The following is a 57,671-nucleotide window of genomic DNA, read 5'->3' as shown; positions in this document are numbered from 1 at the left end:
AACCTGGGTCAAAGTCAAGAAAAACTGGCGAGACAAAAAACTCGACCTCGCCGATTTTGGCTATAATGAGAAAGAGTATTAATAAGGTTCGGGGAACCTTATTAACCCGAGCCTAGAAATTGGAGAGCGAGGAAGTTTGGGGGACGTGTTCGACGTTTCTCACATCATTCTAGAATGATGTGAGAAACTAGTAAGTCGCCTAGGGAGTGAGAAAGAACTCAAATGGTCAAAAAAGAGTTCGTCTTCTCACCCCCGCACAGTTGATTAGGTCAGATTTGGAGTGTGAAATACGAACGAATTTGCCAATCAACCACTGCGCTGAGATGTTGACACGAACTCTGAGAAGTGGCATAGGGCTTGAGATGCCGTAAGTTGAGTAGCTTTTCAAAGCACTCAACTTTGGCGAGTTGAACCCGAGCTTGAAAACTAGAGAGCGAGGAAGGTTCGGGGGAGCGAAGCAGTCTGGGAATAGACTGTTTCAGCAGGTCACATAGGAATGTGAAAGTGACCATTTGAAAACCTGAGCTTAGAAATTGGAAGGCGGGATAGCCTGGGGATAGGCTGTCTAAGTCAATCACTTAGAAATAGTTAGCAGAAAAGCCGAAAGGCTTTTACTGCGTTATGGAAAAATCTTTTTAGTAAACAAGAAAGGAAAGCCGATTAGGTGTTGTAATTGAACTCGCCTACGACTCTTTGAAAAAAGACAACCGTGACCTAGGTGCCGAAGCACCGTCGGTCAGGTTTCTATTTGCTTTGTAATTTTGTTAGAAAGGACGAGTGTTAGCGTACTTGAACCCGAGCTAAAAGCTCGGAAAATAGATAGAGCTCCTTGTGTGCAAGTCACACAGCGTCGCTCTCCTAATTTTCAGTCGCTTTTTACGCTCTTGGTATCGTACATTGCCCGAATTGCCTGAGGTTGAGACGGTTCGTCGTGGTTTGAATCGGTTGGTCAGGGGAAAGGTCATCGAAAAGGTCGAGGTGTCCTATGCTCCTATGATTAAGACTGGTGTAGATGCCTTCTATCAGGACTTGATTGGTCAGGAGATTTTAGATGTGGATCGGCGTGGCAAGTATCTCTTGATTTACCTGACAGGCCATGTCCTCATTTCCCACTTGCGAATGGAAGGCAAGTACAATTTCTTTCCTGACCAGGTGCCAGCCAACAAGCACTTCCATGCCTTTTTCACCTTCACGGACGGCTCAAGCTTGGTTTATCAAGATGTCCGCAAGTTTGGCACAATGGAACTGCTGGGCAAGGCGGATGTGGATGCCTATTTTATCAGTCGAAAAATTGGACCTGAGCCGACGGAGGAAGATTTTGACTTAGAAGAATTTGCCAATAAGTTAGCTAAGTCGAAAAAGCCTATAAAAGCTTATCTTTTGGACCAGTCTTTGGTGGCTGGTTTGGGCAATATTTATGTCGATGAGGTCTTGTTCAAGGCACAAGTTCATCCTGCTCAAGCAAGTAATCAGCTATCGGCTGAGCAGGTGGCAGACCTCCGTCAAGCTACCATAGAAGTTCTGCAACTGGGTATCGAAAAAGGAGGCTCAACCATTCGGACCTACAAAAATGCCTTGGGCATGGACGGGACTATGCAGGATTATTTACAAGTTTATGGAAAGACAGGACAGGCTTGTCCCCGTTGCCAGACGGAGATTGTCAAAATCCAGCTGGGCGGTCGTGGGACACATTTCTGTCCCACGTGTCAGGTGAAACATGGCTAAAGTTATTGGTTTAACAGGCGGTATCGCCTCTGGAAAATCAACGGTTACAGCTTTTTTGCGAGAACAGGGCTATCCAGTCATCGATGCGGATGCGGTTGTTCATGAATTACAGGCCAAGGGCGGTAAACTCTACCAGGTCTTACTTACTGAGTTTGGGGAAGCTATCCTGTCAGCTGATGGCAGTCTAGATAGGGCTAAGCTGGGCCAGGCTGTTTTTGCGGATAGCAAATTGCGGGCTCGCCTGTCTGACCTGCAGGACCAAATTATCAGACAGGAGCTGTTAGACAGAAGGGACGCCCTCAAGCAGACTGAGGATGTAATTTTCATGGATATTCCTCTGCTCTACGAGGCGGATTATAGCGGGGAAGTAGATGAAGTCTGGCTGGTTTATGTCGATAGAGCGCAGCAGTTGGAACGGCTTATGAAACGTAATGGCTTAGCTGTTCAAGATGCGGAAAATCGTCTGGCTGCTCAGCTTTCTTTAGAGGAAAAACGGTCGCAAGCCCAGATGGTGATTGACAATAGCGGAGCGGTTGAGGCGACCTTAGCACAGGTTGCGCAACTTTTGGAGGAATTAAAGGATGGACGACGGTAGTAGTTATTGGAAGCAGAATTTGAAGGTGGCTTGGTTGGGAAATTTCCTAACAGGGACGAGTTTTACCTTGGTTATGCCTTTTATCTCGGTTTTTGTGGAAGAGTTGGGGGTAGGTCCTGGACAGGTAGAATATTATGCGGGACTTGCGGTATCTGTTAATGCCCTTGCGGCAGCCTTGATGGCACCTATTTGGGGGAGTTTGGCGGACCGTTACGGTCGCAAGCCCATGATGGTGCGGGCTGCTTTTGCTATGATTTTTACTATGGGTGGTATGGCCTTTGTACCAAATGTTTTTTGGTTGCTTGCCTTACGTGTCCTAAACGGGGTATTTACAGGGTACATTCCCAATGCTACTGCCTTGATTGCCAGTCAGGTTCCAAAGGATAAGACGGGGTATGCTCTGGGTACCTTATCAACAGGTGCGGTAGCGGGTAATTTGATTGGTCCGACCCTAGGTGGTATCTTAGCAGAGATGTTTGGTGTACATATGGTATTTTTGCTGGTGGGACTTCTTTATGCTATCGTTGTGTTACTGACCGTTTTCTATATTCGAGAGGATTTTGTTCCAATCAAAAAAGGCGAAGAAATGTCGGTTAAAGAGGTATTTGAGCAGGTGAAAGATCGGCAGATGCTGGTTGGGCTTTTTGTGACTTCTATGATTATTATTGCAGCTGCTCAGGCTGTTGTTCCTATATTGACCCTCTATGTGCGGCATTTGGGACAGACAGATAATCTGTTATTTGTTGCTGGTTTTATCATTTCCTTGCCTGGTATGGCATCGCTAGTGACATCCGGTTATTTAGGGAAAATTGGTGATCGTATTGGTAATCATCGACTTCTATTAATTGCTTTGACTTACAGTCTGTTGATTAATGTTTTCTGTGTTTTTGCAGAAAATCCTTTCCAGCTTGGTTTGTTGCGATTCATGTATGGTTTTGGGACAGGAGCATTGTTGCCTTCGGTCAATTCTCTTTTGACCAAGTTGACCCCAAAAGAAGGGATTTCAAGGATATTTTCCTACAACCAACTCTTTAATAATCTAGGTTCTGTTGTTGGTCCCATGATGGGGTCTGCGGTGGCTGCTCACATGGGTTATGACTGGGTTTTCTATCTGTCGAGCGGACTTGTCCTCTTTAACCTTATCTGGTCTTTGACCAATTTTAGAAACTATTTGAAAGTAAGGGATGTTTAGTGAGAGTTAAAATCAATTTACAATGTTCAGAATGTGGTAGTAAGAACTACTTGACTAGCAAAAACGCCAAGACTCATCCAGATAAGATTGAAGTCCTTAAATACTGCCCAAAAGAGAGAAAAGTAACCCTCCACCTTGAAACTAAGTAGGTTTTATGGTATAATGTCATAAGTTATTGTAGAAAGTGAAAAAAATATGTATCAAGCATTATTAGCAATTCTGTTGATTTTATCTGTTATTTTGATTGTAGTGATTTTTATTCAACCGGCTAAAAACCAGTCTAGCAACGTCTTTGACTCTTCTAGTGGAGCCTTATTTGAACGTACAAAGGCCCGTGGTTTTGAAGCGGTGATGCAACGCATTACAGCTATTCTTATTTTTCTTTGGATGCTGGATGCGCTGGCACTTGTTATCATTTCAAGTAAGTAGATAAATCAGACTGGGACTTGTTCTTGGTCTATTTTTTTGGGAGTGGGCCAGAACTTGACAAGTATAAAGAATTCCCCTCACTTCCGCATTGATTGGTTCGGGCTTTTATGGTCACTTTCTTATTTTTAGGTGACCAGCTGAAACAGTTCCCCAAACTGTTTCACTCCACTGGACTATTTTACTCCACCCCCGCATAAGTTGAATAGGTATGGTTCGGAGCGTTACGCGAACTATTGAGATTTGCTTTGCAAATCCTATCTCCCACCTCCAACAATCATTTGATTGTTGGAGCAATCAGCCACTGCGTCTGGATATAACGCAAAATACAGTCTTTTAGTTTGCTTTTAGTACTAGACAACGAGCTGCAGACTGTACTGAAGTACGACAAAGCGAGTTCAAATAATGATGAAATTATTTGAAGTTGGAAATAGGGAAACGGAGTTTCCTCGTACGTCGCAGTAATAAAAGATAAACTAAAGGACTGAAAGAGAAATAGTGCTAGGTTTTTATCCTGCACTCTGGTAAATACAAGATGAAAAACGAAATTATAAACTATATTAAAGAAGTTGGTCCTGTGACCATGGACCAGCTGGCAGATCAGTTTGGAGCCAGTTCTGCTAAGAGCTTCACAGACTTGGTCAAGCTGGTTTCTAGCATGGAAGGCAGCCGTCAACTTGTCTTTGACAATGCTGGTCGGATTACTCTTCCTGCTCCAAAAATCTCCAAAAACAAGGTGACCTTACAGGGCATTTTCCGTGCCCACAAGTCAGGCTTTGGTTTTGTGACCATTGATGAGGAGGAAGATGATCTCTTTGTCAGTCGTGACGATGTTAATTTTGCCATCGAGGGAGACCGAGTGGAAGTGGCGATCAAGAAAGTGGCGGACAGGCTCAAGGGGACGGCTGCGGAAGCGGAAGTCATTGATATTTTGGAACATAGCCTGAAAACAGCGGTGGGCTTGATTGTTTTTGACGAAGACAGACCTGAGTATGCAGGCTATATCAAGTCTAAAAACCAGAAAATCGCTCAGAAGATTTACATCAAGAAATCACCTTTGGTATTGACCGGAACGGAAATCCTCAAAGTCGATATCGAGGCCTATCCAAACAAGAAGCGGGACCACTTTGTTGCGACCATTCGGGACGTGGTGGGCCACAAGGACGATGTGGGGATCGATGTCTTGGAAGTTTTGGAATCCATGGACATCGTGTCGGAATTCCCTGATGAAGTCTTGGCGGAGGCCAATCGAGTGCCAGAAAGTCCGTCAGAACAGGACTTTGAAGGACGCTTGGACCTGCGAAATGAAATCATCTTCACCATTGACGGTGCGGATGCCAAGGACTTGGATGATGCGGTCCATATCAAGCAGCTCAAGAATGGTAATCTGGAGCTGGGTGTCCATATCGCTGATGTCAGCTACTATGTGACCGAAGGCTCTGCCTTGGATCAGGAAGCTGTCAAGCGAGGGACTTCTGTCTATGTGACCGACCGTGTGGTACCGATGCTGCCAGAACGCCTGTCAAACGGCATTTGTTCCCTTAATCCAAATGTGGATCGTCTGACCCAGTCGGCTATTATGGAAATTGACCGCAAGGGAAAGGTGGTTAAGCACTGGATTGGCCAGACGGTCATCAAAACCACCTTCCGCATGACCTATTCCGATGTCAATGACATGATTGCGGGCAATCAGGAAAAGCTGGCTACATACAAGGCAATCGTGCCAAGTGTGGACCTCATGGTCAAACTCCATGAGACGCTGGAAGCCATGCGCTATAAGCGTGGGGCTCTCAACTTTGATACAGCTGAAGCTAAAATCATCGTCAACAAGGATGGTCTGCCAGTCGATATTCAACTGCGCCAGCGGGGCATTGCCGAGCGGATGATTGAGTCCTTCATGCTGGCTGCCAATGAGTGCGTTGCCGAGCATTTTGCCAAGCTTGACCTGCCTTTCATCTATCGGATCCACGAGGAGCCTAAGTCAGACAAGTTGCAGAAGTTCATCGACTATGCGACTAGCTTTGGCTTGACGGTTTACGGTACGGCCAGCTCTATCAGCCAGGATGCCCTTCAGGATCTTATGGAGCGGGTCAAGGATGAGCCCTATGCGGATGTCCTCAACATGATGTTGCTGCGTTCCATGCAGCAGGCGCGTTACTCAGAGTACAACCACGGCCACTACGGACTGGGTGCGGAGTTTTACACCCACTTCACCAGTCCTATCCGCCGTTATCCCGACTTACTTGTTCACCGTATGGTGCGGGAATATGGTCACAATCCTGCGGAAAAAGCAGAGCATTTTGAGCAGGTCATTCCAGAGCTTGCCAAGTCTTCGTCCAGTTTAGAACGCCGTGCTATTGAGGCAGAGCGGGAAGTTGAAGCCATGAAGAAGGCAGAGTTCATGCAAGAATTTGTCGGGAAAGAGTTTGATGGTGTCGTGTCTAGCGTGGTCAAGTTTGGTCTCTTTGTAGAGTTGCCAAATACAGTTGAAGGTCTGATCCATGTCACCAACCTCAACGAATACTACCAGTTCCACGAGCGGACTCTGACCTTGCAGGGTGAGAAATCTGGTTGTGTCTTCCGTGTCGGTCAGCCAATTCGTATCAAGCTAACGCGGGCGGACAAGATGACAGGGGAAATCGATTTTGCCCATGTGCCGTCCGAGCTGGATATTGTCGAAAAAGCTTTGAAAGCCAAGCGGAGAACGGCTAGTCACTCCAACCGCGATCGTGATGATCGGTCAGGGCGAGGACGGGGCAAGCACCACAAACAAGAAGCTGCTGGTCGCGACAGCGGACGTCACAAGTCTGGGAAAGACCACAAGTCTAAGGCTGGAAAGTCAGACAAGAAAAAGAAACCATTTTACAAGGAAGTAACCAAAAAGAATAAGAAAAGGAGATAGGCATGGCCAAGGGTGAGGGCAATGTGATTGCACAGAATAAAAAAGCCCGCCACGACTATACCATTGTCGATACAGTGGAGGCGGGGATGGTTCTGACGGGGACGGAGATTAAGTCTATTCGTGCGGGGCGGATCAACCTTAAGGACGGCTTTGCCCAGATCAAGCAGGGCGAGGCTTGGTTGGTCAATGTCCATATCGCTCCCTACGATGAGGGCAATATCTGGAACCAGGAGCCAACGCGGACCCGCAAACTTCTCTTGCGGAAGAAGCAAATCGAGTCCTTGGGCAATGAGGTCAAGGGAACAGGGATGACCCTGGTGCCCCTCAAGGTCTATATCAAGGACGGCTTTGCCAAGGTCTTGATTGGGCTTGCCAAAGGGAAGCACGACTACGACAAGCGAGAGTCAATTAAACGCCGTGAGCAAGACCGCGATATTAAGCGGACTATGAAGGCGATAAATAATCGATAAGAACTGGGAGAAATCCTGGTCTTTTATTATAGTAAAACAAGAACCCCAGACAGTTTCGAGACTATCTGGGACTTATTGTTTATCTTACTCCACCGTCACCATTGCTTTAATGGTTTTGCGGTTTGCCATATCTTTGTAGGCTTGGTCGATATTGTCTAGGCTGTATGTCTGAGTAAAGACACGGCCTGGGTTGATGTCGCCTTTGAGAACAGCATCGAGCAGGATTTCTTTGTCATAGGTTGTGACGGAGGCAGATCCACCACCGATGATGATATTTTGAGCAAAGGTTGAGCCGAGCGCGTGGTTGTTGTAATGAGGAACGCCAACGAAACCAACACGGCCACCGTTATGTAGGACACCGAGGGCTTGTTCGATGGAGGCTTCTGTACCGACACATTCAAGAGCAGCATCAGCGCCACCGCCAAGAATTTCACGAACTTTAGCAATGCCTTCCTCACCACGTTCTGCCACAACAGCAGTTGCACCTGATTCCAAAGCCATTTGCTGACGGTCAGCATGACGGCTCATCATGATAATCTGAGAAGCTCCCCGCATTTTTGCTGCGATAACGGCACATTGCCCCACTGCACCATCACCGATGACAACAACCTTGTCACCAGGTTTGACATTTGCAACACGCGCAGCATGGTAGCCTGTTGGCATAACATCTGCCAGAGTCAAGAGAGATTTGATCATACCTTCTGAGTAGTCACTTGGCTGACCAGGAATTTTGACCAAGGCCCAGTTGCCGTAGTGGAAACGAATATATTGAGACTGGTAGTTGTTGCCCCAGTTGGTGTAACCTGGATGGTTGTCACAAGTACCGTCAAAGCCAGCACGACAGGCATCGCAATGTCCGCAACCGTGTGTAAATGGAACAATCACAAAGTCACCAGGAACAAGGGTTGTAATGTCCTCGCCGACTGCCTCCACAATCCCGATGGCTTCATGACCAGAGTTAGTGTCACCATGGTCATGGTGAATGTCTTCTCCGTAGCCCCAAAGGTCTGAACCACAGACACAGGCCCGCACGACCTTGATAATGACATCATCTTTGGCTTGAAGGCTTGGTTTTTCGATTTCTGCAACGGTCATCTTACCGGCTTTTTCATAAATAGCTACTTTCATATTCATCACACACTTACTTGTCAGTAAATATCCTTTCTGATTGAAATAGTCTTTCAGTTTGCTTTTAGTACTAGCTCTAACTGTCTGGGGGACAGTTAGAGGTTGGATATAGAACGAACTAAGTTCGTGTCAAAAGTTGCAGACAGCTTGTGCAGTCTACCAGACTGTGCCAGGTTGACAATGAGGCTTGCGAAAGCAAGTCACTTACACAAAGTACGGCAAAGCGAGTTCAAACAATCCAGTGGAGTGTTTGAAGTTGGAGATAAAGAAACGGAGTTTCCTCATACGTTGACGTAATAAAAGATAAACTGAACGACTATAAGACTTATTATACACCTTGGAGTTCACTCTAAGTCAAGAAAAAAATGGGTTTGAATTCATATTTCCTTTGTGATAGACTAAGTGTATCGGAAAGAAAAGGAGAGATAATGACGGTTTTAGTTCCTTACAAACGCATGCCCATTTGGAATCAGGATACGGTTCCCCAGCATTTTTTGACCAAGCACAATACCAAGGTGGGGACTTGGGCAAAAATCAAGGTCTTGAGGGGTCAACTCAAATTTGAGCCGATCTCAGATCATAATGAAATTTTAGGAGAATATGTCTATGGTCCGACAGATGATATTCCTTTTGTGGAGCCACAGGCTTGGCATCGGGTGACCTTATTGACAGAGGATACGGAGTTTTTCTTGGAATTTTTCTGTCAACCAGAAGACTATTTTGCCAAAAAGTATGACTATACGCGAACCCATTCAGAGGTCTTAGAGGCATTGAAAATCATCGAGCCTTGTAAGGTCTTGGACTTAGGCTGTGGTCATGGTAGGAACAGTCTCTACTTGGCTCAGCAGGGATTTGAGGTGACGGCGGTCGATAAGGATGTGCCAAGTATTCGGACACTCTTGCAGGTCAAGGAAGTGGAGGACTTGGACTTGCAGGCTGGGACCTATGACATCAATTCAGCCAGTCTGGAGCAGGACTACGACTGGATTATCTCGACTGTGGTCTTCATGTTTTTGGAGCGGGATAGGGTACCAGCCATTATCCGCAATATGCAGGAGCAGACACGACCTGGTGGCTATAACTTGATTGTGGCGGCCATGGATACAGAAGATGCGCCCTGTCCTATGAATTTCTCCTTTACTTTTGGAGTAGGTGAGTTGAAGGAATACTACCGTGACTGGGAACTGGTCAAGTACAATGAAGATTTCGGTCAACTTCACAAGCGGGATGAAAATGGCCATTTCCTCAAGATGCGGTTTGCGACCATGCTGGCTAGGAAAAAAGGATAAATATTTTTTTGAAAGCACTTGCAAGGCAGGTGCTTTTGCGTTACAATGTAGGTGCAAATGGGTAAATCATATTATACTCCACGAAAATCACCTTCTGGTTGGATAAGAGACTTGTGTAAAATAGTCTCTGAGTTTATATCTCTGGAGGGCGCCTACTTCTGATTTTCACAGAGTATCAGGAAAGGAGAAGTCTATGAAAAAGACTTTTGTTCGTATAGCCACATTTCTAATGTTGGTTTGCCTATTCCCTGTTCAACTTGTTCAAGCCTGTTCAGGCTTTATTATTGGGAAAGGGTTGACAACGGATGGTTCTATCCTTTATGGTAGAACGGAAGATTATCCCTATCCACCAGATAATGGAGCGCACAATAAAAATTATATTGTGGTTCCAGCAGCAACCTATGCCAAGGGGGATATGTTGGTGGATGAATCATTTGGTTTCACAGCACCACACTTGGCAAATGAGTTCAAGTACACCTCTACGCCTGATGCGGCACGTGGGGATGGGTCAAACGGTAATTTTGGTGCGCATGGATTTAATGAAAAAGGTGTGTCCATGACTGCTACTGTTACAGCTATTCCAAATAAAAAAGTTTTAGCTGTTGACCCATTGGTAACTGCGGGGGGACTAGGTGAGGCCATTTTGATTGACTATGTTCTTCCTAGAGTCACCAGTGCGCGTGAAGGTATCGAATTAATTGCGAAGACAATTGATGAAAAAGGTTCGGCAGAAGGGAATATCATTGTTATTGCTGATAAGAATGAAGTTTGGTACATGGAAATTTTGTCAGGCCACCAATACGTAGCCATCAAGTTCCCTGAAGACAAGTATGCAATTTTTGCAAATACTTACTATCTAGGTCATGTTGATTTTACCGATACAGAAAATGTGATTGCTTCTGCAAAGGTTGAAGAAGTAGCCAAACAGGCTGAAAATTATATGATGGTTGATGGGAAGTTCCATATTGCCAAATCATATGGACCTGAGAATTATGCTGATGGTGATCGTTCTCGGACATACGCTGGTATAAAATTGTTAGATCCAGCATCGCCTGTAACCTATGAAGATGCTGTGTATGATTTGCTACGTCAGCCAACAGACCCAAGTCGTCGCTTTAGTTTACAAGATACCTTTGCCTTACAACGTAACCGTTTTGAACATCTTCCAGAATTTCGTCCAGATGATGAAGCGGGTAAGGTAAAACAAGGGGATAACGGTGCGAATGATCAAGCGGCAGATGCGACTTATAAATACGCTCTTGGTAATGAAAATGTCATCGATGCCCATGTTTATCAGATCAATAGTAGCTTACCATCAGCCTTCGGTGGCACAGTGTGGTTGGGCTTGGCTCAGACAAGGAATACACCGTATGTTCCATTTTATGGTATTGTGACTGATACTTATGAAGCCTTTAAAAATCGCTCAGCTTCTTACGACACGAATTCATGGTACTGGACGGTACAAAATATTGATAAGATGGCCATCTCACACCCAGAGTTATTTGGTACATCAATTCAAGAAAAATGGATTGCACTTGAAAAAGAATGGATTGCTTCACAGGCAGCTCTTGATGCTCAATATGCTGGACTTTCAGAAGATGCAGCCGTAGCTCTGGCTCCAACTGTAACAGAGGCAACCTTGGCTCGTTCAGCAGAGATTTTTGCCCAACTAAAAGCTGTTGAAACTGAAATGATGGCAAAAATTGAAGCAGCAACAACTCCGTCATCAAGTAGTACTGAACCATCGACCAGCACTGAGCCATCATCAAGTGGTACCGAAACTTCAACCAGTACTTCAACCAGTACTTCAACCAGTACAAGTCAGTCTACAAGTGCTTCTGACACAGGAGGAGCTACGGATACTTCCTCCTCAAGCGGAACAGTAGTGTCTTCTGATAAGAAAGTAACACCTACCAATAAAAAAGGTAAATCAAGTCTTCCTAGTACAGGTGAGCAAGTCAGCCTCTTGTTGGTGGCGCTAGGTGTTGCAGGAATTTTAACAGCAATTTTTCTTCATCGGAAAAAATCCAGTAAAGAATAAATGAATATGTAAAAGTAGGTTGGATTGATTTCAATCTACTTTTTTGAAACAACTTTGTTTACAAATGTAGTCGTATATTGTATAATTTGTTTACAGATGTAGTCGGAAAAGGAGTAACCTATGAAACAAGCAAGCTATCCCATTCAAGGTATGACCTGCGCTTCCTGTGCTATGACGGTTGAGAAAGCGGTTGGTAAATTAGCAGGAATGGAAGAAGCTAGTGTCAACCTAGCGACTGAAAAATTGAGTGTTAGCTATGATGAAAAGCTTTTGGGACTAGAGGATATTCGTCAGGCAGTTGAAAAGGCGGGTTATCAGCTAGTCGATAACTTGGTGACCGAGTCTTATGACATTTCAGGCATGACCTGCGCTTCCTGTGCTATGACGGTTGAAAAAGCTCTGGGCAAACTAGAAGGTGTAGAAGAAGTCAGTGTCAATCTGGCAACAGAAAAGGTGACCATCCGTTATAGCCGTGATAGGCAAAATCCAACCAGTCTTGAAAAAGCAGTTGAGCAAGCAGGCTATCAACTGATTAGACCAGAAGAAGTGGAAGAGACGGTGGGTAAGGAACCAAGCAAGGAAGCCAGTCTTTGGAAACGATTTGTCTGGTCAGCAGTCTTTACACTTCCCTTGCTCTATATTGCTATGGGTCCTATGTTGCCCTGGGGTGGGCTTCCATTACCAGCCTTGCTCCATCAACCGCTAGTCTATGCGGTCAGCCAAGTCATCTTGCTCATCCCTGTACTTTATATGGGACGCAGTTTTTTCAAAAAGGGCTTTAAAACTCTCTTGCAAGGTCATCCCAATATGGATTCCTTGATTGCCGTTGGGACAGGAGCAGCCTTGGTCCAAGGTCTTTTGATGATTGTCTTTCTTCTGATGGGGAAAGAAGTAGCCATGCACGGTTACCATCCAGAACTGTATTTTGAATCAGCTGCTGTTATCTTGACCTTGATTACCCTGGGAAAATATTTTGAAGCTAGAGCCAAAGGTCAGACTTCTGAGGCCATTAAGAAGTTGATGAATCTGGCTCCTAAGACTGCCCAGGTCCTACGAAATGGGCAGGAAATACAAGTACCGATTGAAGATGTGGTAGTCGGTGACCAGGTCCTTGTTCGCCCAGGTCAGCAGATTCCTGTTGACGGTCAAGTTCTAGAAGGCCAGACACGTGTCGATGAATCCATGATGACGGGTGAGAGCCTGCCAGTGAAGAAGGCTCAAGGCGACAGTGTTTTTGGCGGTACCCTTAACCAGCAAGGTGCCATTACCATGCAGGCTACCAAGGTTGGTCGTGATACGACTCTGGCTCAGATCATTCGCTTGGTAGAAGAGGCTCAAGGGTCTAAGGCCCCCATTGCCAAATTAGCTGACCAAGTATCTGCCGTCTTTGTGCCAGTTGTCATGGGCTTGGCTTTCTTGTCGGGTCTGGCCTGGTACTTCTTGGGGCAAGAATCATGGATTTTTTCACTTAGTATTATCATCGCCGTCTTGGTCATCGCCTGCCCTTGTGCTCTGGGTCTAGCAACTCCGACGGCTATCATGGTTGGGACTGGAAAAGGGGCAGAAAACGGTCTTCTGTTCAAGTCTGGTCAAGCTATTGAAACCCTACAAGGTGTGAACACCATTGTCTTCGACAAGACTGGGACTATTACTGAGGGCAAACCCCAGGTGACAGACATTCATCTGGTGTCTGCTAAAAATCGTGAGCAGGTCCTCCAGCTGGCAGCAAGTAGCGAGCAATTTTCCGAGCATCCTCTGGCTCAGGCCCTCCTGCAAGCTGCTCAGACAGAAAAGATTGATTTGTTGCCTGCCAGCGATTTTCAGGCACTTTCAGGTCGAGGTCTTTCGGTAACAATAGCAGAGCAGTCTATTTATCTGGGCAATGAGCGGTTGATGAGGGAAAAAGAAATTGATTTATCTCAAGGGCTTGCAGTAGCGGAGGCATTTGCCCGACAAGCTAAGACGCCTGTTTTCCTAGCCAACCAAGAAGGCTTGCTGGCAGTCATTGCCATTGCTGATAAAGTGAAAGATACCAGTCGCCAGGCTGTACAGGCTTTGCAAGCTATGGGCTTAGAAGTAGTCATGCTGACAGGGGATAATGAAAAAACTGCCCAGGCAATTGCTAGGGAAGTCGGCATTACACAGGTGGTCAGTCAGGTTCTGCCAGATGACAAGGCCAATCAAGTCAAGCTCTTACAAGAAGAGGGTAAGACTGTTGCTATGGTAGGTGACGGCATCAACGATGCCCCAGCTCTAGCTCAAGCCCATGTGGGTCTAGCCATTGGTTCAGGGACTGATATTGCTATTGAGTCTGCCGACATTGTCCTCATGCATAGTGACATTTTGGATGTGGTTAAGGCCATCAAACTCAGCCAGGCAACCATGCGAACTATTAAACAAAATCTCTTCTGGGCCTTTGCCTATAACGTGATTGGTATTCCAATCGCCATGGGGTTGTTACATGTATTCGGTGGGCCTCTGCTCAATCCTATGTTTGCAGGTGCAGCCATGGCTCTCAGCTCAGTGTCAGTCGTCTTGAACGCTCTGCGATTGAAAAGAGTGAACATAAACTAAAATACCAGTCAAAAAACTGGTATTTTTTTACATAAACGCTTACAATAGATATATTAAGTGCAAGGGAGATAGATATGACAACCTTTATTGGAAAACCGGTGACCTTGGTAGGTCCGCAATTAAGAGTGGGGGATGTAGCCCCTGATTTTGTCCTCATGGCCAATGACTTGAGCTTGAAAAGCCTGAAAGACTTTGGCAAGCAGACCAAGGTCATCAGTGTTGTGCCTTCTATTGATACAGGGATTTGTGATACCCAGACCCGTCGCTTCAATCAGGAACTGGCTGACCGTGACAATACGGTTGTTATTACGGTTTCAGCAGACCTCCCCTTTGCCCAAAAACGCTGGTGTGGCGCTGCAGGTTTGGAAGATGCCATCACCCTGTCTGATTACTATGACCATGCCTTTGGTAAATCCTACGGTGTGCTCATGCGGGAGTGGAATTTGCTGGCGCGTGTGGTCTTTGTCCTCAATGCCGACAATGAAATCACCTACGTAGAATACTTGGATAATGTCAACGAACATCCAGACTATGATGCGGCTTTGGAGGCTGTTAAATAAAGATATAACGGTGCCGGAACAGGCATCGTTTTTTGATGGAATATTTTTGTCTAATTTGATATACTAAATTTATCAAAAACAAGGAGGGTCTTTTATGGAAAAGACACAGATTATTCAGGATGTTTTGGCCCTCATTCAAGACTTGAATCGGGCCTTTCAAGCAGATAAAGTAGGAACAGCTGATGAACAACGGTTCCAACATAATCTGACAGAGACGACACGCATATTGTCGGAGGCTGAGTCTGTTACCAATACAGAACTGATTGCGATTGAGAAATTTTATCGTTCGACCAGTTTTTTGGTTGGACTGGGCGACCTGCGATTGAGTGAAACCAGCAGGCAGGCTTGGCGGGCATTTGACCGATATTACTACGAAACGATCAGAGAAGAACTCAAACTCTATGGCGGCTCTGCTATTGCCCAAGTGTAAAAGATGAAGGAGAGGGTGAAAACCCTCTTTTGTGCTATAATAAGTAGTAAGAATACAGTTGTTAGGAAGAGAAGAAGCGAGGTGTGCCATGTCCTACATCCAAGTAAAGAATTCGTCAAAATACTACCAAATGGGGGATGCGACCATTGTGGCCAATGACAGCGTGTCCTTTGAGATTGAGCAGGGAGAGCTGATCATCATTCTGGGTTCATCTGGTGCGGGCAAATCCACTCTGCTCAATATCTTAGGTGGCATGGATAGCAACGATGAGGGGGAGGTTTGGATTGACGGTGTGGATATTGCCAAGCTTTCAAGTCATGAACTGACCAATTACCGTAGAGATGATGTAGGTTTTGTCTTTCAATTTTATAACTTGGTTGCCAATCTGACCGCCAAGGAAAATGTGGAACTGGCAGCAGAAATCGTCAAGGATGCCTTGGATGCCGAGGAAGTCTTGGAACAGGTCGGACTCGGTCACCGAATCAATAATTTCCCTGCTCAGCTCTCAGGTGGTGAGCAGCAACGGGTGGCCATTGCCCGTGCTGTTGCCAAAAAGCCTAAAATTTTGCTTTGCGATGAACCAACTGGCGCTCTGGACTACCAAACAGGTAAGCAGGTCTTGCAAATCCTACAAGATATGTCCCGCAAGCAGGGGGCGACGGTGATTATCGTGACCCATAATAGTTCCCTAGCCCCTATTGCAGACAGGGTCATTCGGATGCGGGACGCCCGTGTGCACTCCGTTGAGTTACACGCAGAACCACAGGATATTGCAAGCCTAGAATATTAGTGGGTGAAACTATGAAAAAGAAAATCTACTGGAAGGATATGAGACAATCTCTGCTTTCTTCCAAGGGGCGTTTTTTGTCCATATTTAGCCTGATGATGCTAGGAGCTCTAGCTTTGACAGGTCTGAAAGTAACAGCTCCCAATATGGAAAAGACGGCCCAAGCCTATATAGCCAGTCATCGAACGATGGATTTGGCAGTAATTTCAGGTCTGGGACTTAGTCAAGCTGACCTTGATGAATTAGAAACGATAGAAGGTGCTATTCTTGAAGCGGGCTACTTTAAAGATGTGGTTACTAATGAAGGCCAGACTGCAATTCGGCTGTTTTCAGCTCCCCAGACCCTATCGACCTATAAGCTAGTAGAAGGGGAAATACCCAGCCAAAAGGGGCAAATAGCCCTATCAGCTTCTTTCAAAAATCGTTACAAATTGGACGATACTGTTCAAGTGACGGAGTCTGATAAGGATGGAAAAATCTTGACACAGACAAGTTTTACTCTTGTGGGCTTTGTCGCATCAGCAGAAATTTGGGACAATGAAACCATGGGCATGGCTGCAAGTGGTGATGGGCAGTTAGGTGGCTATGGCCTTGTTAGTCAGGATACCTTCAAATCAGAAGTTTACACTATTGCCCGTATTCGCTATGATGATTTGGTTGATTTACCATATTACAGTCAGGCCTATCAAGACAGGTTGGACCAGCACCAAGAAGACTTAGAAAAGTTATTGGCTAACAATGATGAACAACGATTGGCAGCTATTCAGTCAGATGGACAGACAGATATTTCAAAAGGGGAAGAGGAAATTGCTCAGGCCCAATCCCAGCTTGAACAGGCAGAGTCAGAACTGGAAACAGGGGAGGAGCAATTAGCGACAGGTCGTAGAGAGTTTGCGCGTGGTAGGGCTAAGGTTGTCCAAACGGAAGCTGAATTACGAGCTGCCCAAGCCCAACTATTAAAAAATAAGTTTGAATTGGAAGAAAGTAAAAAGGAATTGGATGGGCGTAAGGCTCAATTAGAACAGATTGCTTCGTTTCTAGACGGCTATCAGATGGAATTAGAAACGTCAGCCCAGCAGTTAGAAGAGGCCAAGCAAGAATTGGATTCCCAAAATGCCCAACTGAGTCAGACCGCATCTCAGATTTCCACAGGGCGAGCTAGTTGGTTTCAAGCTCAGAAAGAGTTAGACCTTGAAATTGCCAATCACTTGCAAGAAGGCCAAACCCTCTCAGACTATCCTGACTTGTTAGCTAGACAGGAAGGTTTGGATGTTGAGAAAAGCCGATTAGACCAGATGGAATCTGTACATGAGCAGGCCAACCAAGCCTATTTACAAGGTTATGATTACTATCAAACCAAACAAAATGAATACAATAGCAATCTAGCCCAGTACCAAACTTGGAATCAAGAATATCAGGCAGGTTTGGCCCGTTATCAAGCAGGTTTGAGTCAGTATGAACAAGGCATTGCAGCCTACAATAAAGGAGTAGAAGACTATGAATGGGGACTGAGTCAGTTAGAGTCTTCAAATCAACTGCTCCGTCAGGAAGAACTCCGTTTGGAGGAGGCTGATAAAGAGTTAAGTCAAGCTCAATCCCAATTTTCTGAAAAGAAAGCTTCGGCCGATCAAGAAATTAGCCAAGCTCAAACCGAGATTGCTCAGGCCAAATCCGACTTAAGTAAGCTGGAAAAAGCGCCTTATCAGGTCTATACTCGAACAAGCCTACCAGGTGGGGATGGCTATACTACCTATAGCAATGCGACTAGGTCTATTGCAGCAGTGGGCAATGTCTTCCCAGTTGTTCTCTACCTTGTCGCAGCTCTAGTGACCTTTACCACCATGGCCCGTTTTGTCGACGAAGAGCGAACCCAGTCAGGTCTCTTCAAGGCCCTTGGCTATACGAATAGACAGATTATGGCTAAGTTCATTCTCTATGGTTTGGCGGCAGGTCTGGCAGGAACAATAGTCGGCATAATAGCAGGGAATCTCCTCTTGTCTCCACTTATTTCCAACATTATTACGCAGACAACCGTGATTGGACCAGCTAAACTTCATTTTTATCCCCTTTGGACAGGTTTAGCCTTGCTCCTGTCTCTGGCTTCCTCGGTCCTGCCAGCTTACTTGGTGGCTTGTCGGGAACTGACAGAAAAACCTGCTCAGCTACTTTTACCTAAGCCACCGGTTACAGGCTCCAGCATTTGGCTCGAAAAATGGCCGGCTATCTGGTCTCGTCTAAGCTTTACCCATAAGGTGACAGCTCGCAATATCTTCCGCTACAAGCTTCGTATGCTTATGACCATCTTTGGAGTAGCAGGGACCGTCGCCCTTCTTTTTGGAGGACTGGGTATCCGTTCCTCTATTTCAGGAGTTGTCCAACGACAGTTTGGGGAGCTGATCCATTATGATATGTTGGTGGTGGAAAATAGCAGAGCTACTGAGGAAGAGTTGGATAAGTTAACACATTTTCTTCAGTCAGATCAGGTTCGCCAATCCTTGCCAGTGGCTTTTGAACAGCTCAATCAAACGGTGGAAGAAAACGGTCAGAGAAAGAATTTATCAATTAGTCTCTACATTTCAGACCGTCGGGATTTTGGAAATCAAGTTAGTCTAGAAAGTTCGACAGGTCAGCCTATTAAACTGAGTGATAGGGGGATTGTTCTCACAGAAAAATTGGCGCAAATCTACGGAGTTTCAGTTGGTGATAAGTTATCACTGACCTTGGAAGATAAGGAAGTTTCAGTCAGGGTAGAGGCTGTGGCTGATATGTACGCAGGGCATTTTATCTATATGACAGATAGCTACTACGAACAAGTGACAGGCAAGCAGAAGACTGCTAACGCCTATCTGGTTCAGTTGAAAGACAGTCAGTTGGGGCATATTCAGACTCTTGCAAGTCAACTCCTAGCGATGCCAGCAGTCAGAAGTTTGGTTCAAAATACTTCTCTTATAGACATGCTTACCACGATTGCAGGCTCGCTTCAGACCATCATGACCATTCTAGTCATTCTATCCATCTTGCTTGGTTTGGTTATTCTTTACAACCTTACAATTATCAATATGTCTGAACGGATTCGTGAATTATCCACCATCAAGGTACTGGGCTTCCACAATAAAGAGGTGACCATGTACATCTATCGTGAAACCATTGCCCTTTCGCTGATTGGTATGTTGGTTGGACTGGTTGGCGGTATTTATCTCCACAAGCTCCTTCTTGCCATGATTGGTTCGGACAGTATCCGATTCAATCCATCTGTCGGACTAGAAGTCTATCTCATTCCTATCTTAGCCATTAGTGGAATTTTGGCTGCTCTTGGTTGGTACATCAATCATCATCTGAGAAAGGTGGATATGTTAGAAGCACTAAAATCTGTTGAGTAATGTTTATCACACGGAAAATCCTAGTCACTGACTGGGATTTTCTATTATTCCAGCCCTCCCTAGTCTACTAAAACATACGTTTCATGCTATAATAGAGACATGAAAAAAAATAAATTATTATTAATCGATGGCTCTTCGGTAGCCTTCCGTGCTTTCTTTGCACTTTATAATCAAATTGATCGTTTTAAGAGTCCGACAGGTCTTCACACCAATGCTATCTACGGCTTCAATCTCATGCTGGACCACATGATGAAGCGGATTGAGCCGACCCACATTCTTGTGGCTTTTGATGCTGGAAAGACTACTTTCCGTACGGAGATGTATGCAGACTATAAGGCAGGTCGTGCCAAGACTCCAGACGAATTCCGTGAGCAGTTTCCTTTTATCCGTCAGATGTTGGATGCCATGGGAGTCAAGCATTACGAACTGGATCAGTATGAGGCAGATGACATTATCGGTACCTTGGACAAAATGGCAGAGCGGACAGACATTCCTTTCGATGTGACCATTGTTAGCGGTGATAAGGATTTGATCCAGCTGACTGATGAGAACACCGTAGTCGAAATTTCCAAGAAAGGCGTTGCCGAATTCGAAGAATTTACCCCAGCCTACCTCATGGAAAAAATGGGGATTACCCCTACTCAGTTTATTGACCTCAAGGCTCTGATGGGAGATAAGTCCGATAACATCCCTGGGGTGACCAAAATCGGTGAAAAAACAGGTCTAAAACTCCTGACAGAATTTGGTTCTTTGGATGGTATCTACGAAAACATTGACAGCATGAAGGCTTCTAAGATGAAAGAAAACCTGATTGCTGATAAGGAGAAGGCCTTCCTATCTCGTACACTTGCTACCATTGATACTCAGGCACCAATCGAAATTGGTCTGGATGACATTGTTTATCAAGGCCCCAAGGTTGATGAACTGGGACAATTTTATGATGACATGGGCTTCAAGCAATTAAGGGCTCAGTTAGGTACGACCAGCTCGCAAGAGGAAGCGGTACTCGATTTCCAAATCGTAACGGAAATCAGCCCCGCTATGCTCAAACAAGACCAGTTTTTCTATTTTGAAATCTTGGGTGAAAATTATCACCGAGAGGATTTGGTTGGTTTAGCTTGGGGAGATAAGGAGAAAATCTATGTCGGAGGGCCTGAGCTACTTGATAGTCCAGTTTTGCGTGACTTTTTAGAAAACCAAACCATAAAAACCTATGATTTTAAGCGTGGAAAAGTTCTTCTCGACCGAAAAGAGATTACACTACCTCCAGCTACTTTCGATAGCCGTCTAGCCAAATACTTGCTTTCCACCGTTGAGGACAATTCCCTAACAACCATTGCCAACCTCTATGGTCAGACCAGTCTTGTTCCAGATGAGGCAGTTTATGGCAAGGGTGCTAAGTTAGACTTGCCAGAACGCGAGATCTTTTTCCCACACTTGGCACGTAAGGTTCAGGTTTTGATTGAGACAGAAGAGCCGATGTTGACCAAATTAGAAGAAAATCAGCAATTAGATCTTTTGTTTGACATGGAGTTGCCACTGGCAAATGTTTTAGCTAAGATGGAAATTGCTGGTATTAAGGTGGAAGCTGAGACTCTCAAAACTATGCAATCTGAAAACGAAGTTTTGATTGACCAGTTGACCAAGGAAATCTATGAACTAGCTGGTCAGGAATTTAATATCAATTCGCCTAAGCAACTTGGGACCATTCTCTTTGAAGAGATGGGACTACCATTGGAATATACCAAGAAAACCAAGACAGGCTATTCAACAGCAGTAGATGTCTTAGAACGATTAGCGCCAATTGCACCAGTTGTTTCAAAAATCTTGGAATACCGTCAGATTACCAAGCTTCAATCAACTTATGTAGTCGGCTTGCAGGATGCCATTTTAGAAGATGGTAAGATCCATACCCGCTATGTACAGGATTTGACACAAACAGGTCGTCTATCTTCGACGGACCCTAACTTGCAAAATATTCCTGTTCGTCTAGAACAAGGGCGCTTGATTCGTAAGGCATTTGTGCCATCGCTTGAAAATAGTGTCCTTTTAGCATCGGACTATTCACAGATTGAATTGCGCGTCTTGGCTCATATTTCTCAGGACAAGCATTTGATTGAGGCCTTCCAGCAAGGTGCAGATATTCACACTTCGACAGCTATGCGGGTCTTCGGTATCGAAAAAGCTGAGGATGTGACACCAAATGACCGTCGGAATGCCAAGGCTGTAAACTTCAGTGTCGTCTATGGTATTTCAGATTTCGGTCTATCCAATAACTTGGGGATTACACGTAAGGAAGCTAAAGCCTATATCGATACCTATTTTGAACGCTTCCCAGGAATTAAGAATTACATGGAAACCATTGTTCGTGAGGCACGTGATAAGGGTTATGTAGAGACGATTTACAAACGCCGTCGTGAATTACCAGATATAAACTCTCGTAATTTCAATGTCCGTAATTTTGCGGAACGAACAGCCATCAACTCCCCAATTCAAGGTTCGGCAGCAGATATTCTCAAAGTAGCCATGATTAATCTTGACAAGGCTTTGACTGAAGCAGGTCTTGCGACACGTATGTTATTGCAAGTACACGATGAGATTGTTTTGGAAGTCCCAGTGGCAGAGCTAGAAACGGTAAAAGCCATGGTAAAAGAGACCATGGAATCGGCGATTAGCCTGTCCGTACCATTGATTGCGGATGAAAATGAAGGTTCAACATGGTATGAAGCAAAGTAAGAAAGGAAAAAGTATGAAAAAATTAATTCTTTGTATTGGTCTATGTAGTCTTCTGCTTGCAGGTTGCGGAAAAGCATCGCAGAAGACTGAGAAAACACCAGCTTCTTCAGGTGAAGAGTTTTCAACCACCTTACCGATTTTGCAAGAAAAACAGGATACTACGAACGAACAGTTCAATGTTTTAGCAAATGCAGAGCTTGTAGCTGTTAATAGTACACCACCTGCTGACGAAACACAAAAAGGCCACAAGATTTATGCGGCCAATAATGGTGTTGCTGAAAAAGATGAAAATGGGAACATCAAGGAATTTTTCCGTTATTATGATGTGCCATCTACTTGGACAATTAATGCAGAAAATACTAAGGATGAGACAGTCGCTGCAGTCTATGATGTTAAAGAAGGTTCCAGCAATTACATGGTCCAACTCTATAATATCAATGCTTTTAATCAGTCTCCATTGGAAGAAGGTCGCAATATGACGCCGGAGGAATTAGAAGCACGGATGGTTGAAACAAATCATTCTTTCAATGAAAAGACGGTTGTCACAATCAATGGTCAGGAATGGCAGGTTGGGCGACAGTTATTAACAGATCAAAAATTAGCTCGTCTGACTTTTTATCGGATGGAATCGACAGCTGCTTATGACGACTCCGTGGTTGTTGGTTCAATCTATTATTCCTTAGATCCAGGAGATGATAAAAAGCGTACCAATCTTAAAAAGGTTATCGGCCAAGTTAAGGATGTCGTGTACCAAATTGCTAAAAAATAATCAAGGTAGACCAGCTATACTCAGTAACGAGTTAAAACTGACAAGATTGTGTTATAGCACACCTTATTCATTAAGCTTTTATTGATTCTAACATTTAATATACATTAAAGGAGGCCTCTATGTCTTATTCCTTCCAAAATCCTAGTCAGGACATTATCTTTGACTATCTGAAAAATGCTAAGACCATTGCAGTGGTCGGTTTGTCTAGTCGAGAAGAGACAGCAGCCTACCGCGTTTCCAAGCTCATGCAGGAAGCGGGCTATAAAATTATTCCAGTTAATCCCAAGGCTGCTGGTGGGACTATTTTAGGCGAGTTGGTCTATAGTAGTCTAGCAGAGATTGACCAATCTATTGATGTTGTAGATGTTTTCCGCAGAAGTGAATTTTTACCAGAGGTAGCACAGGAATTTATCCAGTCGAACGCCAAAGTTTTCTGGGCTCAATTGGGTTTAGAAAGTCAAGAAGCAGAAAAACTATTGCGTCAGGCAGGCCGTAACGATATTGTCATGAATAAATGTATCAAGATTGAATATCTTGAAATGAAAGAACAATACTAATAAGTCGGGTATATTTATCCGACTTTTTTCATCGAAAAAGCAGCTCAATGAACCATTGAACTGCTGGATGACTCTAAGTGAGGAGCGCTTAGAATTGGAACAAATTACTACACATGGCGTAAAAATAGAAAGGAAGAAATCTGCTCTAATGCTAAGCAAGTTAAAATAATCCTTTGACGCTCCTCAGTCATAGTATAACACAAACCAACTGTTTACACCAATTATTGATATATTTTTTTCTTAAATATCGACACAAAAACTTATATAAAAATAAGAGCAAATATCGCTCTTATTTTATACGTAACTCATTTTCTTAGCCTGATCATCTAAAATTTCTTCATGGAAGTGCATTTGTGCAGCATAGTGATACGGCCATACATATAAACCTGCCAATCCAAATGTAATAATGACAAGAAGGAACCAACCAATGAAAGATAAATCAAGTGTAAAGCGTTTGAATTTGTAACCTTTCATCAACTTTCGGCTGGACCGAATGATTGAAAAGGCGCCTGTATATTCTTTGCGTTCCAATTGTTCAAACAAGATATATTCTACCTGTGAGTAAGCATAGATTTGTGGAATATAAAGAGCCAACCCTAAAAGCATAAGTAAGATGCCTCCCATGGCCATTAATCCCAGTATGGCAAGGATTTCCATAGGGAGTGCATTAGGGTCCAAGGTTTGAATGGATGCAGCTATAATCGTAATCATCGTTCCGGCACCGATAAGTAGACCGATACCAAGGTAAAACAGGATCCCCCAAAGGAAGAGCAAGAAACTTTTTAAAATGTAAGTTCGAAAGATTTTCCAGAAATCTTTATGATTGAAAATGCTCAAGGAATCTTTGAATGATGTGGTAGTTTTGCCCCTTTTGATGATATTGAAGATAGTCCATATGACTGATAATGACAACATTCCTAGTAGCAATCCGTAAAATATTGGAAACAAAGAGGTAGAAATAAAGTAGCTCGGACTAGCAAGTTCTTCAGCTGATACTCCAGCAAGGCTATTGCGAGAGAAAGAAATTAACTGAACGATAACAGAAATGGTGACGGGGATGACGGCCACTTGATAGATACCAGGTGTCTCGTTTAGCGTTTGGCGAGCCCGCTCACGTATATTAAAAATTGTAAACATCTACATAACCTCCTTATCTTAACATTGTAACATAATTCTAGATGACAAGCTAGGCTTTTTTTGATAGACTGGAAGGTGCTGTGGTATAATCGTTTAGTTTGCTTTTATGAAGTACGGCAGAGCGAGTTCAAATACTCTAGTGGAGTGTTTGAAGTTGGAAATAGGGAGTGGGAAAGAACTAGACTGGTTAAAAAAAGTTCGTCAACAAGTCCTAGTTTTAAGTTGTTGAGCTGAGATGTTGACACGCCCCCTGAGAAGCGAGGTTGGTCTTGAGCCCAACCTTTCGCTCGTCGAAGTAGTCAAAGATAAACTAAATGACTATAATTTGTCAGTTTGTTGTGATGCGCCTATCTATTTACTATTAAATAAGTAGAAGACAAGGTAAATATCGCTGAAATAAGCGAGAACATTTAAGACATTCTGATGGATTAGACCATGCAAGATTAAATTCCTAGGACTGTTTTTCCTAGCGGGAGGTAAATAAAAGATGACAGATGTTCCAATCAAGTATCGCTTGATTAAGAAAGAAAAGCACACAGGTGCACGTTTGGGTGAAATTATTACCCCACACGGGACCTTTCCGACCCCCATGTTTATGCCAGTTGGGACTCAGGCAACGGTAAAGACCATGTCGCCTGAAGAATTGAAGGCGATGGGTTCAGGAATTATCCTATCTAATACCTATCATTTGTGGCTTCGTCCAGGTGACGAATTGGTGGCGCGTGCAGGTGGTTTGCACAAGTTTATGAATTGGGATCAACCGATTCTGACTGACTCAGGTGGTTTCCAGGTTTATTCTTTGGCGGATAGTCGCAATATCTCAGAAGAAGGAGTGACCTTCAAAAACCATCTCAATGGTAGTAAGATGTTCCTGTCACCTGAAAAAGCTATCTCTATTCAGAACAATCTTGGCTCTGACATTATGATGAGCTTTGATGAGTGTCCGCAGTTCTACCAGCCTTATGACTATGTAAAAAAATCCATCGAAAGAACAAGTCGTTGGGCAGAACGTGGTCTCAATGCTCACCGCCGTCCGCATGACCAAGGTTTATTTGGTATTGTCCAAGGTGCTGGTTTTGAAGATCTTCGTCGCCAATCAGCCCATGATTTGGTTAGCATGGATTTTCCAGGATACTCCATTGGAGGATTGGCTGTTGGTGAAACACACGATGAAATGAATGCTGTACTGGACTTCACGACCCCTCTTTTACCGGAGAATAAACCACGCTATCTCATGGGTGTTGGAGCACCAGATAGCTTGATTGATGGCGTGATTCGTGGGGTTGATATGTTTGACTGTGTATTACCAACACGTATTGCGCGTAATGGAACCTGTATGACCAGTCGTGGACGTCTTGTAGTGAAAAATGCTCAGTTCGCAGAGGACTTTACACCGTTAGATCCAGAGTGCGATTGCTACACATGTAAAAACTATACACGTGCGTATCTCCGCCATTTACTTAAGGCCGACGAGACATTTGGTATTCGTTTGACAAGTTACCACAATCTCTACTTCTTGATTAATTTGATGAAAAATGTCCGTCAAGCAATCATGGATGACAACCTTTTGGAATTCCGTCAAGACTTTATGGAAAAATACGGTTACGGAAAAAACGGACGTAATTTTTAGATAAAACAGCCTTCTTTGTGGACTTAGCCTTGTTCTCATACTCAATGAAAATCAAAATCAGACTAGCTCTAAAGGTTTGAGGAACCTTTGGAGGTTGGAGATAGAGCGAACGTAGTTCGTTTCTACTTACGCAGATAGAACCCTGTTACTATTTTGTTTCAAGGTAACAGGCTGAAAGGCTCCACTGGAGCCTTTCACTCATCAAATCAAGTCAACAACGTCTGATTTTGATTTTCGAAGAGTATCAGTTACAGTTTCTCAAGATTTGATTAGATACAAATAAATAAAGCATACGATTATGAAACTCCTCGGTAACATGATCGTATGCTTTTATTTTAATACTTGGCTTCACAGCACTTCTATTTAATGTTCTTTGAAGATCAAAATGAACAGTTGTCAACGAGCTTTGATGAGTGAAAAAACGATTGGTCCCCATTACCCTTCAAAATACAAAAGTTCTTTTGGTGTTTTTGTAAAGACTTCAAAGCCATTTTTGGTAACGTAACCACAATCCTCGATACGAACACCAACTTTTCCAGGGATGTAAATACCAGGCTCGACAGAGAAACACATACCTTCTTCGATGACCAAATCATTGCCTTCCATAATTGATGGGAATTCATGGACATTCATTCCCAAACCGTGACCGAGTCGGTGGTTGAAGTACTCGCCATAACCTGCTTTTGCAATCACAGAGCGAGCGGCATAGTCAATTTCACTAGCGGTCACACCAGGCTTGATCATATTAACTGCAGCCATATGAGCCTCTAAAGTTAAGTTGTAAATATCCTGTTTAAACTGGTCTGGCTTACCGACAGCGACTGTGCGCGTCATATCGGAAGTATATCCCAAAGTTTCTACACCTAGGTCGAACAATAGCAGAGCGTCATTTTCGATTTTGTTTGTCGATGGAATTCCGTGAGGGTTAGCGGCATTATTTCCTGTTAAGACCATGGTCTCAAAGCTCATTTTTGAAATGCCTTGTTTCTTCATTTCAAATTCAATCTGAGCAATAATATCCGTTTCGGTTACGTTGAGTGAGATATTGTTAAACCCAACCTGCATAGCCTTATCCGCAAACTCTCCAGCAACCAGCATTTTTTCAATTTCATCACGAGACTTGATCAATTTCATAGTATTAATCAGAGGTGTAATGTCTGAAAATGGTTGGCTAAAGATAGACTGAAGACCATGGTAGCGGGTTAAATTCAAATTATCAAATTCTGCACCGATTGCTGAGAAAGATTTCTGTGGCAATTTGCTCTTGATAATCTGCCATGGATTTTCTGAGTCCATATAGCCGGCTACAGGAAAGTCAACAGTCGCAACCGCACGTTCTACATCCAAGGCAGGGAGAAAGAGTAGTGAGTCGTGGTCAGGCATAACAAAGAGCATCATGTGGCGCTCATGAGGATCGCTATGATAGCCAGTCAGATAATAGATACTAACTGGATCAGAGAAGATGGCCAAGTCCATTTTGTTGGCTTCTAAGTAGGATTTAACATGATGTAATTTTGACATAGTGGAGACCTTTCTAGCATGTAGTGGTAAAAAAAGTGAAATTTTCGTTTATTATATAGACTATTGTTTCAAAAAATGAAAAAAATTGCAAGTATTATCAAAAAAATAGAGTTTATCTCTTGAAAGTGGTTTCAAAAAGTGATACACTATACTTGAGTGAAAGCGTAATTTTCATAGAACTAGAACTATTGAAAGGGAGTACATAACGTATGTTAAACACTGACGATACGGTAACGATTTATGACGTTGCCCGCGAAGCAGGTGTATCCATGGCGACAGTATCGCGCGTGGTAAATGGGAATAAAAACGTAAAGGAAAATACTCGTAAAAAAGTATTAGAAGTCATCGACCGTTTGGATTATCGTCCGAATGCTGTTGCACGTGGCTTGGCCAGCAAGAAGACTACCACTGTGGGGGTTGTGATTCCAAATATTGCTAATGCTTATTTTGCAACCTTGGCCAAAGGTATCGATGATATTGCCGATATGTACAAATACAATATCGTCCTAGCAAACAGTGATGAAAATGATGAGAAAGAAATCAATGTAGTAAATACCCTATTCTCAAAACAGGTGGACGGAATCATTTTCATGGGCTATCATTTGACAGACAAGATTCGTGCGGAGTTTTCACGCTCACGTACACCGATTGTTTTAGCTGGTACCGTGGATTTGGAGCACCAATTACCTAGTGTCAATATTGACTATGCTGCCGCTAGTGTTGATGCAGTCAATCTGTTAGCTAAGAACAACAAGAAAATTGCCTTTGTATCAGGGCCGCTTGTAGATGACATCAATGGTAAAGTTCGTTTTGCAGGCTACAAACAAGGCTTGAAGGACAACGGAATCGAGTTTAACGAAGGATTGGTTTTTGAATCCAAGTATAAATACGAGGAAGGCTACGCTCTAGCAGAACGTATTTTGAATGCCGGAGCAACTGCAGCTTATGTTGCGGAAGATGAGATTGCTGCTGGTCTATTGAATGGTGTCAGTGATATGGGCATCAAGGTTCCAGAAGACTTTGAAATCATTACAAGTGATGATTCCCTAGTGACCAAGTTTACCCGTCCAAACCTGACCTCTATCAATCAGCCGCTATATGATATTGGTGCAATTGCTATGCGCATGCTCACTAAAATCATGCACAAGGAAGAGTTGGAAAACCGTGAGGTAGTTCTTAACCACGGAATCAAAGTACGGAAATCAACTAAGTGATAAATATGGGAGTAGCCGGATAAGATATCTTATTATTCCGCACCCTCACTCTATCAAACATTATAATCATTTAGTTTATCTTTTATTGCTTCGACGAGCGAGGAAACATTTCCAACCTAGAACAGCCTTTAGGCTGTTCTAGCAACCTGTAGCTATTGAGGCAAACTTGCTTCGACTTATCTCCAGCCTTCAAAGGTTCCCCGAACCTTTGAAGCGAGTATTAAAAGCAAACGAAATGGCTATACTAACCGAAAACTAAAAGATTATAAAAAATAAATATAAAGCCCTCGCTAGATGTATAAGCTTAGCGGGGGCTTTGTGGTTGATTTTAAGTCTGTCACACTCTGTAAGTTGTGCGAGGTGTTGATACGAATCTAGAGAAGCAGTACTGGGCTTGTTCTCATCCTTTAGAACTGTATCAGTTAGGTGATTATTATAATTTACGTTTACGTGTAAACAACGCAATTGCAAGCCCGATAATACCACTTGTCAATAACCATAAACTTCCTTTCTCACCAGTTACTGGTAAGATTTGCTTAGCAGTTTCGGTTTTAAATGTTGAAGTCTCCTGCTTATCTGTTTTTTCAGTTGTTGGTTTAGTGTTTGAATTTTCTTCGACTGTACCATTTTGGTTGTTCCCATTAACAGGCATCTGTTTTTCAGAGATTACAACCTTATCATTCTCTTTGTTAGCCATTTGCTTTTCAGGTGTTACGGCATTGTCCTTCTCATTAACAGGCATCTGTTTTTCAGAGATTACAACCTTATCGTTCTCTTTATTAGTCATTTGCTTTTCAGGTGTTACGGCATTTTCGTTCACAACAGTCGGCATCTGTTTTTCAGAGATTGTAACCTTATCGTTCTCTTTATTAGCCATTTGTTCTTGAGGTGTTACGGCATTTTCGTTCACAACAGTCGGCATCTGTTTTTCAGAGGTTTCAATATTATCGTTCTCTTTATTAGTCATTTGTTCTTGAGGTGTTACGACCATGTCGTTCACAATGCTTGGCATCTGTTTTTCAGAGGTTTCAATATTATCCTTCTCTTTATTAGTCATTTGCTTTTCAGGTGTTACGGCATTTTCGTTCACAACAGTCGGCATCTGTTTTTCAGAGGTTTCAATATTATCCTTCTCTTTATTAGTCATTTGCTTTTCAGGTGTTACGGCATTTTCGTTCACAACAGTCGGCATCTGTTTTTCAGAGATTACAACTTCATTGTTCTCTTTATTAGCCATTTGTTCTTGAGGTGTTACGGCATTTTCATTCTCAACAGTCGGCATCTGTTTTTCGGAGATTACAATATTATCGTTCTCTTTATTAGTCATTTGCTTTTCAGGTGTTACGGCATTTTCGTTCACAACACTCGGCATCTGTTTTTCAGAGGTTTCAATATTATCGTTCTCTTTATTAGTCATTTGCTTTTCAGGTGTTACGACCATGTCGTTCACAATGCTTGGCATCTGTTTTTCAGAGGCTTCAATATTATCCTTCTCTTCATTAGCTATTTGCTCTTTAGGGGGTTCGATATTTCCCTTCTCTTTACCGGTCATTGCTTCCTTAGAGACTTCATTATCAGTAATAACGCTATCCGTGGTTGGCGCTATTAACTTCCCAGGATTCAAAATATTCTCGAAGATTTGATCGCTATTTTCATAAGTCACTGTTGAGACTAGTTGTCCGTGATTGTTATCTTTCACAGTGACAGTGGCCTTAATATCTGATTTGTCATAGATAATATCGCCAAGTCCACCATCAACTTCTGAAACAGTGTAGGTATAGGTTCCCTCTTTTGTAAATGTTAGGGCACTAAAGTTTACAGAACCATCTGCTTGATTGCTTACCTTTTCGATTTCATCGCCTTTTTCATTTTTTAAAACAAATTCGAATTCACCGGTGTTTAAGGTACGTCCCTTGAGGACTTTTTTTATCGAAAGACTAGCAGCAGCTGGAGCAGGTGTATAGAAATTGTTAAAGACATTGTCATTATCAATAAATTCAATCATTGCCTGTAATTGCCCGTTTCGATCTTCTACAGTTATTTTTGCTACAATATATTTCGAATCATACTCAATACCACCAAGCTCATCTTTTACTTCTGAAATTGTATACCAGTATTTGCCAGGCTTATCGAATGATAGATTTTTAAATCTAACTTGCCCATCTTTTGTATTTTGAGCTGTATCAAGGACAGGGAGTTCCTCGCCATTCGCTTCTCTAAGCTCAAATTTAAATTCATTTTCTAGAAGCTCACGACCAAATAGTCGTACTACTGCTGGTATTTTGACATTAACCGCCTTTGAAGTAGCCTGTCCCCCATCAGGTTGTTTTGCGCTGATGATGGTATTTTTTACTTCTTGTGCCGATACATTATTCACTAGAGCAACAGTTCCAAATAATACTATTCCTGGTATTAGGAGCGATGTTCTCCATTTCTTAGTATTCATTATCCTTTTTTCCTTTCTCAAAGCATGATTTATGTAGCTAATCTGTGTCGTTATAACATGCAAATTTTACATCTAAAGTCCTCAATAAAATTTGAACACTTAGTGCCAGAATGTGCACCATTCGTAAATTATAACATCTTCTAAAAAACATTCAAGCTGTCCTTCTGCTTTTAAAATCTGTTTTATATGTTTTTTATGTAATCATATATTTGGGATTATATTCTTTAGTATTGGCTTTAATTGATACAAAATTCGTGTAGAATACAGTTTAAAATATGAAAAAATGTAAAAAAGGGCTATAATGGTATTATGAAAGTACTATTGTATTTAGAAGGTAAAACAGTTTTAGAGAAATCAGGAATTGGCCGGGCACTTCAACACCAGATGGAAGCGCTAGATATGGCAGGCATTCCTTATACGACAGACCTGTTGGGAGATTACGATGTCATTCATATTAATACCTATGGTCCACGCTCCTGGTTATTGCTACATGCAGCCAAACGGAGTGGAAAAAAGGTAATCATGCATGGACATTCCACGAAGGAAGATTTTCAAAATTCCTTTATCGGTTCGAATACCCTAGCTCCTTTTGTAGGGAAATATCTAGCAAGCATGTATCAAAAGGCAGATTTTGTCATCACTCCTTCAGAGTATTCAAAAAAACTCATCCAGTCTTACGGTGTGACAACGCCAATTATAGCCGTTTCGAATGGTATTGATTTAGATAAATATAAGAAGGATGAACGTAAGGAAGCAATCTTTCGAGAGCATTTTAAAATTGAAGAAGGTCAGCCAGTTGTTGTCTGTGCAGGACTTTACTTCCGACGTAAAGGAATTGAAGACTTTGTCAAGGTAGCCGAAAAGATGCCGCATGTCCGCTTCATTTGGCTCGGTTCAATCAATAAGTGGCTGATTCCGTCATATATTAGAAAAATTGTTGAGGGAGATCATCCAGCGAATGTCGAGTTTCCAGGTTATTTTAAAGGTGCTGTTTTTCAAGGTGCAATGAGCGGAGCGGATGCCTTTTTCTTCCCATCGTATGAGGAAACAGAAGGGATTGTTGTTCTGGAAGCTCTTGCTAGTCATCAGCATGTTGTTCTAAGAGATATTCCAGTTTACGATGGTTGGATTGACGAAAACGTTGCCGAATTGGGACATACAGTGGATGATTTTGTCGATTCTATTCAGAAAATCTTAGACAAGCAGGTTGATAAACGTGAGGCGGGCTACCAGGTTGCGGTTAGTCGCTCGATTGACAATGTTTCCCACCAATTGGTGGATGCCTATCGACAAGTATTGGAGATGTAAATGCGGATTGGATTGTTTACGGATACCTATTTTCCACAGGTTTCAGGAGTCGCGACTTCGATTCGGACTCTTAAGACAGAGTTGGAGAAATTAGGACATACGGTATTTATTTTTACGACGACAGATGAGGATGTGAATCGCTACGAAGATTGGGACATTATCCGAATTCCTAGCGTACCTTTTTTTGCCTTTAAAGATCGTCGAGTGGCCTACGCAGGTTTTACAGATGCCTTAAAAATTGCAAGTCGCTATAAACTAGATATTATTCATACTCATACAGAATTTTCTTTGGGGATTTTGGGGAAAATGATTGCCAAGGAACTTGATATTCCGGTGGTACATACTTATCACACCCAGTATGAAGACTACGTACACTATATTGCCAAGGGTAGGATTATTCGTCCCGGGATGGTTAAATATTTAGTACGGGCATTTTTAAAAGATTTGGATGGGGTAATTTGTCCTAGTGAGATCGTTGAAGATCTTTTAATGAGTTACAATGTTCCGATTTCTAAACGAGTAATTCCGACAGGAATTGACTTGGCAAAGTTTGATAGACCAGAAATTGGCAAGGATGAAACAGATGAGTTGCGGGAACAGCTAGGAATTGCTAGTGATGAAACGATGTTGTTAAGTCTGTCTAGGATTTCTCACGAGAAGAATATCCAAGCAATCGTTCAGGCAATGCCAAAAATTTTGCTGGAAAATCCAAAGGTGAAGTTGGTCATTGTCGGAGGTGGACCTTATACAGATGATCTTCAGGAAATGATAGCGGAGCTTAATCTAGATGAACACGTCCAGTTGACGGGAATGATTGCACCAAGTGATACAGCACTTTATTATAAAGCTGCGGATTTCTTTATTTCTGCTTCGACCAGTGAAACACAGGGACTAACTTTCTTAGAAAGCTTAGCTTCTGGAACTCCTATTTTGGCACATAGCAATCCCTACTTAAAAAACGTTATAACAGATAAGATGTTTGGGACTCTCTTCATTCGAGCACAGGAGTTGGCAGATGCCGTCGTTGAGGCGATTGTTGCTACACCACCAATGAATCCGTATGTGCTTGATAAGAAGCTCTATGAGATTTCTTCTACGAATTTTGGGCGCAAGGTTTTTGAATATTATCTAGATTTGAAGATTTCGTATGATTTTAGAAAAGAACATACTAATCAAGATAGCGTAGCAGAAGCATTGATAAAAGAGGCTATTTACCTACCGCAAAAAGTAGTAGTTAAATCAACAGACACGACAGCAAAAATATTGAAAAAATCAGTCGAACAAGTAAAATCAATCCGGAATTTCTTTGAATAATTTGGAGGTTTCAAATGGAAAAGCTTCGGAAAGAGAGTTGGAAGAATCTGGTTTTGGCAACTCTCATTGTTCTATCCATGTATGCAGATATTTATCTGATTGCCTTTCATCTGATTAGTGACACCATGCTTTCTAAGGAGCTGGTGGTTGGGAATATATTGCTCTATACTCCCATTGTATTATTCCTAACGGGTCTTCTTTATGGATTTTTTAATGGCTTTTCTCCTAGCCTTCTTGCCTTGGTTTTACTGCTTTATCCTGTAACCATCTTTTTCTTTAAGGAATGGATTATTCTCTATCAGATTGTCTACACCTTATGTGCTCTGATTGGAAATGGGGTAGGAGCTCTGCTATTTTCTCTAAGAAAGAAAATGAGGAAAAATCCTTGAAAAATCAGGAAATCCTGTTATAATAGCTTTTAGAGACTTATCAATTCTAGGAAATCTTTGAGAGAGTGTGCGGTGGGTGCAAGCACATAGAGGATAGGATTGACACTACTCGGTATGATTTTATGCAAACATAAAAGGGTGGTTCCCTTATCGCCAATCTAAGGTAGTCGGGCTTTTTTGCGTGACTGCGAATGAAGGTGGAACCACGTTGCGACGTCCTTTTGCGAGGGCGTCGTATTTTCTTTTTTGACAAAACAAGGAGATGAAGTTGACCAGCATTCCACAAGAAACGATTGACCGTTGCCTAGCCATTCGCAAGGCTTACAGAGAGTTGGAAGTCAAGCACCACGACAAAGAGTGGTCCATTGAGGAAGATCTCTTGGCTTTGACCAATGATATTGGCAACATGAACCGTCTGATTATGACCAAGCAGAGGCGTTACTATGATGAAACACCTTATACCTTGGAGCATAAAATGGCTGAAAATATCTGGTGGTTGATCGAACTGGCTGACCGCCTGGATATTGATATTCAAAAAGAAATGGAAACCTTTTTAGCTCAAAAAGAAGAGTTATTGGGGATTAAAAAATAAAAAATAGAAAGGACTAGGGTCTCCGTATTTGGTTGAGCTGAATACGGTCTACGGACTGGGTCAAAAAGATAAACGAGAACTAGACGCTTGCGTCGTCGTTCTGTTTCCTATTTTGTCTGTGTCCGCTTAACACCCTTTATATCTTATATTATGTTAAAAATTACTTTCCCAGATGGTGCTGTTCGTGAGTACCAGGCTGGTGTGACAACTTTTGAAATTGCAGAGAGCATCAGTAAGTCTTTGGCGAAAAAGGCTCTTGCAGGTAAGTTCAATGGTAAATTGATTGACACTACTCGTGCCATTGAAGAGGATGGTACGCTTGAAATCGTAACGCCTGACCATGAGGATGCCTTGGACATCTTGCGTCACTCAGCAGCTCACTTGTTTGCCCAGGCGGCTCGTCGTCTTTTCCCAGACATCAAGTTGGGGGTTGGTCCAGCTATTCAGGACGGTTTCTACTATGATACGGACAATGCAGCTGGTCAGATTTCAAATGAAGACCTGCCACGCATTCAGGAAGAAATGATGAAGATTGTCAAGGAAAACTTCCCTTCAGAACGCCGTGAGGTGACCAAGGAAGAAGCTCTTGAGATTTTCAAGAATGATCCATATAAGCTGGAATTGATTCAAGAACATTCTGACGATGAGGGTGGTTTGACCATTTATACCCAGGGTGAATACGTTGACCTCTGCCGTGGCCCACACGTTCCGTCAACAGGACGTATCCAGATTTTTGAATTGCTCAATGTGGCTGGTGCATACTGGCGTGGTAAGAGCGAAAATCCAATGATGCAACGTGTTTATGGTACAGCTTGGTTTGACAAGAAAGACCTTAAGGCTTACCTTCAAATGCGTGAGGAAGCCAAAGAGCGTGACCACCGTAAACTTGGTAAGGAATTGGATCTCTTCATGATCAGCCAAGAAGTTGGTCAAGGCTTGCCATTCTGGTTGCCAAATGGAGCGACCATCCGTCGTACCTTGGAGCGCTACATCACAGATAAAGAGTTGGCTTCAGGTTACCAGCATGTTTATACGCCACCATTGGCTTCTGTTGAACTCTATAAGACTTCAGGTCACTGGGAGCACTACTCAGAAGATATGTTCCCGACTATGGACATGGGTGACGGTGAAGAGTTCGTTCTTCGTCCGATGAACTGTCCGCACCACATTCAAGTCTATAAGAACCATGTGCGTTCTTACCGTGAGTTGCCTGTGCGTATCGCTGAGCTTGGTATGATGCACCGCTATGAGAAATCTGGTGCTCTTACTGGTTTGCAACGTGTACGTGAGATGACTCTCAACGACGGTCATATTTTCGTGACACCTGAGCAAATCCAAGAAGAGTTCAAAAAAGCTCTCCAGTTGATTATCGATGTATACGCAGATTTCAACCTAAACGACTACCGTTTCCGCCTGTCTTATCGTGACCCAGAGGACAAAGAGAAGTACTATGATAACGATGAGATGTGGGAAAATGCCCAGCGTATGCTGAAGGGTGCTATGGATGAAATGGGCGTGGACTATTTTGAGGCAGAGGGGGAAGCAGCCTTTTACGGTCCAAAATTGGATATCCAGGTGAGAACTGCCTTAGGTAATGAGGAGACTCTATCAACCATTCAGTTGGACTTCCTCTTGCCAGAACGTTTTGGTTTGACCTATATTGGTGCTGATGGTGAAGAACACCGCCCGGTTATGATTCACCGTGGTGTTATCTCAACTATGGAACGCTTCACAGCTATCTTGATTGAAACCTATAAGGGTGCCTTCCCAACTTGGTTGGCTCCAACCCAAGTAACTATGATTCCAATCTCTGTGGAAGCTCACTTGGATTACGCTTGGAAAGTTGCAAAAGAATTGCAAGACCGTGGTGTTCGCGTACACGTGGATGAGCGTAACGAGAAGATGCAATACAAGATCCGTCAGAGCCAGACCAGCAAGATTCCATACCAGCTCATCGTCGGTGACAAGGAAATGGAAGACAATGCTGTCAACGTTCGTCGCTACGGAAGCAAGGCAACACAAACTCAGTCTGTGGCAGAATTTGTGGATCATATCCTAGCAGATATTGCTCGCAAGTCACGTCCAGCTGAAACTGAATAATAATTATAAGGAGGAGTCCGAAAGGGCTTCTTTTTTGACAGCAAAAAACTCCCAACCAACTGGCTGGGAGAAATTTTATTCTATACTGCTCGCCCAAGACTTAGCTACATAACGTGACAGGCTTGAAATAGCGAAATTGATGACAAAGTAGATGAGAGCAACCATGAGATAGAGTGCAAAAACTTGTTCTGCCTCAAAGTAGCGTCCCATGAGGATTTGGCTGGCACCGAAAAGCTCTTGCAGGGCGATAACGGAGTAGAGGAAACTGGTGTCCTTGATGACCGTTACAATCTGCGAGATGATAGCTGGCAACATCTTGCGAATAGCCTGCGGCATGATGATATAGACCATGATTTGCACTGGGGTAAAACCCTGTGACAAGCCAGCTTCGGTCTGGCCCGGTCCGATGGCGTTTAGACCACCACGGATAATCTCGGCCATGGCTGCCGTGGTAAAAATAGTAAAGGCTGTAATACCAGCTGGCGTGGACTTCATTTGGAAGACTAAGAAGACGGTGAAAATCCAGAGCAAGTTAGGTACATTTCGCACAAACTCGATATAGATAGTTGCAATCCACTTGAAAATTGGATTTTTTCCATTTCGCATGATGGCTAAAATCATGCCAAAGAGAACTGATAGGACCACCGAAATGCTAGAGATATAAAGGGTTAACTTCAAACCACTCCATAAGAGTTGGAAGGTTGAAGGTTTGAATAATTCTAAAACATAATTCATTGTTCAACCTCCTTTTAGTGTGAAAAAGCTGACTTATTCTTTTCTTCAATGCGACGTCCCCAGCTTGCAACAGGGAAGCACATGATGAAGTAAAGGAAAGCAGCACCAGCAAAGGCTGGGATGTAGTTGGCATTCATAGCAGACCAAGATTTTGTCATAAACATAATATCAGCTCCAGAAATGATGGCAACAGTAGCCGTATTCTTAATCAAGTTTACTACTTGGTTGGTCAAAGGTGGAAGAATGGTCGGAATGGCCTGTGGCAAAATGATAATCCGCATAGTTTCAGCTTGGGTAAATCCTTGTGAGAGTGCGGCTTCAGTTTGCCCGGTAGGCACAGCCTCAATCCCTGCACGAATGACCTCTGCGATATAGGCACCGTGATAGAGTCCGACGCAGATAACAGCTGTCCAGTAGATGGACGGCATGAGAACATAATTTGAAATCAGTGGAAGTCCATAATAAACAATCATGAACTGAACCAAAAGCGGTGTATTTTGATAGTATTCAACATAGACACGTGCGATGATTTTCAAAACTTTATTTTTGCTGGAAGAGAGACTACCAAAGACAATTCCTAAAAACATGGCCATGATAAAGGCCCCGACAGAAATGGCTAAGGTAAAGAGAAAACCTTGGAAAAAGGTTGGGAAATCCTTGAAATAACTGACCCAATTCTCCCAAGCGTAAGGACTAGTTGTTAAAACTGTCATATTGTTTCACCTTTCTATTCGTCAGTTTCTGTGACTGGTTTGAGGCCATTGGCATCATAGATGCTTTGTAGGCTACCATCGGCAGTCCATTTTTCTACGAGACTATTTAAGTAGTCGTTAAGGTCTTTGTTAGATAATTTAGTAACAATTCCATAGTCAGAAGCTGAGAAGCTAAAGTCCATGAGTTCAGATTTCGAGCTGATATACCCAGAAAGGATAGATTGGTCTACAGAAAATGCGTCTGTACGGTGAGCACGTAGCGAGACAGAGAGTTCTGGATAAGAACCAAGTTCAGCAAAGTTTACTGAAATGCCATACTTGTCTGCTAGTTCAGAGATGAGGGTACGTGTAATGGAACCTTGAGCCACACCGATTGTCTTTCCATCTAGGTCGGTAAATGTCTTAATTCCACTATCCTTATTGACCAAGAAGCCAACGGCATCTGTGTAGTAAGGAGTTGTGAAATTGTAGAGGAGTTTACGTTCCTCAGTGATGGTGAAGGTAGCGATGACCATATCGACTTGACCATTATCTAAGAGCGGTCCTCGGGTTTGTGCCGTAACAGGGGTAAATTCAATCTCTACACCCAATTCCTCTGCAATTTTGCGAGCAATGTCAATCTCCATTCCCTCGAATTCACCAGTATCAGGGTTCTTGTAACCAAAGTTAGGGACGTCCTGTTTCACTCCGACACGGAGCACGCCTCTATCGATGATGGCTTGAACTTGATCGCTAGTAGAGAGTTCGGCAGGTGTTTCTGTCTGAGCGACAGGTTGGTGGATGAAAAAGAGGGTTAGGCAACTAATGATCAGGAGGCGGATGGTCAAGAAGAGATTTATTTTCTTATCTGTCATAGGCGGCCTCCTAGAGTTTTACTTTGTCAGATTCGTGGTTGATAATCTTGCTGAGGAATTGTTGGGCACGAGGCTCTGTCGGGTTGTCAAAGAAGCCATTCACATCTGTTGTATCAACTAAAACTTCTCCCTCGGCCATGAAGATGATGCGATCAGCTACTTCACGGGCAAAGCCCATTTCGTGTGTTACAACAATCATGTTCATCCCGTCACGTGCCAATTTTTGCATAACTGCAAGTACATCGCCGATAGTTTCTGGGTCCAAGGCAGATGTTGGTTCATCGAAGAGTAGAAGCTCAGGTTTCATAGCCAAGCCACGAGCGATGGCGACACGTTGTTTTTGGCCTCCGGATAGCATAGCAGGGTAGGAATCCTTCCGATCCCAGAGGTTAACAAACTCAAGATACTTTTGAGCGGTTTTTTCAGCCGTAGCTTTATCGATTCCCAAAACCTTAATAGGTGCCAAAGTAACATTTTCTAACACAGTTTTGTGTGGGTAAAGGTTAAAATGCTGGAAAACCATGCCAACTTCTTTGCGAAGTGATACGAGCTCTTTGATAGAAGTAGAGGAAATATCATGTCCGTTGACGATGAGCGTTCCTTCATCAATTGCCTCTAAACCGTTAATCGTGCGGATGAGAGTAGATTTTCCGGATCCGGAAGGTCCAAGGAGAACGACAACCTGTCCAGGTTCGAATTCCAAGTTGATATTGCGTAGGGCGTGGTAGTCGCCATAGTATTTGTTGACATCTTTAAATTCTACTAAAGCCATAAAATTCTCCTTGCATAGTGCTTTTTAGGTATTCCCATCTTAGCACTGCCTATATACAATGTCAAGTAAATTCTGACAATTTAATGTATTGTATGTTACAAAATATGACATAGCTATGTCAGATGGTTTTGAAATATGAATTTTTTAGGTAAGTTTGATATAATAGAAGAAATAAAGCAAAGGTAAGATACTAATGAAAAAAATATTAATTGTAGATGATGAAAAACCAATCTCAGATATTATTAAGTTTAATATGACGCGTGAGGGATATGAAGTTGTGACAGCTTTCGATGGACGTGAAGCCTTGGAAGTCTTTGAGGCTGAGTTTCCTGACATTGTCATTTTGGACTTGATGTTGCCAGAATTGGACGGACTAGAGGTCGCTCGAACGATTCGTAAGACCAGCAATGTTCCAATCTTGATGTTATCTGCTAAAGATAGCGAATTTGATAAGGTTATCGGGCTTGAAATCGGGGCGGATGATTATGTGACCAAGCCCTTCTCTAATCGTGAATTGCAGGCGCGTGTTAAGGCTCTTCTTCGTCGTAGTGAATTGGCAGAAACGCAGACAAATATTGAGTCAACAGGAACTCCAGAGTTGGTAATTGGCGATTTGGTCATTTTACCTGATGCGTTTGTCGCTAAGAAGCATGGCAAAGAGCTGGAGCTGACCCATCGTGAGTTTGAATTGCTCCACCATCTGGCCAAACACTTAGGTCAGGTTATGACTCGAGAACATCTATTGGAAACAGTTTGGGGTTATGATTACTTTGGTGATGTCCGCACGGTGGATGTAACGATTCGTCGTCTGCGTGAGAAAATTGAAGATACACCAAGCAGACCAGAATACATTCTTACTCGTCGCGGAGTGGGATATTTTATAAAAGGAAATGATTAATCAATTACGTTATTTAATGACCACGGCAGAATTTTGGTTTGTTGTCATTTTGATTGGCTTTCTAATTGCTCTGACGGTCCTTTTGATTGAAAACTATCGGGATAATAAGCAAATTAAACAACTCAATCAAAAAGTCAATGCCTTAATTGAGGGGAATTATGCAGATGTGTTAGACATGAGGGGAAGTCCTGAAATCACAGATATGGCTAATTCTCTTAATGATCTGTCCGAGGTCATCCGCTTAACTCATGATAATTTAGAACAAGAAAAGACGCGTCTGACGTCCATCCTGTCCTATATGAGTGACGGTGTTATTGCTACAGACCGTATCGGACGGATCATCATGATTAACGATATGGCCCAGAAACAGTTGGGGTTATCTAACCCAAAGCAGGAGCAGTATCACCTGCTCGAGGTTTTAGATTTATCAGACCGTTATACATTGAGAGATTTGCTGGCTCAGACACCCGAGATTGTGATTGATCACACCAATGAAAATGAAGAATTTTTGACTTTACGTGCTAATTTTGCCACGATTCGTAGTGAGAGTGGTCTGATTTCTGGCTTGGTTGTCGTCTTGCATGATATGACTGAGCAGGCCAAGGAAGAACGGGAACGTAGGCTGTTTGTGTCAAATGTGAGTCATGAATTGCGTACGCCGTTGACTTCCGTTAAATCCTATCTAGAGGCTCTGGATGAGGGAGCGCTGACGGAGTCTGTTGCACCGAGTTTTGTTAAGGTATCCTTAGATGAGACCAACCGCATGATGCGGATGATTACAGACCTCCTAAGCTTATCGCGTATTGATAATCAAGTTGGTCAGATAGATGTTGAACTGATAAACTTTACTGCTTTTGTGACCTTTATTCTTAACCGTTTTGACCAAATGAAAAATGCTGATTCTGATAAGGTCTATACGATTGTTCGTGACTATCAAATCAGTCCTATTTGGGTTGAGATTGATACAGATAAGATGACTCAGGTTTTGGATAATATCTTAAATAATGCGATTAAATATTCGCCAGATGGCGGGACAATTACCTTCAGCATGAAGACCACAGATAGCCAGTTGATTGTATCCGTATCAGACGAAGGTCTGGGGATTCCGAAAGCAGATTTACCTAGAATTTTTGATCGATTCTATCGCGTGGACAAGGCACGATCTCGTGCTCAAGGCGGTACAGGTCTTGGTTTAGCTATTGCAAAAGAGATAGTAAAACAACATAAGGGCTTTATATGGGCTAAAAGCGAATATGGTCATGGCTCAACGTTTACAATTGTCTTGCCGTACAGCAAGGACATCGCACTAGATGAGTGGGATGATTCAGATGAGGAAGAATAGGAGAATATGATCGGAAAAGGTTTTAATTATAGTATTTTAGCTTCGGGGTCCAGCGGGAATTGTTTTTTCCTAGAAACAGATAAAAAGAAAATCTTAGTGGATGCTGGCTTATCAGGGAAAAAGATTACCAGTCTTTTGGCGGAAATTGATCGAAAGCCTGAGGATATTGATGCTATCCTGGTAACGCATGAACATAGCGATCACATCCATGGTATCGGTGTTTTAGCACGTAAGTATGGGATGGATATTTATGCCAATGAATTGACCTGGCAGGCTATGGAGAGCAAATTGGGCAAGATTGATGTGGCTCAAAAACATATCTTCGAATTGGGTGCTATGAAGACTTTTGGCGACCTAGATATTGAGTCATTTGGTGTCAGTCATGATGCGGCCTGTCCGCAATTTTACCGTTTTATGAAGGATGACAAATCCTTTGTTATGTTGACGGATACAGGCTATGTCAGTGACCGCATGGTTGGAATTGTAGAAAATGCCGATGCTTATTTGATTGAATCGAACCATGATATTGAAATTTTGCGCTCAGGTTCATATTCATGGAATTTGAAGCAACGGATTTTGTCAGATAAGGGCCACCTTTGTAACGAAGACGGTGCTGACGCCATGATTCGCTCGTTGGGAAATCGGACAAAAAAGATTTACCTAGGGCATTTGTCAAAGGAAAACAATATCAAGGAATTGGCTCACATGACCATGGTTAATCAATTGACTCAGGCTGATTTAGGAGTTGGAGTGGATTTCCAAGTCTATGACACATCGCCAGATACAGCGACTCCCTTGACCAAGATTTGACAAATTCATTGAACTTGTTTAGAATAAATATATAAAATACGTGAGGTGAAGTTACATGAATAATTAAGCTACTTATTAGTCATTCTTAAAAATTGTAGTGAGGTTATATTAACCGAGAATACAAGGGATAAGACTGCTCATAAGGGCTTACTATTCATGTGACTTTTTCCATAGGGAAAGGTCATGTTTTGCATGGCTTTTTTCTTGTGTCATTTTTTGAAGAATAGAAGCCCTTTTTGTGAAGAAAAGAGGTCTATATGGAAATGATAAAATGTATTCAATTAGAGAAGGAATTTGCGGGACGTAGTTTGTTTACAATCCAGCAGTTGAGCCTTCAAGCTGGTCAAAAGGTTGGTTTGGTTGGAAATAATGGTGTTGGCAAGTCTACTTTTTTGAAAATCTTACTAGGACTGGATAGGGATTTTGTCGGTCAAATTGAGGTAAAAGCAGACTGGGCCTATGTACCCCAGTTACAGGAAAGGAGCTCGCTTTCAGGTGGGGAACAGGTTTGGAAGTCTATTCAAGAGGCTTTTGCCCAAAGACCGCAGTTGTTAATCCTGGATGAGCCGACAGCTAATCTAGACCAAGAACACCAGGAAAAGCTAATCAAACAAATCAAACGCTATCGAGGTAGTCTACTAGTTGTTAGTCATGATCGGCATTTTCTCAATCAAATAGCCAGTCACATTTGGCATTTAGAAGAAGGAAGTATTCAGGTCTATACAGGGAATTATGAGGCGTTTGTAGAAAGTCGCCGGGCTAGGCGAGAAGGGCAGCAGGAGGCCTATGAAGCCTATCAGAAAAAAGTCGCTCAACTAAAAAAAGCCCAAAAAGAGCGTCAGGTCAAGGCTCAGAAGATGGGGAAGAGAAAGAAAGGTGTTTCATCGTCTGAGTGGAAAGTCAGTGCTATGATGGGTTCCTATGATAGTCAATCCAAGTCAATGGCTAAGTCTGCTAAACAGTTAGAGAAAAGGATTGAGAGGTTGGAAAAGGTTAGTCAGCCCAGAAGGGAGGCTCATATTAAAATGGAATCAAAAGGGGCCTTAGATACTGATTTACACAGACTATTTCTTTTGCAAGCAGGTCAAGTTTTTGTGGATGAAGTGTATCTATTTGATTTCCCTCAGATAGGGATGACGTTTGGAGAGAAGTTAGCCTTAGTGGGGGCGAATGGTTCTGGAAAGACCAGTTTTGTCCGAAAATTATTAAGGAAAGAATTGGCAGGCTATTATAATCCTAAGTTAAAAATTGCTTATTTTGCACAGGATTTGATAAACCTTGATGAAGAAAAGACTGCTTTTGAAAATGTTAGTTGTACCTCTCTTCAAGATAAGATGACGATTCTCAATTTATTAGGTATGTTAGGACTTTCTTACGATAAGGCTCAGCAGAAGGTAGCAAATCTGTCTGGTGGTGAGCGTGTTCGTCTCTCCTTAGCTAAGGTATTGTTGGCGGATGCAAATCTTTTGATATTAGATGAACCGACAAATTTTCTAGATATGGCAGCTATTGAAGCTTTGGAAACATTCTTGAAGGAATATGAAGGAAGTGTCCTCTTGGTTTCCCATGATCAACAGTTTGTGGAAACATCTGTTCACAGTCAATGGGAGATAGTGCAAGCTTGTCTCGTGAAGAAATCATAAGAAAATATTTTCTGAAAAGGAGGCTCTGTCTAAAAAATATTTTTTGCCTGTGGTATAATAAGAAGGATATTTCTAGAATGAGGTCTTTGAAGTGAAAAAAAGAAAGAACAAGCCTTTGGAACACGATGGGAATTTTATTTCCCTTCGTTTAAATATTTTATTTTCTATCGTGATTTTCCTTTTCCTAGTTTTGATATTGCGTCTGGCAGATATGCAGATTATCAATCATGATTTTTATAGTAATAAGCTGTCTACTGCCAGTCAGAAAATCATTAGCAATGGCTCTATCCGTGGGCAGATTTACGATGCGCAAGGAAAACCTTTGGTTGAAAACGAGATTCAGCAGGTTGTCTCCTTCACACGTTCCAACAAGATGTCTGCACAGGAAATGAAAGAAGTAGCTAACAAACTCTTGCAGTGGGTCAATGTGTCGGACGTAACAATTACTCAACGTGACAAGGCTGATTATTATTTGGCAGATGAAGAAGTTTATCGTCAGGTAGTCGAGGCCTTGCCAGAAGATAAAAAATACGATTCTGATGGCAACTACCTGAGTGAATCGACAATTTATTCTAATGCGGTTGATAGTATCCCTGCTGAAGCATTGCAATATTCTGAGCAAGATAGCAAGGCGATTGAGCTATTTAAGCAGATGAATGGAGCTACTTACTTCTCTACTGTTAATTTGGTAACAGATACTCTAACTGCTGAACAGGTTGCTCATATCGTAGCCAATGAAAGTCAACTTCCAGGTATTTCTACGACCAATAACTGGCAGCGGAATATCCTACCGACCTCCTTGAGTTCGGTTATTGGAACGGTAACAAGTGAACAGGCAGGTTTGCCAGCCGAAGATGCAGAGTATTATTTGTCTAAAGGCTATTCGCCAAATGACCGAGTGGGAACTGCCTACCTCGAAAAGCAGTATGAAGAAGTCCTACAAGGACAACGTGAGAAAAAGGAAATCAATCTGGACCGAAATGGTAATGTGGAGAGTATTAAGACCATCCAAGAGGGTCAGCAAGGAAACAATATTAAACTAACCATTGATTTGGCCTTTCAAGATGGTGTCAATGCGATTCTAAAAAAATATTTTGAGAGTGAGTTGTCAACAGGAAGTGCACTTTATTCAGAAGGTGTTTATGCAGTTGCATTAAATCCTTCTACAGGTGCAGTGCTTGCTATGTCAGGATATAGTCACGAAAAAGGCTCAAGTACCATTACCGAAGATGCTCTTGGCACCATCACAAGCGTCTTTACACCAGGTTCTATTGTCAAAGGAGCGACAATCAGCTCTGGCTGGGAAAATGGAGTTATCAGTGGCAATCAAGTGCAGTTAGACGAACCAATCTATTTTGCAGGTTCAGCACCAATTACATCTTGGTGGGCCTATGGTAGTTTTAATATTGATGCGACAGAGGCTCTAGAATATTCTTCTAACGTCTACATGGTTAAGATTGCTTTGGGACTACTTGGTCAGACCTACTCAGCTAACATGTATTTGAATGATGGCGATACATTGACAAATGCCATGACTAAGCTTCGTTCGACTTTTGCAGAGTATGGTTTAGGTGCGTCAACAGGTATTGACCTTCCACTCGAATCTACAGGATTTTTACCGGAAGAGTATTCGACAGCCAATTTTATTACCAATGCTTTTGGACAGTTTGATAACTATACACCGATGCAGATGGCACAGTATGCAGCGACCATTGCGAATAATGGAACGCGGATTTCTCCACACCTCGTTGAGGGAATTTATGGGAATAATGCCCAAGGTGGTTTGGGGGAATTAATTGAAACCGTATCTGGTAAGGAGATGAATCAGGTTAATATTTCCGCTGAGGATATGTCTCTTCTTCGTCAAGGTTTCTACCAAGTTGTCAATGGTAGTGGGCGCTTTAATACAGGTAGTGCTATCGGTCGTGGTGCGGCCGTGACCATCAGTGCCAAGACTGGTAGAGCCGAAACCTATACAACGACAGCTTCTGGTGATGTGGTTACTGCGGTCAATACCAACGTTGTTGCTTATGCGCCTAGTGATAATCCTCAAATTGCGGTAGCAGTTGTCCTACCAAATTTGACCAATCAAAGTTCAACAACTACTAATACAATTACTCAAGAAATTATCAATCTATATCAATCACTTCACCCAATGAATTAAGGAGGCTTATGCTTTACCCTACACCTATTGCCAAGTTAATTGATAGCTATTCTAAATTGCCAGGTATCGGTATAAAAACGGCTACCCGTTTAGCTTTTTATACTATTGGCATGGAGGATGATGTCGTTAATGAATTTGCTAAAAATTTATTGGCAGCTAAGCGAGACCTATCTTATTGCTCCGTTTGTGGTAATCTGACAGATCAGGACCCCTGTGCCATTTGCCAGAACTCAACGCGAGACCAATCTACTATTTTGATTGTAGAGGATAGTCGAGATGTTACAGCTTTGGAAAATATTCAAGAATACCACGGTCTTTATCATGTCTTGCATGGCTTGATTTCTCCCATGAATGGTATCGGTCCAGATGATATTAATTTGAAAACCCTCCTCACTCGCCTGATGGATAATGAGGTTACAGAAGTTATTGTGGCGACCAATGCAACAGCAGATGGAGAGGCTACATCTATGTATATCTCACGTGTCCTCAAACCTGCGGGAATCAAAGTAACCCGACTAGCTCGTGGCTTAGCGGTAGGCAGTGATATTGAATATGCAGATGAAGTGACCCTGTTGAGGGCTATTGAAAACCGCACAGAGCTATAGCTGCCCTGTAGTTAGATACGTTCCTAATTTTAAGATAGGATAGATATGATTTGTTAAATTATGCTATACTAAGAGTAATAGCGTTGATACAGGAAGGAAAATATATGTCAAAAGAAACCTTGATTTTACTATATGGTGGGCGTTCTGCAGAGCGTGAGGTATCTGTTCTGTCTGCCGAAAGCGTCATGCGTGCTATCAATTATGATAAATTTTTTGTCAAAACCTATTTCATTAGCCAGACCGGGGACTTTATTAAGACGCAAGAGTTTTCTCAAACACCGTCTGCCGATGAAAAACTCATGACAAACGCGACGATTGTTGAAGAGCAAAAAATCCGTCCGAGCGATATTTATGAAGAAAAGGCGGTTGTTTTCCCTGTTCTTCATGGCCCAATGGGAGAAGACGGATCTATTCAAGGCTTCTTGGAAGTGCTTCGTATGCCTTATGTTGGCACTAATATCTTGTCTTCAAGCGTTGCTATGGACAAAATCACTACCAAGCGCGTACTTGAATCAGCAGGAATCTCCCAAGTACCTTATGTGGCAGTTATCGAGGGTGAAAATATCGACGATAAGATTGCAGAGATTGAAGGAAAATTGACTTATCCGGTCTTTGTAAAACCAGCTAATATGGGGTCAAGTGTCGGTATCTCAAAAGCTGAGGATTTAGCTGGCTTGCGTAAGGCACTTGATCTGGCCTTCAAGTATGATAGCCGTGTCCTCGTTGAGCAGGGGGTTAATGCGCGTGAGATTGAGGTCGGTCTTTTGGGAAATGCTGACGTGAAAACGACACTTCCTGGCGAAGTAGTCAAAGACGTTGCTTTTTATGACTACGATGCCAAATACATCGACAACAAAATCACCATGGAAATCCCAGCTAAGATTGATGAGTCTATCATGGATATCATGCGTGATAATGCTGCCAAGGCCTTCCGTGCTATCGGTGGTTGTGGACTTTCTCGCTGTGATTTCTTCCTGACTGAAGACGGCGACATCTTCCTAAACGAACTCAATACCATGCCAGGTTTCACCCAATGGTCTATGTATCCACTCCTTTGGGATAATATGGGCCTAGCTTATCCAGACTTGATTGAAGAGCTTGTTCGTTTGGCTAAGGAAATGTTTGAAAAACGCGAAAGTCATTTGATTTAATGAGAATGAAAAGGATTGGAAAATTTCCAATCTTTTTCTAGTTAACATTCTTGCAAAGGTTTGCAAAAAAGAATAGAATGGTTTCAAGTATGTGGAGGTGTTTATGTATCAAACGACAGTAAAAGGGGAAGGTCTGTTTCAGGCAGTTTCTCAAGGTTATGGAGAACCAGTTCATACTTTTGGTGTGACGGAGAAGGGAGAAACTCCCGTAAGCCTTGTGAACATTGGCTTAGCTGCCTGTATCACCATGTGTGTGCAGGGCTATTATGCCAGCCAAGTAGGCAATAAAACCATGCCTGTTCAGGTGGAGAGTCGCTTGGACAATCAGCGTTTTGAAGTGTTGATTGGAATTGGAGAGTCGGTTTCAGCGCAAAAGCAGAAAGAGATTCTTGCCTATGTGGAAAAGAAATGTAAAGTCAAAGCTCTTTTGAGGGAAGACTTGAAGTTTGAGACAAGTTTTTATGTCTTAGAAAGTGTGGAGTAGATGTTTTTAGCAATTGAAGAAATGCGACAAGGTTTATGAGATGAAAGATGGTGTCCTCACTCAAGTTCGGTAAAAAGTGGTATAATGGGAGCGGGAAAGAACTCAAACATTCATAGAAGAGTTCGTTTTCCCACCCCCGCACAGTTGATTAGGTCAGATTTGGAGTGTGATACACGAACAAATCTGCCAATCAACCACTGCGCTGAGATGTTGACTCAAACTTTGAGAAACGGTGCTGGGCTTGTGCCCAGCCTCTAGTTTATTGGAGAAAACAATGAAATTAACCCTACACGAAGTCGCTCAGGTCTTGGGCGCAAAAAATGATATTAGTCTTTATCTCGATACAGCACTCAACAAGGTCGAGTTCGATAGCCGACTCGTCACAACTGGCGACCTCTTTGTTCCCCTCAAGGGTGCGCGTGACGGTCATGACTTTATTCCTGTTGCTTTTGAAAATGGCTGCGCAGTAACCCTTTCGGAAGTCAGCCTTGATGTTCCCCACATCCTAGTAGATGACTGCTTGGATGCGCTTCAACAATTAGCGGCCTACTACCTAGAGAAAACAGGGGTAGAAGTCATTGCTGTGACAGGCTCAAACGGTAAAACCACCACCAAGGACATGATTCACGATGTTCTAGCGACGACTTACAAGACTTACAAGACACAAGGCAACTACAACAACGAAATTGGTCTGCCTTACACCGTCCTCCATATGCCTGACGATACAGAAAAACTGGTATTGGAAATGGGCCAAGACCACTTGGGCGACATCCATCTCCTGTCTGAAATTGCCAAACCAAGTCTATCAGTTATTACCCTTTTTGGAGAAGCCCATCTGGAATTTTTTGGTTCACGAGAAGAAATTGCCAAAGGGAAGTTACAGATTGCGGATGGAATGACAGCTGGTAGTAAGCTTCTGATCCCAGCAGATCCGATTGCGGATAAGCTCTTGCCGAACCATGTAGAACTCATTCGCTTCGGTGAGCAGGCTGATTTGCAGGTGACCAGTCTGGTCGAGTCAAAAGATAGCCTGACCTTCACCGTCAACTTTATGGACGGCGACATTTTTCTCCCAGTAACGGGCAAGTACAATGCCACCAATGCTATGGTAGCAAGCTATGTGGGCAAGACCTTGGGTGTGCCTGATGAGGCAATCAAGTCAGCCCTAGCCAGTCTTAACTTGACCCGCAACCGCACCGAGTGGAAGAAGGCGGCAAATGGAGCAGATATTCTCAGCGATGTCTACAACGCCAACCCAACGGCTATGCGCTTGATTTTGGAAACCTTCTCTAGTATTCCAGCCAATGAAGGCGGCAAGAAAATCGCCGTTTTAGCAGACATGAAAGAACTGGGTAGCCAGTCCGTCAATCTCCACAATCAAATGATTCTGAGCCTGTCGCCTGATGTGCTAGACACCGTTATTTTCTACGGTCAGGATATTGAAGGTCTGGCTCAGTTGGCTAGTCAGATGTTCCCAATTGGAAAAGTCTATTTCTTTAGGAAAAATGCAGAGCAGGACCAATTTGAAGACCTGGTAAAACAGATTAGGGAAAGTCTAGGGAAAGAGGACCAAATCCTCTTTAAAGGCTCTAATTCTATGAAACTTGGAAAAGTGGTGGAAGCGTTAGAAAAATAGGAGAAATAGAATTGTCAATCCTAGATGAATTGTTTCAACATGAAGATATTCAACCACATTTAATATATAAAGCAATAAAGGCAAAAGACTATCTTTTAGATGAAGGTCAAGTCTCGCATATGATTTATCTTGTAAAGTCCGGTGCGTTGAGACTGTGGCATAACCATGATGGAAAAGACATCACTATTCAGTTTTTCTTTGAGGGTGATTCGGTTTCGTCTCTTGAAAGTTTTTTAACGAAGACAGAAAGTATTTACAGTCTTCAAGCGATTGAAGATACTGTGGTTTATTGCCTAAATCGGCAGCTATTTGAAACATTTTTACTAGAACACCCAGAGTATTAGCACTCTTTGACAATACTTTTAAGTCAGAAAATGATTAAATACAACCATCTTTTTCTGTCACGAATAAAAAACTCACCTGAGCAACGATTTTTAGAATTGGTTCAAGAAAAATCTGACCTGTTATGGAGAGTTCCAGATATTTATTTATCTTCTTATCTAGGAATAACTCCTGTATCACTTTCTAGAATAAAAAAACGACTGACTTAACATTTGTTAATGTCGGTCTTTTTAGATTGTAATATACTGGTTGTACCTTGAATGATAAACAAGGAACAATAAAAAAACAGAGGAGAAATTTCAATGAAAACAACAATTGTCTATAACCATCCCTATGAAAAATCATATAATCACGCTATTTTAGAAGCCAGTATAGCTAGTGCTCAAAAGGCGGGTAGTCAAGTGCAGGTTATTGATTTAGATGCAGAAAAGTTTAATCCTGTGATGACTAGTGAAGATTTGCTCGGATTTGTGAAACATCAGCAGGTGGACCCACAAGCCCAAGCCTATTCAAAGCATATCGGAGAATCAGACCATCTCATCTTGATTTTTCCAATCTGGTGGGAGTTGATGCCAGCGATGATGAAAGGCTTCATTGACAAAGTTATTTTTCCAGGAGCATTTTACGACTACAAAGCAAATGGCTATAGTATGCAGGCACGTCACGAGAAGCTAAAAACTATCACCATAATCACAACTATGAATACCCCTAAATTTTTGTATCAACTAATTTATGGGAATGCCATCAAAAATGCGTTAATCAAGGGAACATTTCAGAAGACAGGTTACAAAGATGTGAAATGGATGAGTTATAACATGGTAAAAATGGTTGATGATAGAAAGAGAAAATCTTGGCTAGAGCAGATTGAAAAACGGATTTATCAACGTATTCAACAGTGATAAGTCAATCCTCTTCAAAGGCTCCAACTCCATGACTCTTGGAAAAGTGGTGGAAGCAATAGAAAAGTAGAGAGGTGAGACCTCTCTTTTTTAGCAAGTCTTGTCAAAATACCGAAAAGTTGATATACTGATTCCTGGGGAAAGAAAGGAATTTAATAAGATGAGTGATTTTTTTAGTAATCAGATTTCTGAAGCACCGAACCTGAACGTATTGGAACATCTGTTTCTCATGATTATTTGGTTTTTCATGCTCCATCTTTGTTTTCGTTGTTATCAAAAAAGATGGTTTCATATTGTTTTTTGGTGGCTTCAATTTATACAGATTGTCTCCCTCTATACTTGGTATATTGTGGCTGATTTTCCTCTTTCTGAGAGTCTTCCTTTTTATCATTGTCGCTTGGCCATGCTCTTTATTCTTTGGGCGAAGCCCGGACCTTTGAAACGTTATTTTGCCTATCTGGGTCTTTTTGGCTCGCTTTCAGCCTTTATTCATCCGGTATTTGACCCGTTTGCTTTTCCACACCTTACCTTCTTTACTTTTGTTATTGGTCACTACGCCTTGACGGTTAATTGTATGTTGTACCTGTTATCTGATTTAGAAGGGGAGATGTTGAAGGGAAAAGAGGTAGTGAAATATACGCTTATTATGAATATGCTGATTCTAGGAGTAGCTCTTTTAACTGGTGGAAATTACGGATTTTTGAGACAGACACCTTTAGTGAACAGTACCAATCTTCCTTTGAATTTCTTCTTGGTAACTTGCCTACTCTGCTTCTCTATTTTGAGTATACAAGCTATGTTAATTGCCTATTTGAAAAAAGAAAGCAAACAAATGAATTCGCATATATTGAAAAAATAAGACTTGAAATTAGTTTTTCAAGTCTTATTTTTAGTTTTTAAATGTGCCTTGTTTGTAGCTAATCCAGAAAAAGACAGGGATAAAAATGAGCATTAATCCAGAATAGATTGGCAATGTGTGACTGTTTAGGGGGTGGATTTCAATCAGACCATGTAGGAAATGGGAGCTGATGAAGAGACCGAAAACGGAATAAATAATAAGAGCCAGTCGAGCTTTTGTCAGTGGCAAACAGGCACGAATGACAGCCAGTAGACCTGTTGAACCAAGAACATAATAAGAGAGGGTTTGCATGTCATGCAAGTTTAAGTATCCAAATACTTGCATTAAATGGAAAATAAGGACACTGAGAACAACCATGAGAGCATTTGGTAGGGCTAAGAGAAGAGATTTTCTGAGAAAATGTTTTTCTACGGGGCGGATATTTCGTTCAAAAGTTAGGATAAAAGGAGGAAAACCTTCGACAAATTGACCAATGAGGGTCATTTGTACTTGAATAAATGGGAAAACTAACAAATATTCTGCTTTACCTAGGGCAATACTAGCGATACAGATAAGGCCAAGTAAGAAAGAGTAGATTGTTTTGATAAGAAAGATGGGAGCAATGTGGGAGATGTTGTTAACAACGCGTCGTCCCTCAAAGAGAATCTCAGGAATATCGCGAAATTCAGAATCTAGGAGGACTAGATTGGCGATTTGTCTGGTAGCGGGATCACCTTCTGCCATAACAATGGAACAATCAGCTTCGCGTAGTGCAAGAATATCATTGACGCCATCACCGGTCATTGCAGTAGTATGTCCCTGTGCTTTGAGAGTTTGGATGAGCAATTTTTTCTGATGTGGGGATACGCGACCAAAAATGGCGGTTGTTTCAGCTCTGGCAATTAGTTCTTCGTCGTCTACTTTGGAACAATCGATATAGCTATCGTAGTCAGCAAATCCAGCTTCCTTAGCAATGTGTGAGACCGTCACAGGATTGTCGCCAGAGATTATTTTTAGTGTCACTTCTTGCGAGCGAAGATAGGCCAGTGTTTCTGCGGCGTCTTCTCGGATTGGGTCGGCAATTTCTAATAGAGCTAGAGGTTCAATATTCTCAGGTAGCTGATTTTGAGAAGAAGGAAGGGACTGTTGGCTAAGCGCAAGAATCAGGACACGGGAACCACGAACCTGTGCCTCAGAAACAGAAGGAGGATTTTGTGTTAGTAACATTTCTGGTGCCCCTAGAAAAATGCGACCAATGTTTTCGATTGTCATTGCCCCCCATTTTCTATCACTAGAAAATGGGATGATGTGACTAGCTTTATAGTGGTGCTCTAAATCACCATATTCTTTTCGAATGGCCTGAGCTGTTGAATTAGTATCCTCACTTGTCTGGATATAGGTAGCGAGTATCTGTTGGATAGTGTCAAGTGAATAATGGTCGGTTAAGGGGAGCAAGTTTTCGACGGTCATTTTCCCCTGAGTAATCGTTCCAGTCTTATCCAAACAAAGAACATCAACTCGGGCAAGTGTTTCGACGGAATACATTTCTTGTACGAGGACATTTTTCATTCCCAGTTTGATAACGGCAGTTAAGAGAGAAGTGATGGTCAGCAGAGCAATTCCCTTTGGTAACATACCTAGTAGGGCAGTAGAGCTGGTAATAACTGAGTCTTTTAAGGGAAGAAGTTTGATGAAAAAGGCTTCTAGAAAAAGAGCAAGTCCGAATGGAATGATAATTTTTCCTGTAAATTTAGCAATTTTATCCATATTGTAAAGAATACGAGAGACGATAGGTTTGTGAGTTTTCGCCTCAAGCATGAGCTTATTGGCATAGTTTTCTGCGCCAACATGGATGACTTTTGCATAAATCTGTCCGCTAACTAGATAGCTACCAGACAATAATTCAGCCCCAGTATTTTTCACAATCAAGTCGCTTTCACCGGTTAACATGGCCTCGTTTGCCTCGGCTATACCTTCTAAAACAATAGCATCACTAGGAACTTGTTCGCCAGCAGACAGCAAGAGAACATCATCTAAAACAATATCTTCTGGTGCAAGAGAGATTGTCTCACTGTCACGAACAACTCGGATAAAATCCTTGTTCATCAGGTTGAGTTTGTCAATCATTCGTCGTGCTCGCCATTCTGTCAGCATTCCTGAAACAGCGTTGAGGACAATAACTCCGAAGAAGAAAAGGTTGGACCATGCCTGTACAGCTAGTAAGGCTAAGAAAATGGCAAAATTGAGTGCGTTAAAAGATGTAAACACATTTCGTCTGAAGATTTCCCAATTACTGGCACTGGTCTTTGTCTTAAAATGATTGGTTTGCTGGTTTTGAATACGTTCTTGTACTTCCTTGGTTGATAAACCTTTTATTTGTTTGTTCATTATTTTATCTTTCTTTTTCTAGTATATAGAATACATCTCATACTTATTGTAACATATTTATAATACAACAGTATAGGTCTGTAGACCTATTCTTCAATAGTTTGAAAAATTCCCTTATTTCCGATATAATAAGAGAGTTGTCTAGTAAAGAATAAGGATGAATCCAATGTAAATCGAATAGGATAAGAGCTCAGCTCTGCTATGAATCAAAATACAAAAAATGAAAAGGAAACATTATGTCACTACAAGAAGAAATCAAGAAACGCCGCACCTTTGCGATTATCTCTCACCCGGACGCGGGTAAGACCACTATTACCGAGCAGTTGCTCTACTTTGGGGGTGAGATTCGTGAAGCAGGTACGGTCAAGGGGAAAAAGACTGGTAACTTTGCCAAATCGGACTGGATGGATATTGAGAAACAACGTGGTATCTCTGTTACCTCATCTGTCATGCAGTTTGACTATGCAGGCAAGCGGGTCAATATCCTAGATACACCAGGGCACGAGGACTTCTCAGAAGACACTTATCGGACCTTGATGGCGGTCGATGCGGCTGTCATGGTGGTGGACTCTGCCAAGGGTATCGAGGCTCAGACCAAAAAGCTCTTTGAGGTTGTTAAGCACCGCAACATCCCTGTTTTCACCTTTATCAACAAGTTGGACCGTGACGGTCGTGAGCCACTTGATTTGTTGCAGGAGTTGGAAGAAGTCTTGGGCATTGCCAGCTATCCGATGAACTGGCCAATCGGTATGGGGAAATCTTTCGAGGGTCTCTATGACCTCCATAACAAACGTTTAGAACTCTATCGAGGTGATGAGCGTTTTGCAAGCTTGGACGAGGGTGATAAGCTCTTTGGTTCTAACCCCTTTTATGCACAAGTTCTGGATGATATTGAACTTTTGGCGGAAGCTGGGAATGAATTTTCAGAACAGGCAATTTTGGACGGCGATTTGACACCTGTTTTCTTCGGCTCAGCCCTGACAAACTTTGGTGTACAGACTTTCCTGGATACCTTCTTGGAATTTGCTCCAGAGCCACATGGTCACAAGACAACGACAGGGGATGTCATTGACCCGCTCAACAAAGATTTTTCAGGTTTTGTTTTCAAAATCCAAGCCAACATGGACCCTCGTCACCGTGACCGCATCGCCTTTGTCCGTGTGGTTTCAGGCGAATTTGAACGTGGTATGGCGGTCAACCTGCCTCGTACAGGCAAGGGAGCTAAGTTGTCCAACGTGACCCAGTTCATGGCAGAATCTCGTGAGAATGTGGAAAATGCAGTAGCGGGTGACATTATCGGGGTTTACGATACAGGGACCTATCAGGTAGGAGATACCTTGACCGTAGGTAAGAACAAGTTTGAATTTGAGCCGCTACCGACCTTTACCCCTGAAATTTTCATGAAAGTTTCTGCTAAAAACGTTATGAAACAAAAATCCTTCCACAAGGGAATCGAGCAACTGGTACAGGAAGGGGCTATCCAGCTCTACAAGAACTACCAGACAGGCGAGTATATGCTGGGTGCCGTTGGTCAGCTCCAGTTTGAAGTTTTCAAACACCGCATGGAAGGCGAGTATAATGCTGAGGTAGTCATGACCCCAATGGGTAAAAAGACTGTCCGTTGGATTAAGCCAGAAGACCTGGATGAACGCATGTCATCAAGCCGCAACATCCTAGCCAAAGACCGCTTTGACCAACCAGTTTTCCTTTTTGAAAACGACTTCGCCCTCCGCTGGTTCGCGGACAAATATCCTGATGTGGAGTTGGAAGAGAAGATGTAGCGGAAAGACAGAAATCAGTAATCAACAAAGTTGATTTGATTTCGTCGTCTTTCCCTCGCAAGGGCGTCCAAAGAACTCGAGCAATGCGAAGAGTGATTTGTTGACGCCTACTGCGTCGAAGTCCAGTGGACCTTTTCTAGTTGGGAATAGGAACTGACGGTAGTCAGTTTACCTTGATAAAGATAACTATAAAAGGATATGATAGAATACATGAAGCTGGGCAAGACATCATAGATGTCTTGCCCAGCTCAGAATGAAGACAAAGTCGTTAGAATTATATTTCTAACGGCTTTTTCATATGTAAAGTAGTATAATAGAGATAGGAATACTAGCTAATAAGCAGAGGGAGAATCGCTATGTTACACAAAGAAAATCCAGACTACAATCGCGGTCAATTTGGTTTC

At 42.5% G+C, this 57,671-nt stretch carries 47 protein-coding genes (1 of these 47 running past the window's edge); 38 read left to right on the top strand and 9 right to left on the bottom strand.

From position 1 onward, the window contains the following. The 8 genes from era to smpB all read left to right on the top strand — a co-directional run. Positions 1-82, top strand: partial view of a GTPase Era gene (gene era, locus ODU37_RS06990; protein ID WP_002935752.1) — the 3' end only. The gene continues 818 nt to the left of window position 1, outside the view; only the last 82 of its 900 coding nucleotides appear in the window; its start codon lies off the left edge, out of view; it ends in the stop codon at positions 80-82. An 815-nt stretch (positions 83-897) separates the two neighbouring features. Next, positions 898-1,725 carry a DNA-formamidopyrimidine glycosylase gene (gene mutM, locus ODU37_RS06985; RefSeq protein WP_044758651.1) on the top strand — a complete coding sequence of 276 codons (828 nt, stop codon included), beginning with the start codon at positions 898-900 and terminating at the stop codon, positions 1,723-1,725. Beyond that, positions 1,718-2,320 (top strand): dephospho-CoA kinase, encoded by a 603-nt coding sequence (coaE, locus tag ODU37_RS06980; protein ID WP_398580444.1) that lies wholly within the window; start codon positions 1,718-1,720, stop codon positions 2,318-2,320. Before mutM ends, coaE begins: the two co-directional genes overlap by 8 nt. Further along, positions 2,307-3,512: a multidrug efflux MFS transporter gene (locus ODU37_RS06975; RefSeq protein WP_024382497.1), complete on the top strand. Its 1,206-nt coding sequence runs from the start codon at positions 2,307-2,309 to the stop codon at positions 3,510-3,512. Before coaE ends, ODU37_RS06975 begins: the two co-directional genes overlap by 14 nt. Then, positions 3,512-3,661 carry a 50S ribosomal protein L33 gene (gene rpmG / locus ODU37_RS06970; RefSeq protein WP_012775228.1) on the top strand — a complete coding sequence of 50 codons (150 nt, stop codon included), beginning with the start codon at positions 3,512-3,514 and terminating at the stop codon, positions 3,659-3,661. Before ODU37_RS06975 ends, rpmG begins: the two co-directional genes overlap by 1 nt. 46 nt (positions 3,662-3,707) lie before the next feature. Further along, positions 3,708-3,941 carry a preprotein translocase subunit SecG gene (secG, locus tag ODU37_RS06965; protein WP_012027334.1) on the top strand — a complete coding sequence of 78 codons (234 nt, stop codon included), beginning with the start codon at positions 3,708-3,710 and terminating at the stop codon, positions 3,939-3,941. Between the two features lie 532 nt (positions 3,942-4,473). After that, the gene (rnr, locus tag ODU37_RS06960) at positions 4,474-6,840 is read left to right on the top strand and encodes a ribonuclease R (protein WP_249562454.1); all 2,367 of its coding nucleotides are present in this window, start codon (positions 4,474-4,476) and stop codon (positions 6,838-6,840) included. Between the two features lie 2 nt (positions 6,841-6,842). Next, on the top strand, positions 6,843-7,310 hold the full coding sequence (gene smpB / locus ODU37_RS06955; RefSeq protein WP_044763500.1) for an SsrA-binding protein SmpB: 468 nt from the start codon (positions 6,843-6,845) through the stop codon (positions 7,308-7,310). A gap of 84 nt (positions 7,311-7,394) precedes the next feature. Here the strand turns inward: smpB and ODU37_RS06950 are convergent, their stop codons facing one another. After that, positions 7,395-8,438 carry a zinc-binding dehydrogenase gene (locus tag ODU37_RS06950; protein ID WP_249562455.1) on the bottom strand — a complete coding sequence of 348 codons (1,044 nt, stop codon included), beginning with the start codon at positions 8,436-8,438 and terminating at the stop codon, positions 7,395-7,397. 428 nt (positions 8,439-8,866) lie between these two features. Here ODU37_RS06950 and tehB point away from each other — a divergent pair, with 428 nt between their 5' ends. From tehB to ODU37_RS06900, 10 genes are all read left to right on the top strand, one after another. After that, positions 8,867-9,727 (top strand): SAM-dependent methyltransferase TehB, encoded by an 861-nt coding sequence (gene tehB, locus ODU37_RS06945; protein WP_249562456.1) that lies wholly within the window; start codon positions 8,867-8,869, stop codon positions 9,725-9,727. Between the two features lie 193 nt (positions 9,728-9,920). Then, the gene (locus ODU37_RS06940) at positions 9,921-11,768 is read left to right on the top strand and encodes a C69 family dipeptidase (RefSeq protein ID WP_044754888.1); all 1,848 of its coding nucleotides are present in this window, start codon (positions 9,921-9,923) and stop codon (positions 11,766-11,768) included. A 120-nt stretch (positions 11,769-11,888) separates the two neighbouring features. Continuing rightward, entirely contained in the window at positions 11,889-14,342 is a 2,454-nt protein-coding gene (locus ODU37_RS06935) for a heavy metal translocating P-type ATPase (RefSeq protein WP_249562457.1), read from the top strand. A gap of 74 nt (positions 14,343-14,416) precedes the next feature. Further along, positions 14,417-14,902 carry a thiol peroxidase gene (gene tpx / locus ODU37_RS06930; protein WP_024395974.1) on the top strand — a complete coding sequence of 162 codons (486 nt, stop codon included), beginning with the start codon at positions 14,417-14,419 and terminating at the stop codon, positions 14,900-14,902. A gap of 94 nt (positions 14,903-14,996) precedes the next feature. Further along, complete coding sequence (locus ODU37_RS06925) at positions 14,997-15,332, top strand: hypothetical protein (protein WP_002935785.1); 336 nt, start codon at positions 14,997-14,999, stop codon at positions 15,330-15,332. Positions 15,333-15,420: 88 nt separating this feature from the next. Continuing rightward, positions 15,421-16,122, top strand: a complete 702-nt coding sequence (locus tag ODU37_RS06920; protein WP_044754885.1) for an ABC transporter ATP-binding protein — start codon at positions 15,421-15,423, stop codon at positions 16,120-16,122. A gap of 11 nt (positions 16,123-16,133) precedes the next feature. Continuing rightward, a complete protein-coding gene (locus tag ODU37_RS06915) occupies positions 16,134-19,499 on the top strand; it encodes an FtsX-like permease family protein (RefSeq protein ID WP_249562458.1) in 3,366 nt (1,121 codons plus the stop codon). 99 nt (positions 19,500-19,598) lie between these two features. Then, a complete protein-coding gene (gene polA / locus ODU37_RS06910) occupies positions 19,599-22,235 on the top strand; it encodes a DNA polymerase I (RefSeq protein ID WP_398580443.1) in 2,637 nt (878 codons plus the stop codon). Continuing rightward, entirely contained in the window at positions 22,222-23,004 is a 783-nt protein-coding gene (locus tag ODU37_RS06905; RefSeq protein ID WP_105248823.1) for a glucose-6-phosphate isomerase, read from the top strand. The genes polA and ODU37_RS06905 overlap by 14 nt, the downstream gene beginning before the upstream one ends. Positions 23,005-23,123: 119 nt before the next feature. Next, a complete protein-coding gene (locus ODU37_RS06900; RefSeq protein ID WP_024386948.1) occupies positions 23,124-23,561 on the top strand; it encodes a CoA-binding protein in 438 nt (145 codons plus the stop codon). A 294-nt stretch (positions 23,562-23,855) separates the two neighbouring features. Here the strand turns inward: ODU37_RS06900 and ODU37_RS06895 are convergent, their stop codons facing one another. Next, complete coding sequence (locus tag ODU37_RS06895; RefSeq protein ID WP_105154923.1) at positions 23,856-24,698, bottom strand: DUF975 family protein; 843 nt, start codon at positions 24,696-24,698, stop codon at positions 23,856-23,858. A 487-nt stretch (positions 24,699-25,185) separates the two neighbouring features. Between ODU37_RS06895 and tgt the strand changes: the two genes are divergently transcribed. Beyond that, on the top strand, positions 25,186-26,328 hold the full coding sequence (gene tgt, locus ODU37_RS06890) for a tRNA guanosine(34) transglycosylase Tgt (protein ID WP_044759171.1): 1,143 nt from the start codon (positions 25,186-25,188) through the stop codon (positions 26,326-26,328). A 435-nt stretch (positions 26,329-26,763) separates the two neighbouring features. Here tgt and ODU37_RS06885 read toward each other — a convergent pair whose 3' ends face one another. Next, positions 26,764-27,849, bottom strand: coding sequence for a Xaa-Pro peptidase family protein (locus ODU37_RS06885; protein ID WP_029172545.1), 1,086 nt, complete (start codon positions 27,847-27,849; stop codon positions 26,764-26,766). Between the two features lie 209 nt (positions 27,850-28,058). Between ODU37_RS06885 and ccpA the strand changes: the two genes are divergently transcribed. Continuing rightward, complete coding sequence (ccpA, locus tag ODU37_RS06880; RefSeq protein WP_004298830.1) at positions 28,059-29,063, top strand: catabolite control protein A; 1,005 nt, start codon at positions 28,059-28,061, stop codon at positions 29,061-29,063. A gap of 433 nt (positions 29,064-29,496) precedes the next feature. On the opposite strand, the gene ODU37_RS06875 is transcribed toward ccpA, so the two are convergent. Beyond that, positions 29,497-31,509 carry a Spy0128 family protein gene (locus ODU37_RS06875; protein ID WP_398580442.1) on the bottom strand — a complete coding sequence of 671 codons (2,013 nt, stop codon included), beginning with the start codon at positions 31,507-31,509 and terminating at the stop codon, positions 29,497-29,499. 309 nt (positions 31,510-31,818) lie between these two features. Here ODU37_RS06875 and ODU37_RS06870 point away from each other — a divergent pair, with 309 nt between their 5' ends. The 5 genes from ODU37_RS06870 (at position 31,819) to thrS (ending at position 37,212) form a co-directional block, all read left to right on the top strand. Then, positions 31,819-32,817: a glycosyltransferase family 4 protein gene (locus ODU37_RS06870; protein ID WP_014637671.1), complete on the top strand. Its 999-nt coding sequence runs from the start codon at positions 31,819-31,821 to the stop codon at positions 32,815-32,817. Further along, positions 32,818-34,131 (top strand): glycosyltransferase family 4 protein, encoded by a 1,314-nt coding sequence (locus ODU37_RS06865; protein ID WP_044678512.1) that lies wholly within the window; start codon positions 32,818-32,820, stop codon positions 34,129-34,131. Positions 34,132-34,145: 14 nt separating this feature from the next. Then, positions 34,146-34,520, top strand: coding sequence for a hypothetical protein (locus tag ODU37_RS06860; RefSeq protein ID WP_248020910.1), 375 nt, complete (start codon positions 34,146-34,148; stop codon positions 34,518-34,520). A 268-nt stretch (positions 34,521-34,788) separates the two neighbouring features. After that, positions 34,789-35,112 (top strand): MazG-like protein, encoded by a 324-nt coding sequence (locus ODU37_RS06855; protein WP_398580441.1) that lies wholly within the window; start codon positions 34,789-34,791, stop codon positions 35,110-35,112. A gap of 150 nt (positions 35,113-35,262) precedes the next feature. After that, on the top strand, positions 35,263-37,212 hold the full coding sequence (gene thrS, locus ODU37_RS06850; RefSeq protein ID WP_249562462.1) for a threonine--tRNA ligase: 1,950 nt from the start codon (positions 35,263-35,265) through the stop codon (positions 37,210-37,212). Positions 37,213-37,287: 75 nt separating this feature from the next. On the opposite strand, the gene ODU37_RS06845 is transcribed toward thrS, so the two are convergent. The 4 genes from ODU37_RS06845 to ODU37_RS06830 are packed head-to-tail and all read right to left on the bottom strand — an operon-like array spanning position 37,288 to position 40,286. Continuing rightward, complete coding sequence (locus ODU37_RS06845) at positions 37,288-37,947, bottom strand: amino acid ABC transporter permease (protein WP_249562463.1); 660 nt, start codon at positions 37,945-37,947, stop codon at positions 37,288-37,290. A gap of 14 nt (positions 37,948-37,961) precedes the next feature. Beyond that, the gene (locus ODU37_RS06840) at positions 37,962-38,660 is read right to left on the bottom strand and encodes an amino acid ABC transporter permease (protein WP_004298848.1); all 699 of its coding nucleotides are present in this window, start codon (positions 38,658-38,660) and stop codon (positions 37,962-37,964) included. Positions 38,661-38,674: 14 nt separating this feature from the next. Continuing rightward, entirely contained in the window at positions 38,675-39,514 is an 840-nt protein-coding gene (locus ODU37_RS06835; RefSeq protein WP_249562464.1) for a transporter substrate-binding domain-containing protein, read from the bottom strand. 10 nt (positions 39,515-39,524) lie between these two features. Next, positions 39,525-40,286, bottom strand: a complete 762-nt coding sequence (locus tag ODU37_RS06830) for an amino acid ABC transporter ATP-binding protein (protein WP_002935839.1) — start codon at positions 40,284-40,286, stop codon at positions 39,525-39,527. Positions 40,287-40,479: 193 nt separating this feature from the next. Between ODU37_RS06830 and yycF the strand changes: the two genes are divergently transcribed. From yycF to ODU37_RS06770, 12 genes are all read left to right on the top strand, one after another. Beyond that, positions 40,480-41,184 carry a response regulator YycF gene (yycF, locus tag ODU37_RS06825; protein ID WP_004298854.1) on the top strand — a complete coding sequence of 235 codons (705 nt, stop codon included), beginning with the start codon at positions 40,480-40,482 and terminating at the stop codon, positions 41,182-41,184. Further along, positions 41,177-42,526, top strand: coding sequence for a cell wall metabolism sensor histidine kinase VicK (vicK, locus tag ODU37_RS06820; RefSeq protein ID WP_024379730.1), 1,350 nt, complete (start codon positions 41,177-41,179; stop codon positions 42,524-42,526). The genes yycF and vicK overlap by 8 nt, the downstream gene beginning before the upstream one ends. A gap of 6 nt (positions 42,527-42,532) precedes the next feature. Then, on the top strand, positions 42,533-43,336 hold the full coding sequence (locus ODU37_RS06815) for an MBL fold metallo-hydrolase (RefSeq protein WP_014637679.1): 804 nt from the start codon (positions 42,533-42,535) through the stop codon (positions 43,334-43,336). A gap of 257 nt (positions 43,337-43,593) precedes the next feature. Continuing rightward, the gene (vga(F), locus tag ODU37_RS06810; RefSeq protein WP_014637680.1) at positions 43,594-44,979 is read left to right on the top strand and encodes an ABC-F type ribosomal protection protein Vga(F); all 1,386 of its coding nucleotides are present in this window, start codon (positions 43,594-43,596) and stop codon (positions 44,977-44,979) included. A 91-nt stretch (positions 44,980-45,070) separates the two neighbouring features. After that, positions 45,071-47,143 (top strand): penicillin-binding protein PBP2B, encoded by a 2,073-nt coding sequence (gene pbp2b, locus ODU37_RS06805; RefSeq protein WP_249562465.1) that lies wholly within the window; start codon positions 45,071-45,073, stop codon positions 47,141-47,143. A gap of 8 nt (positions 47,144-47,151) precedes the next feature. Beyond that, positions 47,152-47,748 (top strand): recombination mediator RecR, encoded by a 597-nt coding sequence (gene recR / locus ODU37_RS06800; protein WP_105148280.1) that lies wholly within the window; start codon positions 47,152-47,154, stop codon positions 47,746-47,748. A gap of 104 nt (positions 47,749-47,852) precedes the next feature. After that, a complete protein-coding gene (locus ODU37_RS06795) occupies positions 47,853-48,899 on the top strand; it encodes a D-alanine--D-alanine ligase (RefSeq protein WP_012775216.1) in 1,047 nt (348 codons plus the stop codon). A gap of 103 nt (positions 48,900-49,002) precedes the next feature. Beyond that, entirely contained in the window at positions 49,003-49,383 is a 381-nt protein-coding gene (locus ODU37_RS06790; RefSeq protein ID WP_249562466.1) for an OsmC family protein, read from the top strand. Positions 49,384-49,657: 274 nt separating this feature from the next. Beyond that, a complete protein-coding gene (gene murF, locus ODU37_RS06785; RefSeq protein ID WP_249562467.1) occupies positions 49,658-51,019 on the top strand; it encodes a UDP-N-acetylmuramoyl-tripeptide--D-alanyl-D-alanine ligase in 1,362 nt (453 codons plus the stop codon). 11 nt (positions 51,020-51,030) lie between these two features. Further along, a complete protein-coding gene (locus ODU37_RS06780; RefSeq protein WP_172013213.1) occupies positions 51,031-51,363 on the top strand; it encodes a Crp/Fnr family transcriptional regulator in 333 nt (110 codons plus the stop codon). A 300-nt stretch (positions 51,364-51,663) separates the two neighbouring features. Then, positions 51,664-52,260 carry an NAD(P)H-dependent oxidoreductase gene (locus tag ODU37_RS06775; protein ID WP_248020898.1) on the top strand — a complete coding sequence of 199 codons (597 nt, stop codon included), beginning with the start codon at positions 51,664-51,666 and terminating at the stop codon, positions 52,258-52,260. Between the two features lie 160 nt (positions 52,261-52,420). Continuing rightward, positions 52,421-53,119, top strand: coding sequence for a TIGR02206 family membrane protein (locus tag ODU37_RS06770; protein WP_044758251.1), 699 nt, complete (start codon positions 52,421-52,423; stop codon positions 53,117-53,119). A gap of 30 nt (positions 53,120-53,149) precedes the next feature. Here the strand turns inward: ODU37_RS06770 and ODU37_RS06765 are convergent, their stop codons facing one another. Continuing rightward, entirely contained in the window at positions 53,150-55,486 is a 2,337-nt protein-coding gene (locus tag ODU37_RS06765; RefSeq protein ID WP_044758250.1) for a cation-translocating P-type ATPase, read from the bottom strand. Positions 55,487-55,722: 236 nt separating this feature from the next. On the opposite strand from ODU37_RS06765, the gene ODU37_RS06760 reads away from it, so the two are divergent. Further along, positions 55,723-57,267: a peptide chain release factor 3 gene (locus ODU37_RS06760; protein ID WP_002935863.1), complete on the top strand. Its 1,545-nt coding sequence runs from the start codon at positions 55,723-55,725 to the stop codon at positions 57,265-57,267. Positions 57,268-57,671: the final 404 nt, after the last annotated feature.

Origin of the sequence: Streptococcus sp. 2021WUSS109 (genome assembly GCF_044427305.1) — a bacterium.
Lineage (GTDB): Bacteria > Bacillota > Bacilli > Lactobacillales > Streptococcaceae > Streptococcus > Streptococcus suis.
The sequence above is the reverse complement of the archived record's forward strand: the minus strand, read 5'-3'. Positions and strand labels throughout refer to the sequence as shown.

What these genes read in the sequence shown, in the direction of transcription:
- coaE (WP_398580444.1), top strand. Translation starts at nt 1,718, where the DNA reads ATGGCTAAAGTTATTGGTTTAACAGGCGGTATCGCCTCTGGAAAATCA.
- ODU37_RS06975 (WP_024382497.1), top strand. Translation starts at nt 2,307, where the DNA reads ATGGACGACGGTAGTAGTTATTGGAAGCAGAATTTGAAGGTGGCTTGG.
- secG (WP_012027334.1), top strand. Translation starts at nt 3,708, where the DNA reads ATGTATCAAGCATTATTAGCAATTCTGTTGATTTTATCTGTTATTTTG.
- rnr (WP_249562454.1), top strand. Translation starts at nt 4,474, where the DNA reads ATGAAAAACGAAATTATAAACTATATTAAAGAAGTTGGTCCTGTGACC.
- smpB (WP_044763500.1), top strand. Translation starts at nt 6,843, where the DNA reads ATGGCCAAGGGTGAGGGCAATGTGATTGCACAGAATAAAAAAGCCCGC.
- ODU37_RS06950 (WP_249562455.1), bottom strand. Translation starts at nt 8,438, where the DNA reads ATGAAAGTAGCTATTTATGAAAAAGCCGGTAAGATGACCGTTGCAGAA.
- tehB (WP_249562456.1), top strand. Translation starts at nt 8,867, where the DNA reads ATGACGGTTTTAGTTCCTTACAAACGCATGCCCATTTGGAATCAGGAT.
- ODU37_RS06940 (WP_044754888.1), top strand. Translation starts at nt 9,921, where the DNA reads ATGAAAAAGACTTTTGTTCGTATAGCCACATTTCTAATGTTGGTTTGC.
- ODU37_RS06935 (WP_249562457.1), top strand. Translation starts at nt 11,889, where the DNA reads ATGAAACAAGCAAGCTATCCCATTCAAGGTATGACCTGCGCTTCCTGT.
- tpx (WP_024395974.1), top strand. Translation starts at nt 14,417, where the DNA reads ATGACAACCTTTATTGGAAAACCGGTGACCTTGGTAGGTCCGCAATTA.
- ODU37_RS06925 (WP_002935785.1), top strand. Translation starts at nt 14,997, where the DNA reads ATGGAAAAGACACAGATTATTCAGGATGTTTTGGCCCTCATTCAAGAC.
- ODU37_RS06920 (WP_044754885.1), top strand. Translation starts at nt 15,421, where the DNA reads ATGTCCTACATCCAAGTAAAGAATTCGTCAAAATACTACCAAATGGGG.
- ODU37_RS06915 (WP_249562458.1), top strand. Translation starts at nt 16,134, where the DNA reads ATGAAAAAGAAAATCTACTGGAAGGATATGAGACAATCTCTGCTTTCT.
- polA (WP_398580443.1), top strand. Translation starts at nt 19,599, where the DNA reads ATGAAAAAAAATAAATTATTATTAATCGATGGCTCTTCGGTAGCCTTC.
- ODU37_RS06905 (WP_105248823.1), top strand. Translation starts at nt 22,222, where the DNA reads ATGAAGCAAAGTAAGAAAGGAAAAAGTATGAAAAAATTAATTCTTTGT.
- ODU37_RS06900 (WP_024386948.1), top strand. Translation starts at nt 23,124, where the DNA reads ATGTCTTATTCCTTCCAAAATCCTAGTCAGGACATTATCTTTGACTAT.
- ODU37_RS06895 (WP_105154923.1), bottom strand. Translation starts at nt 24,698, where the DNA reads ATGTTTACAATTTTTAATATACGTGAGCGGGCTCGCCAAACGCTAAAC.
- tgt (WP_044759171.1), top strand. Translation starts at nt 25,186, where the DNA reads ATGACAGATGTTCCAATCAAGTATCGCTTGATTAAGAAAGAAAAGCAC.
- ODU37_RS06885 (WP_029172545.1), bottom strand. Translation starts at nt 27,849, where the DNA reads ATGTCAAAATTACATCATGTTAAATCCTACTTAGAAGCCAACAAAATG.
- ccpA (WP_004298830.1), top strand. Translation starts at nt 28,059, where the DNA reads ATGTTAAACACTGACGATACGGTAACGATTTATGACGTTGCCCGCGAA.
- ODU37_RS06875 (WP_398580442.1), bottom strand. Translation starts at nt 31,509, where the DNA reads ATGAATACTAAGAAATGGAGAACATCGCTCCTAATACCAGGAATAGTA.
- ODU37_RS06870 (WP_014637671.1), top strand. Translation starts at nt 31,819, where the DNA reads ATGAAAGTACTATTGTATTTAGAAGGTAAAACAGTTTTAGAGAAATCA.
- ODU37_RS06865 (WP_044678512.1), top strand. Translation starts at nt 32,818, where the DNA reads ATGCGGATTGGATTGTTTACGGATACCTATTTTCCACAGGTTTCAGGA.
- ODU37_RS06860 (WP_248020910.1), top strand. Translation starts at nt 34,146, where the DNA reads ATGGAAAAGCTTCGGAAAGAGAGTTGGAAGAATCTGGTTTTGGCAACT.
- thrS (WP_249562462.1), top strand. Translation starts at nt 35,263, where the DNA reads ATGTTAAAAATTACTTTCCCAGATGGTGCTGTTCGTGAGTACCAGGCT.
- ODU37_RS06845 (WP_249562463.1), bottom strand. Translation starts at nt 37,947, where the DNA reads ATGAATTATGTTTTAGAATTATTCAAACCTTCAACCTTCCAACTCTTA.
- ODU37_RS06840 (WP_004298848.1), bottom strand. Translation starts at nt 38,660, where the DNA reads ATGACAGTTTTAACAACTAGTCCTTACGCTTGGGAGAATTGGGTCAGT.
- ODU37_RS06835 (WP_249562464.1), bottom strand. Translation starts at nt 39,514, where the DNA reads ATGACAGATAAGAAAATAAATCTCTTCTTGACCATCCGCCTCCTGATC.
- ODU37_RS06830 (WP_002935839.1), bottom strand. Translation starts at nt 40,286, where the DNA reads ATGGCTTTAGTAGAATTTAAAGATGTCAACAAATACTATGGCGACTAC.
- yycF (WP_004298854.1), top strand. Translation starts at nt 40,480, where the DNA reads ATGAAAAAAATATTAATTGTAGATGATGAAAAACCAATCTCAGATATT.
- vicK (WP_024379730.1), top strand. Translation starts at nt 41,177, where the DNA reads ATGATTAATCAATTACGTTATTTAATGACCACGGCAGAATTTTGGTTT.
- ODU37_RS06815 (WP_014637679.1), top strand. Translation starts at nt 42,533, where the DNA reads ATGATCGGAAAAGGTTTTAATTATAGTATTTTAGCTTCGGGGTCCAGC.
- recR (WP_105148280.1), top strand. Translation starts at nt 47,152, where the DNA reads ATGCTTTACCCTACACCTATTGCCAAGTTAATTGATAGCTATTCTAAA.
- ODU37_RS06795 (WP_012775216.1), top strand. Translation starts at nt 47,853, where the DNA reads ATGTCAAAAGAAACCTTGATTTTACTATATGGTGGGCGTTCTGCAGAG.
- ODU37_RS06790 (WP_249562466.1), top strand. Translation starts at nt 49,003, where the DNA reads ATGTATCAAACGACAGTAAAAGGGGAAGGTCTGTTTCAGGCAGTTTCT.
- murF (WP_249562467.1), top strand. Translation starts at nt 49,658, where the DNA reads ATGAAATTAACCCTACACGAAGTCGCTCAGGTCTTGGGCGCAAAAAAT.
- ODU37_RS06775 (WP_248020898.1), top strand. Translation starts at nt 51,664, where the DNA reads ATGAAAACAACAATTGTCTATAACCATCCCTATGAAAAATCATATAAT.
- ODU37_RS06770 (WP_044758251.1), top strand. Translation starts at nt 52,421, where the DNA reads ATGAGTGATTTTTTTAGTAATCAGATTTCTGAAGCACCGAACCTGAAC.
- ODU37_RS06765 (WP_044758250.1), bottom strand. Translation starts at nt 55,486, where the DNA reads ATGAACAAACAAATAAAAGGTTTATCAACCAAGGAAGTACAAGAACGT.
- ODU37_RS06760 (WP_002935863.1), top strand. Translation starts at nt 55,723, where the DNA reads ATGTCACTACAAGAAGAAATCAAGAAACGCCGCACCTTTGCGATTATC.